Source organism: Amycolatopsis circi (genome assembly GCF_003385235.1).
In the GTDB taxonomy this organism is placed as follows: domain Bacteria; phylum Actinomycetota; class Actinomycetes; order Mycobacteriales; family Pseudonocardiaceae; genus Amycolatopsis; species Amycolatopsis circi.
Map to the genome: position 1 here is coordinate 55,965 of NZ_PQIA01000011.1, position 55,946 is coordinate 111,910.

59 protein-coding genes (2 of these 59 cut by a window edge) are annotated in these 55,946 nt (G+C 68.7%); 33 read left to right on the top strand and 26 right to left on the bottom strand.

The genetic code is table 11. The features are described 5' to 3' along the window. Positions 1-197, bottom strand: the beginning of a protein-coding gene (locus D0D37_RS05605) for a M20/M25/M40 family metallo-hydrolase (protein ID WP_116199443.1). 1,225 nt of this gene lie to the left of the window's left edge; the window shows 197 of its 1,422 coding nt (coding positions 1-197); the start codon lies at positions 195-197; the stop codon falls past the left edge of the window. 360 nt (positions 198-557) lie between these two features. Here D0D37_RS05605 and pdhA point away from each other — a divergent pair, with 360 nt between their 5' ends. The 12 genes from pdhA to D0D37_RS05665 all read left to right on the top strand — a co-directional run bounded on the left by pdhA (position 558) and on the right by D0D37_RS05665 (position 12,193). Continuing rightward, on the top strand, positions 558-1,763 hold the full coding sequence (gene pdhA / locus D0D37_RS05610; protein WP_116199444.1) for a pyruvate dehydrogenase (acetyl-transferring) E1 component subunit alpha: 1,206 nt from the start codon (positions 558-560) through the stop codon (positions 1,761-1,763). Next, positions 1,763-2,755, top strand: a complete 993-nt coding sequence (locus D0D37_RS05615) for an alpha-ketoacid dehydrogenase subunit beta (protein ID WP_116199445.1) — start codon at positions 1,763-1,765, stop codon at positions 2,753-2,755. Before pdhA ends, D0D37_RS05615 begins: the two co-directional genes overlap by 1 nt. Before the next feature lie 16 nt (positions 2,756-2,771). Continuing rightward, the gene (locus tag D0D37_RS05620; protein WP_116199446.1) at positions 2,772-4,115 is read left to right on the top strand and encodes a dihydrolipoamide acetyltransferase family protein; all 1,344 of its coding nucleotides are present in this window, start codon (positions 2,772-2,774) and stop codon (positions 4,113-4,115) included. Positions 4,116-4,223: 108 nt separating this feature from the next. Continuing rightward, positions 4,224-4,793, top strand: coding sequence for a TetR/AcrR family transcriptional regulator (locus D0D37_RS05625; RefSeq protein WP_162834096.1), 570 nt, complete (start codon positions 4,224-4,226; stop codon positions 4,791-4,793). A gap of 56 nt (positions 4,794-4,849) precedes the next feature. Then, entirely contained in the window at positions 4,850-6,748 is a 1,899-nt protein-coding gene (locus D0D37_RS05630; RefSeq protein WP_244223397.1) for an ABC transporter ATP-binding protein, read from the top strand. Between the two features lie 31 nt (positions 6,749-6,779). Continuing rightward, the gene (locus tag D0D37_RS05635; protein WP_244223398.1) at positions 6,780-7,364 is read left to right on the top strand and encodes an ABC transporter ATP-binding protein; all 585 of its coding nucleotides are present in this window, start codon (positions 6,780-6,782) and stop codon (positions 7,362-7,364) included. Beyond that, a complete protein-coding gene (locus D0D37_RS05640; RefSeq protein WP_116199449.1) occupies positions 7,361-8,551 on the top strand; it encodes a hypothetical protein in 1,191 nt (396 codons plus the stop codon). The genes D0D37_RS05635 and D0D37_RS05640 overlap by 4 nt, the downstream gene beginning before the upstream one ends. 11 nt (positions 8,552-8,562) lie before the next feature. Further along, a complete protein-coding gene (locus D0D37_RS05645) occupies positions 8,563-9,060 on the top strand; it encodes a P-loop NTPase family protein (protein WP_116199450.1) in 498 nt (165 codons plus the stop codon). Between the two features lie 91 nt (positions 9,061-9,151). After that, entirely contained in the window at positions 9,152-10,075 is a 924-nt protein-coding gene (locus tag D0D37_RS05650; RefSeq protein WP_116199451.1) for an SEC-C domain-containing protein, read from the top strand. An 86-nt stretch (positions 10,076-10,161) separates the two neighbouring features. Next, positions 10,162-10,626, top strand: coding sequence for an FxsA family protein (locus tag D0D37_RS05655; RefSeq protein ID WP_116199452.1), 465 nt, complete (start codon positions 10,162-10,164; stop codon positions 10,624-10,626). Positions 10,627-10,638: 12 nt separating this feature from the next. Further along, positions 10,639-11,067, top strand: a complete 429-nt coding sequence (locus D0D37_RS05660) for a very short patch repair endonuclease (protein WP_116199453.1) — start codon at positions 10,639-10,641, stop codon at positions 11,065-11,067. Positions 11,068-11,077: 10 nt separating this feature from the next. Further along, positions 11,078-12,193, top strand: coding sequence for a DNA cytosine methyltransferase (locus tag D0D37_RS05665; RefSeq protein ID WP_116199454.1), 1,116 nt, complete (start codon positions 11,078-11,080; stop codon positions 12,191-12,193). On the opposite strand, the gene D0D37_RS05670 is transcribed toward D0D37_RS05665, so the two are convergent. Further along, positions 12,190-12,768 carry an SCP2 sterol-binding domain-containing protein gene (locus D0D37_RS05670; protein WP_208719816.1) on the bottom strand — a complete coding sequence of 193 codons (579 nt, stop codon included), beginning with the start codon at positions 12,766-12,768 and terminating at the stop codon, positions 12,190-12,192. The genes D0D37_RS05665 and D0D37_RS05670 overlap by 4 nt on opposite strands. 30 nt (positions 12,769-12,798) lie before the next feature. Continuing rightward, on the bottom strand, positions 12,799-13,443 hold the full coding sequence (locus tag D0D37_RS05675; protein ID WP_116199456.1) for an SCP2 sterol-binding domain-containing protein: 645 nt from the start codon (positions 13,441-13,443) through the stop codon (positions 12,799-12,801). A 118-nt stretch (positions 13,444-13,561) separates the two neighbouring features. Here D0D37_RS05675 and D0D37_RS05680 point away from each other — a divergent pair, with 118 nt between their 5' ends. Next, the gene (locus D0D37_RS05680; protein WP_116199457.1) at positions 13,562-14,221 is read left to right on the top strand and encodes a TetR/AcrR family transcriptional regulator; all 660 of its coding nucleotides are present in this window, start codon (positions 13,562-13,564) and stop codon (positions 14,219-14,221) included. Here D0D37_RS05680 and D0D37_RS05685 read toward each other — a convergent pair. Together D0D37_RS05685 and D0D37_RS05690 are read right to left on the bottom strand one after the other, a co-directional pair. Further along, positions 14,210-15,049 carry a MaoC/PaaZ C-terminal domain-containing protein gene (locus tag D0D37_RS05685; protein WP_116199458.1) on the bottom strand — a complete coding sequence of 280 codons (840 nt, stop codon included), beginning with the start codon at positions 15,047-15,049 and terminating at the stop codon, positions 14,210-14,212. The two genes, D0D37_RS05680 and D0D37_RS05685, sit on opposite strands and share 12 nt — an antisense overlap. 2 nt (positions 15,050-15,051) lie before the next feature. After that, positions 15,052-16,386 carry a 3-oxoacyl-ACP reductase gene (locus D0D37_RS05690; RefSeq protein ID WP_116199459.1) on the bottom strand — a complete coding sequence of 445 codons (1,335 nt, stop codon included), beginning with the start codon at positions 16,384-16,386 and terminating at the stop codon, positions 15,052-15,054. Between the two features lie 95 nt (positions 16,387-16,481). Here D0D37_RS05690 and D0D37_RS05695 point away from each other — a divergent pair, with 95 nt between their 5' ends. Next, positions 16,482-17,771, top strand: a complete 1,290-nt coding sequence (locus D0D37_RS05695) for an acetyl-CoA C-acetyltransferase (RefSeq protein ID WP_116199460.1) — start codon at positions 16,482-16,484, stop codon at positions 17,769-17,771. 72 nt (positions 17,772-17,843) lie between these two features. Here the strand turns inward: D0D37_RS05695 and D0D37_RS05700 are convergent, their stop codons facing one another. Then, complete coding sequence (locus D0D37_RS05700; protein ID WP_116199461.1) at positions 17,844-18,350, bottom strand: DoxX family protein; 507 nt, start codon at positions 18,348-18,350, stop codon at positions 17,844-17,846. A 185-nt stretch (positions 18,351-18,535) separates the two neighbouring features. Here D0D37_RS05700 and D0D37_RS05705 point away from each other — a divergent pair, with 185 nt between their 5' ends. The 5 genes from D0D37_RS05705 (at position 18,536) to D0D37_RS05720 (ending at position 22,500) form a co-directional block, all read left to right on the top strand. Beyond that, the gene (locus tag D0D37_RS05705; RefSeq protein ID WP_116199462.1) at positions 18,536-19,294 is read left to right on the top strand and encodes a MerR family transcriptional regulator; all 759 of its coding nucleotides are present in this window, start codon (positions 18,536-18,538) and stop codon (positions 19,292-19,294) included. 130 nt (positions 19,295-19,424) lie between these two features. Next, a complete protein-coding gene (locus D0D37_RS05710; protein ID WP_037809009.1) occupies positions 19,425-20,615 on the top strand; it encodes an ATP-binding protein in 1,191 nt (396 codons plus the stop codon). 256 nt (positions 20,616-20,871) lie between these two features. Then, a complete protein-coding gene (locus D0D37_RS47085; RefSeq protein WP_162836041.1) occupies positions 20,872-21,021 on the top strand; it encodes a hypothetical protein in 150 nt (49 codons plus the stop codon). 222 nt (positions 21,022-21,243) lie between these two features. Continuing rightward, positions 21,244-22,212, top strand: coding sequence for a bifunctional helix-turn-helix transcriptional regulator/GNAT family N-acetyltransferase (locus D0D37_RS05715; protein ID WP_116199463.1), 969 nt, complete (start codon positions 21,244-21,246; stop codon positions 22,210-22,212). Continuing rightward, the gene (locus tag D0D37_RS05720; RefSeq protein WP_116199464.1) at positions 22,213-22,500 is read left to right on the top strand and encodes a hypothetical protein; all 288 of its coding nucleotides are present in this window, start codon (positions 22,213-22,215) and stop codon (positions 22,498-22,500) included. Here D0D37_RS05720 and D0D37_RS05725 read toward each other — a convergent pair. After that, a complete protein-coding gene (locus D0D37_RS05725; protein ID WP_116199505.1) occupies positions 22,488-23,063 on the bottom strand; it encodes a peroxidase-related enzyme in 576 nt (191 codons plus the stop codon). The genes D0D37_RS05720 and D0D37_RS05725 overlap by 13 nt on opposite strands. Before the next feature lie 145 nt (positions 23,064-23,208). On the opposite strand from D0D37_RS05725, the gene D0D37_RS05730 reads away from it, so the two are divergent. Next, entirely contained in the window at positions 23,209-23,859 is a 651-nt protein-coding gene (locus tag D0D37_RS05730) for a hypothetical protein (RefSeq protein ID WP_116199465.1), read from the top strand. A gap of 7 nt (positions 23,860-23,866) precedes the next feature. Here the strand turns inward: D0D37_RS05730 and mctP are convergent, their stop codons facing one another. Both mctP and D0D37_RS05740 read right to left on the bottom strand, forming a co-directional pair. Then, a complete protein-coding gene (gene mctP / locus D0D37_RS05735) occupies positions 23,867-25,531 on the bottom strand; it encodes a monocarboxylate uptake permease MctP (protein WP_116199466.1) in 1,665 nt (554 codons plus the stop codon). Next, positions 25,528-25,806, bottom strand: a complete 279-nt coding sequence (locus tag D0D37_RS05740; RefSeq protein ID WP_116199467.1) for a DUF3311 domain-containing protein — start codon at positions 25,804-25,806, stop codon at positions 25,528-25,530. Before D0D37_RS05740 ends, mctP begins: the two co-directional genes overlap by 4 nt. Positions 25,807-26,110: 304 nt before the next feature. On the opposite strand from D0D37_RS05740, the gene D0D37_RS05745 reads away from it, so the two are divergent. After that, the gene (locus D0D37_RS05745) at positions 26,111-26,380 is read left to right on the top strand and encodes a helix-turn-helix domain-containing protein (protein ID WP_116199468.1); all 270 of its coding nucleotides are present in this window, start codon (positions 26,111-26,113) and stop codon (positions 26,378-26,380) included. A 307-nt stretch (positions 26,381-26,687) separates the two neighbouring features. Here D0D37_RS05745 and D0D37_RS05750 read toward each other — a convergent pair whose 3' ends face one another. Next, on the bottom strand, positions 26,688-27,530 hold the full coding sequence (locus D0D37_RS05750) for a LysR family transcriptional regulator (RefSeq protein ID WP_116199469.1): 843 nt from the start codon (positions 27,528-27,530) through the stop codon (positions 26,688-26,690). A gap of 77 nt (positions 27,531-27,607) precedes the next feature. On the opposite strand from D0D37_RS05750, the gene D0D37_RS05755 reads away from it, so the two are divergent. Beyond that, positions 27,608-28,321: an SDR family oxidoreductase gene (locus D0D37_RS05755; protein WP_116199470.1), complete on the top strand. Its 714-nt coding sequence runs from the start codon at positions 27,608-27,610 to the stop codon at positions 28,319-28,321. Positions 28,322-28,325: 4 nt separating this feature from the next. On the opposite strand, the gene D0D37_RS05760 is transcribed toward D0D37_RS05755, so the two are convergent. The 13 genes from D0D37_RS05760 to D0D37_RS05820 all read right to left on the bottom strand — a co-directional run bounded on the left by D0D37_RS05760 (position 28,326) and on the right by D0D37_RS05820 (position 41,250). Then, positions 28,326-28,901 carry an EndoU domain-containing protein gene (locus D0D37_RS05760; RefSeq protein WP_116199471.1) on the bottom strand — a complete coding sequence of 192 codons (576 nt, stop codon included), beginning with the start codon at positions 28,899-28,901 and terminating at the stop codon, positions 28,326-28,328. Positions 28,902-28,947: 46 nt separating this feature from the next. Next, the gene (locus tag D0D37_RS05765; RefSeq protein ID WP_116199472.1) at positions 28,948-30,216 is read right to left on the bottom strand and encodes a DUF6297 family protein; all 1,269 of its coding nucleotides are present in this window, start codon (positions 30,214-30,216) and stop codon (positions 28,948-28,950) included. Beyond that, positions 30,210-30,815, bottom strand: a complete 606-nt coding sequence (locus D0D37_RS05770) for an ATP-binding cassette domain-containing protein (protein ID WP_116199506.1) — start codon at positions 30,813-30,815, stop codon at positions 30,210-30,212. The genes D0D37_RS05765 and D0D37_RS05770 overlap by 7 nt, the downstream gene beginning before the upstream one ends. Beyond that, complete coding sequence (locus D0D37_RS05775) at positions 30,812-31,705, bottom strand: TIGR03621 family F420-dependent LLM class oxidoreductase (protein WP_116199507.1); 894 nt, start codon at positions 31,703-31,705, stop codon at positions 30,812-30,814. Before D0D37_RS05775 ends, D0D37_RS05770 begins: the two co-directional genes overlap by 4 nt. Positions 31,706-31,800: 95 nt before the next feature. After that, a complete protein-coding gene (locus D0D37_RS05780) occupies positions 31,801-33,621 on the bottom strand; it encodes a phosphoenolpyruvate carboxykinase (GTP) (RefSeq protein ID WP_116199473.1) in 1,821 nt (606 codons plus the stop codon). A gap of 437 nt (positions 33,622-34,058) precedes the next feature. After that, positions 34,059-34,754, bottom strand: a complete 696-nt coding sequence (locus D0D37_RS05785; RefSeq protein WP_116199474.1) for a DUF6802 family protein — start codon at positions 34,752-34,754, stop codon at positions 34,059-34,061. 98 nt (positions 34,755-34,852) lie between these two features. Continuing rightward, positions 34,853-35,404 carry a hypothetical protein gene (locus D0D37_RS05790; RefSeq protein ID WP_116199475.1) on the bottom strand — a complete coding sequence of 184 codons (552 nt, stop codon included), beginning with the start codon at positions 35,402-35,404 and terminating at the stop codon, positions 34,853-34,855. 7 nt (positions 35,405-35,411) lie between these two features. Further along, a complete protein-coding gene (locus tag D0D37_RS05795; RefSeq protein ID WP_116199476.1) occupies positions 35,412-37,238 on the bottom strand; it encodes a dynamin family protein in 1,827 nt (608 codons plus the stop codon). Further along, positions 37,235-37,699, bottom strand: a complete 465-nt coding sequence (grpE, locus tag D0D37_RS05800; protein ID WP_208719817.1) for a nucleotide exchange factor GrpE — start codon at positions 37,697-37,699, stop codon at positions 37,235-37,237. The genes D0D37_RS05795 and grpE overlap by 4 nt, the downstream gene beginning before the upstream one ends. 70 nt (positions 37,700-37,769) lie before the next feature. Continuing rightward, positions 37,770-38,372, bottom strand: a complete 603-nt coding sequence (locus tag D0D37_RS05805; protein ID WP_116199477.1) for a TetR/AcrR family transcriptional regulator — start codon at positions 38,370-38,372, stop codon at positions 37,770-37,772. A gap of 7 nt (positions 38,373-38,379) precedes the next feature. Beyond that, positions 38,380-38,859: a YqeB family protein gene (locus tag D0D37_RS05810; RefSeq protein ID WP_116199509.1), complete on the bottom strand. Its 480-nt coding sequence runs from the start codon at positions 38,857-38,859 to the stop codon at positions 38,380-38,382. A gap of 220 nt (positions 38,860-39,079) precedes the next feature. Next, a complete protein-coding gene (locus tag D0D37_RS05815; RefSeq protein ID WP_116199478.1) occupies positions 39,080-39,673 on the bottom strand; it encodes a hypothetical protein in 594 nt (197 codons plus the stop codon). Positions 39,674-39,705: 32 nt separating this feature from the next. Beyond that, positions 39,706-41,250 carry a dynamin family protein gene (locus tag D0D37_RS05820; protein WP_116199479.1) on the bottom strand — a complete coding sequence of 515 codons (1,545 nt, stop codon included), beginning with the start codon at positions 41,248-41,250 and terminating at the stop codon, positions 39,706-39,708. Positions 41,251-41,416: 166 nt separating this feature from the next. Here D0D37_RS05820 and D0D37_RS05825 point away from each other — a divergent pair, with 166 nt between their 5' ends. From D0D37_RS05825 to trmB, 8 genes are all read left to right on the top strand, one after another. Next, on the top strand, positions 41,417-42,625 hold the full coding sequence (locus D0D37_RS05825; protein ID WP_116199480.1) for a sensor histidine kinase: 1,209 nt from the start codon (positions 41,417-41,419) through the stop codon (positions 42,623-42,625). Further along, the gene (locus D0D37_RS05830; RefSeq protein ID WP_116199481.1) at positions 42,622-43,278 is read left to right on the top strand and encodes a response regulator; all 657 of its coding nucleotides are present in this window, start codon (positions 42,622-42,624) and stop codon (positions 43,276-43,278) included. The genes D0D37_RS05825 and D0D37_RS05830 overlap by 4 nt, the downstream gene beginning before the upstream one ends. A 235-nt stretch (positions 43,279-43,513) precedes the next feature. Beyond that, positions 43,514-44,449 carry an ABC transporter ATP-binding protein gene (locus tag D0D37_RS05835; RefSeq protein WP_116199482.1) on the top strand — a complete coding sequence of 312 codons (936 nt, stop codon included), beginning with the start codon at positions 43,514-43,516 and terminating at the stop codon, positions 44,447-44,449. Positions 44,450-44,477: 28 nt separating this feature from the next. Next, a complete protein-coding gene (locus D0D37_RS05840) occupies positions 44,478-45,224 on the top strand; it encodes an ABC transporter permease (protein ID WP_116199483.1) in 747 nt (248 codons plus the stop codon). A 155-nt stretch (positions 45,225-45,379) separates the two neighbouring features. Next, entirely contained in the window at positions 45,380-46,288 is a 909-nt protein-coding gene (locus D0D37_RS05845) for an ABC transporter ATP-binding protein (protein ID WP_116199484.1), read from the top strand. Next, complete coding sequence (locus tag D0D37_RS05850; protein WP_116199485.1) at positions 46,285-47,028, top strand: hypothetical protein; 744 nt, start codon at positions 46,285-46,287, stop codon at positions 47,026-47,028. Before D0D37_RS05845 ends, D0D37_RS05850 begins: the two co-directional genes overlap by 4 nt. Positions 47,029-47,246: 218 nt before the next feature. Further along, positions 47,247-47,741 (top strand): hypothetical protein, encoded by a 495-nt coding sequence (locus D0D37_RS05855; protein WP_244223403.1) that lies wholly within the window; start codon positions 47,247-47,249, stop codon positions 47,739-47,741. Between the two features lie 20 nt (positions 47,742-47,761). After that, the gene (gene trmB / locus D0D37_RS05860) at positions 47,762-48,469 is read left to right on the top strand and encodes a tRNA (guanosine(46)-N7)-methyltransferase TrmB (RefSeq protein ID WP_116199487.1); all 708 of its coding nucleotides are present in this window, start codon (positions 47,762-47,764) and stop codon (positions 48,467-48,469) included. Between the two features lie 245 nt (positions 48,470-48,714). Here trmB and D0D37_RS05865 read toward each other — a convergent pair whose 3' ends face one another. Both D0D37_RS05865 and D0D37_RS05870 read right to left on the bottom strand, forming a co-directional pair. Next, positions 48,715-50,985 (bottom strand): FtsX-like permease family protein, encoded by a 2,271-nt coding sequence (locus D0D37_RS05865; RefSeq protein ID WP_116199488.1) that lies wholly within the window; start codon positions 50,983-50,985, stop codon positions 48,715-48,717. Next, complete coding sequence (locus D0D37_RS05870; protein WP_116199489.1) at positions 50,982-51,677, bottom strand: ABC transporter ATP-binding protein; 696 nt, start codon at positions 51,675-51,677, stop codon at positions 50,982-50,984. The genes D0D37_RS05865 and D0D37_RS05870 overlap by 4 nt, the downstream gene beginning before the upstream one ends. Positions 51,678-51,865: 188 nt before the next feature. Between D0D37_RS05870 and D0D37_RS05875 the strand changes: the two genes are divergently transcribed. Genes D0D37_RS05875 through D0D37_RS05885 form a run of 3 tightly spaced genes read left to right on the top strand, consistent with a single transcriptional unit; the run spans position 51,866 to position 55,656 of the window. Beyond that, a complete protein-coding gene (locus D0D37_RS05875; RefSeq protein ID WP_116199490.1) occupies positions 51,866-53,668 on the top strand; it encodes a sensor histidine kinase in 1,803 nt (600 codons plus the stop codon). Further along, entirely contained in the window at positions 53,665-54,318 is a 654-nt protein-coding gene (locus tag D0D37_RS05880) for a response regulator (protein WP_116199491.1), read from the top strand. The genes D0D37_RS05875 and D0D37_RS05880 overlap by 4 nt, the downstream gene beginning before the upstream one ends. A 30-nt stretch (positions 54,319-54,348) precedes the next feature. Next, complete coding sequence (locus tag D0D37_RS05885; RefSeq protein ID WP_116199492.1) at positions 54,349-55,656, top strand: amidohydrolase family protein; 1,308 nt, start codon at positions 54,349-54,351, stop codon at positions 55,654-55,656. 60 nt (positions 55,657-55,716) lie between these two features. On the opposite strand, the gene D0D37_RS05890 is transcribed toward D0D37_RS05885, so the two are convergent. Next, positions 55,717-55,946: the 3' end of an SDR family oxidoreductase gene (locus tag D0D37_RS05890; RefSeq protein WP_116199493.1), read on the bottom strand. Its footprint extends 448 nt past the window's final position; 230 of the gene's 678 nt are visible here — the last part of the coding sequence; its start codon lies beyond the right edge, outside the window; its stop codon occupies positions 55,717-55,719.

Sequence of the window (55,946 nt, forward strand, 5' to 3'; positions counted from 1 at the left end):
ATCCGCGCGCCCGGCAGGTCGCGCCCTTCGAGGTAGGCCTTGACGTGCTGGACGGCGGCGGCGAGATGCCCGGTCGACGCCCAGTCCGCGTCGAACGCCGGGGACAGCGCGGGGATCGCGACCAGACCGGACAGGCTCGGCGTGACGTCGTTGATCCACGTCGAGACCACGGATTCGCGTACGGATTTTTGTTCCACAGCGCCATCTTGCCACGGTGACCGACGTCACCGGCACGAGTGAACGTCGTGAGTGCCTATCGCGGTTCTAACCGCGATAGGCACTCACGAGGGCAGGTAGGACGCGGGATGGCCGCCCGACCATCGCCTCTCCCATACTCGGGCTTCCAAACGTTTTCCCTGTTCAGCGAGGTTTTCTCAGCAACAAATCAGCAACTCCCGCTCTCCATCGGAGCAATTCTCGTGCCAGGATGTGGCCACGAACCGTCAACGCCGACGATGACCGGGAGCCTCGGACCCGAGGAGCCGGTCCCCGCCGGTGCAGTCGCTGTGGCCGCCACAAGCGGCCGTCAGAGGCACCGACACCGAGGAGAACAGCTCATGCCGTCCGAACAGTGGACGCACCCGGAACCTGGAGACGGGCCGGCCGCCGTAGCGGCCCAGCCTTCCCCCGAACAGGTGATCGCCGGTTTGCGAGCGACAAGCGAAGGTGGCGCTGAGCTGACTCAGCTGCTCACCCCCGAGGGCCAGCGGGTCCCGTCCGAGCGGTTCGACCGCTACGTCGAGGACGTGGACGACGAAACGCTGAAGAACCTCTACCGCGACATGGTGCTGGTGCGCCGCGCGGACCGCGAGGCCAACGCGATGCAGCGCCAGGGGCAGCTGGGCATCTGGGTGCCGCTGCTCGGCCAGGAAGCCGCGCAGGTCGGGTCCGGTCGCGCGCTGCAGCCGCGGGACATGGCTTTCCCGAGCTACCGCGAGCACGGCGTCGCCTACACCCGCGGCGTCGACATGCGCGACCTGATCGGGATTTTCCGGTGCACCGACCACAGCGGCTGGGACTACCGGGCGCACGGGTTCCACCCGTACACCATCGTGATCGGCAACCAGGTGCTCAACGCCGCCGGTTATGCGATGGGCCAGAAGTTCGAAGGCAAGGTCGGCGACGAGGGTGGCGAGGCCACCATCTGTTACTTCGGTGACGGCGCGACTTCGCAGGGCGACGTGCACGAAGGTTTCGTCTGGGCCGCGGTGTACGACGCACCGCTGGTCTTCTTCTGCCAGAACAACCAGTGGGCGATTTCCGAGCCGACCGAACGCCAGTCGCGGCTGCCGCTGTACCAGCGCGCCCGCGGCTACGGCTTCCCCGGCATCCGCGTGGACGGCAACGACGTCCTCGCCTGCCTCGCCGTCACCCGGTGGGCGCTGGAGGAATGCCGGCACGGCAACGGCCCGGTGCTGATCGAGGCGTTCACCTACCGGATGGACGCGCACACCACGACCGACGACCCCACCCGCTACCGGCTCTCCGACGAGCTGGAGGAGTGGAAGCTCAAGGACCCGATCGAGCGCGTGCGCGCGTTCCTGGCTCGCAACGGCCACGCCGACCAGGCGTTCTTCGACAGCGTCCAGGCCGAGGCCGACCAGTTCGCCGCCGACCTGCGCGACTACACGTTCAACATGCCCGAGCCGCCGCCGGAGCGGGTGTTCTCCCAGGTATACGCAGAACCTTCGCCGGTGCTGGAAGCGCAGCGCGAGGAGTATCTGGCCTATCTCGACGGTTTCGCCGCGGCAGGTGAACACTGATGACTGACTTGCAGAAGCTCACGATCGGCAAGGCGATCAACCTCGGTCTCCGCCGCGCGATGGAGGAGGACCCGAAGGTCCTGATCATGGGGGAGGACGTCGGCAAGCTCGGCGGCGTCTTCCGGATCACCGACGGACTGCAGAAGGACTTCGGCGAGCAGCGCGTGCTGGACACGCCGCTCGCCGAGTCGGGCATCATCGGCACCGCGGTCGGCCTTGCCGTGCGCGGATTCCGGCCGGTGTGCGAGATCCAGTTCGAAGGCTTCATCTTCCCCGGCTTCGACCAGATCTCCTCGCAGCTGGCGAAACTGCACTACCGCACGCAGGGCAAGGTCAAGATGCCCGTCGTGATCCGGGTGCCGTTCGGCGGCGGGATCGGCGCGGTGGAGCACCACTCGGAATCGCCGGAATCGCTGTTCTCGCACATCGCCGGGCTCAAGGTGGTGTCGATCGCGAACGCCGTGGACGCCTACTGGGGCATCCAGGAGGCGATCCGCTCGGACGACCCGATCCTCTTCTTCGAGCCCAAGAAGCTGTACCACTCGGGCGCTTTGAAGATGGAGGTCGACACCTCGACGGCACCGTCGCGAGTGTTCTCGTCGCAGGTGGTCCGCGAGGGCACCTCCGCCACGGTCGTCGCGTACGGCCCGTCGGTGAAGGTGGCGCTCGAGGCCGCCACGGCCGCCGAAGCCGAGGGCAAGTCGCTGGAGGTCATCGACTTGCGCACGCTCTCGCCGCTCGACCTCGGGCCGGTGTTCGAGTCGGTCCGCAAGACCGGACGGCTCATCGCGGTCAGCGAAGCGCCGTCGGAATCCTCGCTGACCTCGGAAATCGCCGCCCGGGTTCAGCAGGAATGCTTCTACTCCCTTGAGTCCCCCGTCCTGCGCGTGACCGGATTCGACACGCCGTACCCGCCTGCGAAGCTCGAGGAGCACTACCTCCCCGACCTCGACCGGGTCCTGCACGCTGTCGACCGCTCGCTCGCCTGGTAAGGGGGTTGCATCAGAAATGCCCGAGTACAAACAATTCCCCCTGTCGGACACGGCGGAGGGGCTGACTGAAGCCGACATCCTCGCCTGGCGCGTCAAGCCGGGCGACACGGTCACGGTCAACCAGATCGTGGTCGAGGTCGAGACCGCGAAGGCGGCTGTCGAGCTGCCGATCCCGTGGGCCGGGGTGGTCACCGAGCTGCACGTCGAGCCGGGACAGACGGTGGAGGTCGGGACGACGATCCTGACCGTGGACGTGGATCCCGACGGGAAAGCCGCTCCCGCTCCCGCCGCTGCTGCCTCGGCTGAGTCCGCTCCGGCTCCGGCCGAGGAGGAGATGAAGCCGCTGGTCGGCTACGGCTCCAAGGCGGCCGGGACTACCCGGCGGGCGCGCAAGGGTGCCGCCGCGGCTCCCGCTGCGACTCCGGCACCCGCTCCCGTGGCGGCGGCTCCCGCACCGGTGGCCGAAGCCCCGCGCGGCGGTTACGTCCCGCTGGCCAAGCCGCCGGTCCGCAAGCTGGCCAAGGACCTCGGCGTCGACCTGCATTCGCTCACCGGCAGCGCGGACGGCGGTGTGATCACCCGCGACGACGTGCACGCCGCCGCAAACGGTTCCGCTGCACCCAAAGTGTCCACTGTGGACACTGCGGGCTATGACCCGGCCACCCGCGAGCGGCGCGTGCCGATCAAGGGCGTCCGCAAGGCGACCGCGGCCGCGATGGTGCAGAGCGCGTACACCGCTCCGCACGTCACGGAGTTCCTCACCATCGACGTCACGCCGATGATGGAGCTGCGCGAGAAGCTCAAGAAGTCGCGTGAATTCAGCGGCGTCAAGCTCACTCCGCTGGTGTTCGCGGCGAAGGCCGTGTGCCTCGCGGCGAAGCGCACGCCGGACGTCAACGCGGTGTGGGACGAGGCCGCGCAGGAGATCGTCTACAAGGACTACGTGCACCTCGGCATCGCGGCGGCGACCCCGCGCGGTCTCGTGGTGCCGAAGATCCGGGACGCGGATTCCTTGTCGCTCAAGGAACTCGCGGTCGCGCTCACCGAGCTGACCGACGTCGCGCGCGAGGGCAAGACGACGCCGGCGGCGATGCTGGGCGGCACGTTCACGATCACCAACGTCGGCGTGTTCGGCGTCGACACCGGCACGCCCATCATCAACCCGGGCGAGTCGGCGATCCTGGCGGTCGGGGCCATCCGCGACACCGCGTGGGTGGTCGACGGCGAGATCAAGGTGCGCAAGGTGATGCAGTTGTCGCTGAGCTTCGACCACCGGGTGGTCGACGGGCAGCAGGGGTCGGAGTTCCTCGCCGACGTCGGCGCGCTGCTCGCCGATCCGGCGGTCGCGATCACGTACTGAGCCGAGGGCCGTGTCCATCCGGGCACGGCCTTCGCTTTGCCCAGTTGACGGAGTGAGTGCTCACTCCGTACCGTGGCAAACATGGAAACGAGGAAAAGAGCGCCGGGGATGGCGCCGGACGACCGGCGGCGGATGATCGTCCGCGCGGTGCTTCCGCTGGTCGTCGAGCACGGCCACGGGGTGACGACCGCGCAGATCGCCCGGGCCGCCGGGATCGGCGAGGGCACCATCTTCCGGGTCTTCAAGGACAAGGACGAACTGTTCGACGCGTGTGTGGAAGCCGCGCTCAATCCGGCGGAGGCGCTGGAGATGATCGGGGAGATCCCGGCTGAGCTGCCGCTGGAGAAGCGCCTGGCGGAGGCTGCCGAAGCGATGAACGCGCACCTGCAGCGGATGGGCGCGGTGATGGCCGCGACCATGAAGGGACGGCCGCGCGCGATAGAGGAGGCGCGCAACCGCAAGTCGGTGACCGGGGACAGCCGGCGCGAGTCGCTTGAGGCGATGCAGCGCGCGGTACGGGAGCTGTTCGTTCCGGACGCCGCCCGGCTGCGGCTGCCGGTGGACAAGGCCGCGTCGCTGTTCCTGGCGCTGCTGTTCACCCAGTCCCGGCAAATGCCCGGTTCCCCGACCACCGACGAGGTCATCGACGTCTTCCTGCACGGTTCGGTGCTGGCGTGATCCCCGGCGGTGGGGGCGGGATCGAGATGGCCCTCGGCCGCCGCGGTCGCCGCAGGATGGCGCAATCCGTGCCGGACAGCGGTCTCACCGGGCCGGTCGACATCCCGGAACCGGAACAGCCGGAACAGCCGAAAGGCCTGCGGGCGCGGCTGTCGCGGATGCGCACTTCGATCGCCGGCACCGTCCGCGGACTGCCGAAAGTCGCGAGGCTGACCTGGCAGGCCAGCCCGACGCTGACCATCGTGCTCGCGGTGATCACGCTGGCGTCCGGCCTGCTGCCGACGGTCACCGCGTACCTCGCGAAAATCCTGCTGGACTCGGTGGTCGCGGCGATCCAGCATCACGGGTCGACGGCCGACATCGTGCGCATCACGCTGTTCCAGTTCGGCGTGCTGGCGGCGACCGCGATCAGCAGCTCGCTCACCACGATCGCGCAATCCCTGCTGCAGGAACGGATGACGCTCACCATCCGGCACCAGGTCATGCAGCACGCGAGCGACCTGCACCTGGCGTACTTCGAGGGTTCGACGTCGTACGACATGCTGCGCCAGGCCGCGCAGGAAGCGCCGACGCGTCCGTTGTCGATGATGACCTCGGCGCTCGGCCTGATCCGGACGCTGATCACCTTCGCCAGCATGATCGCGCTGCTGGTGTCGATCAGTCCGTTGCTCGCGCTGGTCGCTTTGCTGGCCCCGATTCCGGCGTTCATCTCGCAGTCGAAGTACGGCTCGCGGGCGTTCTGGCTCACCTTCATGATGTCGCCGATCAAACGGCGGATGGACTATCTGTCCTCTTTGGTCACTACGGACACGTATGCCAAGGAGACCAAGCTGTTCGGCCTCGGTCCGTACTTCGTGGACCGGTTCCGGAAGCTGGGCGTGGTGGCCTACGACCGGCAGCGGAAGCTGACGGTGAAACGAAATGTCAGCTCGACGTCGTGGGGATTGCTGAGCACGCTGGTCGGCTCGGGGATCGCGTTGTACATCGCGCTGGAAGCCGTGGGCGGCCGGCTCACGCTGGGCGACCTGGCGCTGTACACCGCCGCCGCGACGTCTGTGCAAAGCTCGGTGACCGGGCTGTTCACCGCGTTTTCCGGGATGTACGAGAACAATCTCTATCTGGACACGCTGTACCGATTCCTCGACACCAAACCGGAAATCACCGCACCGGCGAAGCCGCGACCGCTTCCGTCCACTGTGGATGGACACATCCAGTTCGAGTCGGTGAGCTTCAGCTATCCAGGCGCGGACGAACCGGCGTTGCACGGGGTGAGCTTCGAGATCCGTCCTGGCGAAACCGTCGCCGTGGTGGGCCGCAACGGCGCGGGCAAGTCGACGCTGTTCAAGCTGCTGTGTCGGCTGTATGACCCGACAGCGGGCCGGATTCTGTTGGACGGCGTGGACATCCGCGAGTACGACCCGGTGCAGCTGCGCACCAAGATCAGCGCGATGTTCCAGGATTACGTGACGTACCAAGGTACCGCGGCGGAGAACATCGGCCTCGGCGATCTGAACCGGCTCACCGATCGCGAGCACATCGAGGAGTCCGCCCGCCGAGCCGGAGCCGACGAGCGCATCGCCCGGCTGCCAACGGGTTACGACAGCCCGCTCGGCCGCTGGTTCGACCAGGGCGTGTCGCTGTCCGGCGGCGAATGGCAGAAAATCGCGCTGGCCCGGGCCTTCCAGCGCGAGGCCCCGATCCTGATCCTGGACGAGCCGACGTCTGCTTTGGACGCCCAAGCCGAGCACGACCTGTTCGACCGGCTGGACACGTTGTCGCGCGGCCGGACGACGCTGTACATCTCGCATCGCTTCTCGACGGTCCGCCAGGCCGAGCGCATTCTGCTGCTTGACCACGGGAAGGTCGCGGAGTACGGCACGCACGAAGCACTGATGGCGGCCGACGCCGGGTACGCGGAATTGTTCACGCTGCAAGCGGAGGCGTACTTGAAGTGATTATCTTGGGGTGATCAGCCGAGGGGGTTTCGTGCTCATCACCACTCAAGACCTGGGGGTCACCGCGGGCGAGACAGCGCTGTTCAGCGGTCTCGACCTGGCCGTCGACGCCGGCGAATGCCTGGTCGTCCGCGGTGCCAACGGGGCGGGCAAGTCGACATTGCTGCGCTGTCTCTACGGGAATCAGGCGCCGACGTCCGGTTCCGTGTCCGTCTGCGGCGGACCGCCGGACGAGCGGTCCGCCGCTTTCCGCCGCCGGGTTTCCGTCCTTTTCGACGATTCGGCGCTCTTCGACGAACTCACGCCGCGCCAGCATCTCGACCTGCTGCGCAATTCCTTCGGCGGCGAACTGGCCGACGGCCCGGTCCCGGCTCCCGATGTGCCCGCGTCGGAACTCTCCGCCGGACAACGGCGTCGGCTCCTGCTGCACGCGGCGGTCGCGCGTCCGCACGAGGTGCTGCTGCTGGACGAACCGGAACGCGCCCTCGACGCAGAGGGACGCGCCTGGCTGTCCACGCTGGTCCGCACCAGCACCCAACGCGGTGCGGCGGTCGTCGTGGCGAGCCATCACCCGCCGCTCGCGGACGAGGTCGCGGATTACGTGGTGGACCTGTGAAACGCCCGGACCTGGTCCTGGCGCTGGTCATCGCGGTCGGCTTGCTGGGATCGCCGTTCTACAACACCGAACTGGTGCGAAGCCAGCTGATCGGCGGCGCACCGGTGGGCACGCTCGGCAGCATGCTCGTGCTGTGCACCGGCCTCGCGCTGGCCTGGCGAGCGACGCTGCGTCGCGGATATGTCTGGGCGCATCCAGCCACGCTGACCTGGGACGATTTCGACGACCAGCGTCCTGCCACTCTCACCCGACGGCTCGTCCTGGACTGGGCGGCCCGCTTCGCGGTCGCTGCGTACTTCTTCGCCGTTTCCGGGATGCTCATCGGCTTTCCCAGCTCGCTCGTCGGCCCGGTGGTGCTTTTCGTGGTCATCGCCGCGCTGGCCTTGGTGCAGGGCCGCCGCCGCTCGTTCCCCGGCGAATCCCTGCTGCCACTGACTCTCGCGCTGCCGCTGATCATTCCACTGTGGACATACGTGCTCGCCGCTGTTCTCTTGGCGATCGCCTTGGCCCGCTCCTCTTCGTTGCCGCACACGGTTTCTCGCGACACCTTGATCCGGCACCACACCGAACGCATGGTGCGCCGGACATCCGCCGCCTTCCTGGACGTCTGGGCGTTGCTCCCAGCGGGCCGCCCAGTGCCGTGGCGAAACGCGCTCGCCAGCCGATTCGTCGTCATCCGGTACGTCCTCACCGGAGTCCTCGCCCGGCGCTCCGCACTCGGCCTGCCGGTCTTCCTGGCTCTCGCCGTCGTCGCCACCCACGCGACCTTCCCTGCCGTCACCTCGGTCTGGCTGATCGGCATCGGCGGCTACCTCGGGCTGCTGCCGTTCACCGCCCCGATCGCCCAACTGCATCGAGTGCCCGGGCTGCGTCGCTGGCTGGCCGCGTCCGATCTGCGGCTACATGCTGTGACCTGCGCTTTTCTGTGCGTCCTCGCCCTGCTCTGGACCGGAGTCGTCCTGCTGCTCGGCATCCCGGCGTCGATCGGCGCGGCCGTGGCGGCCTTGGTCGCCGCGCTGTCCGCCGTGCGCTCGGTGACCCGCGGACCGCTGGACTTCAGCTCGATGGGCATGGTGCTGTACGAGGGCGTCTTGATCCCCGCTGGACTGGTACGGCAACTCGTTCGAGGACCGGATCTCCTGGTGCTCGGACTAATTGCCGCGAGTTTCCTCCCGATCTGGTTCTAGGCTTGCCTGCCATGGGGCGACGCATCATGGTCACCGGGTGTTCCGGGGCCGGAAAGTCCACCCTGGCCAGGCAAATCGGTGCCGCCCTCGACATCCCGGTCACGCATCTGGACCGGCTCTACTGGCGTCCCGGCTGGGTCGAGGCCCCGCCAGAGGAGTTCCGCGCCGCGGTCGCCGAGGCTGCCAGCACGGACAGTTGGGTGATCGACGGCAACTACAGCAAGACCTTCGACCTGCGCCTGCCGTTCGCCGACACCGTCGTGCTGCTGGACGCCTCCCGCTACGCCTGCCTGTTCCGCGCGGTGCGGCGGCAACTGCGCGAATGGGGCCAGGAGACGCAGGCCGCCGGATGCGTGTCGAAGATCGACGCCGAACTGGTCCAATGGATCTGGAAGTGGCCGACCCGCCGCCCGCTGATGCTGCACCGGATCGCCGCCGGAGCCCCGTCCGCACGGCAGGTGCTGCTGCGCTCGCCCCGCGAGGTGTCCGCGTTCCTGCGGACCCTCTGACCTGGACCGGCGTTCTCATCCCCGGCCACCTTTCGCGTCGCGCCAGCACCTGCGGTGATCACTTGCCGAGCCACGAATACAGTGCCCTCCCATGACGACGGAATCGGCCGCGGCGATCGCCGCACAACTGGAAGCAGAGCTGGAGCAGTATCCCGGTGAGCGGGGGCAGATCCTGCTCGAGGCAGCCCAGGCGTGGCGGCAGGCCGGTGATGACGACCGTGCCGTCGCACTGCTGACGCAGGCTGTCGCACTGGGCGGCGAGGAAGGCGGCAACGCCCGAGTAAACCTCGCCGAGGTGCTGTTCGATCTCGGCCGGGCCGAGCAGGCCCAGACCCAGCTGGACGAGTTGCGGTGCGAGCAACTGTCCTCCCCGGTGCCGTATCACCTGGCCGCTGAGCTGCTGGAACACCTCGGAGAGCTTCAGCAAGCGCTGACCTGGTTCGACCTGGCCGTGGCCCGGCTGTCGAAGCAGGAGCTGGCCGACCGGAACACGGAGTTCGGATTCTTCTCCCACGCGGACAACGTCGTGACTGGTCGCCGGCGGGTGCGCCACGCGCTGGGGTTGCCTCCGGACGAGCTGGACGAGTCGGTCCAGGGCCTGTCCGAGCGGGCCGGGGCTCTGGTCGGTGCTTCCGCCGAGCCAGCGCCTCCGGGGGAAGTGCGAGTGTTGTTCTGGCCCCGTGACGAGATTCCCCGCGCGCACGAGGCCTGGCCGCACCTGGTTCAACACCCCGAGGCGGACACCGTCATCGCCGACCGCGAGGCCGCCAACCGGGAGCTGTCCGAGACGGGCATCGCCCGGATCTTGATGGTCCCGTTGACCACCGCGAAGCTCCGGGAGTTCGCGACTCGCACCGGTAGCGACCCGGCCGCGGAAGACACCCGGCTGGCCTGCATGAACGAGATTTTCGAGAAAGGCGGCGCGCTGAGCTGGCCCCCCGCGCGCAACGAGCCCTGCTGGTGCGGCTCGGGCGCGAAGTACAAGAAATGCTGCGGCCGTCCTCGCCTCTCCTGACCGAGCGATCGGCAGCCACCCCGAAACTCTGACCTGCGGTGTTAGCGGTCCGGGAGCAAATCGCGGCACTCGTTCGTTCACCTGGTATGGCTGTCGTGTTCCTGCTCTACGTCATCGCTGAAGTCGCCGCCATCTGGGCGGTCGGCTCGGTCGTCGGTGTGCTCGGCACGATCGCTCTGCTGATCGCGGGCGCGTTCGTGGGCTCGTGGCTGGCGCGCCGCGAGGGCGGCAAGGCGATGCGCGCGTTCATGGCGACCGCGCAGTCCGGCCGCAACCCGGAGAAGGAACTGACCGACGGCATGCTCGTCGCGCTCGGCGGCGTGCTGATCATGGTCCCCGGCTTCGTCAGCGACGTGCTGGGCCTGCTGTTCCTGCTGCCGCCGACCCGCTCGGTCGCCCGGCGGTTTTGGCTGCGCCGCGCGGAGAAGCGCGCCGTCCGGTACGCCAACCAGCGCCGCGGCCCGGTGATGGTGGTGGACAGCGAGGTTGTCGCCGACGAGCCGCGGCCGTCGAACCACCCGGTGATCGAAGGCCGGATCGTCGAAGGCTGAGTCTTTGCCACAATGACTCCCGTGGAGCGGCTGGTAACGACTTCCGCGGTGAGCGCCCGGATGAGCAAACAGAAGTCCCGCAACACCGGGATCGAAATAGCGCTGCGCAAGATCCTGCACGCCGCCGGGTTCCGCTATCGGGTGCACCGACGTCCGGTCAAAGGTGTCCGCCGCGAGGCTGACCTGGTGTTCGGCCCCTCCCGCGTCGCGGTTTTCGTGGACGGCTGTTTCTGGCACGGCTGCCCGGAACACGGCACGTGGCCGAAGAACAACGCGGATTATTGGCGGACCAAGATCGAAACCAACCGCCGCCGAGACGCCAATACCGATCAGTTGCTGCTCGAAGCGGGCTGGCTGTCCGTGCGAATCTGGGAACACGAAGCGACCGATGTCGCCGCGTCGCGGGTGATCGAGACCGTGCAGGAACGTCGGCCCCATTAATGTTGGCGCCATGCCTCTACCGGGTCAGCCCACCGCCGCGGAGTTCTTCGCGGGCATCGGTCTCGTGCGCCTAGGCCTCGAACCGGCAGGCTTCGACGTCGCGTGGTCCAACGACATCGAACCGGCGAAGCAAGCCATGTACGAGGCACACTTCAACGACCAGGGCGCGCACGAGTACGTACTGGGCGACGTCGCCGCCCTGCGCGGTGCCGACCTGCCCTCGGGCCTCAGCCTGGCCTGGGCGTCTTTCCCCTGCACAGACCTCTCGCTGGCCGGCTGGCGCCGCGGCCTGGCGGGCTCACACTCGTCGACGTTCTGGGAGTTCACCCGCATCCTCGACGAACTGGGCCCCGACCGTCCGCCGGTGGTAGCGCTGGAAAACGTCGTAGGCCTAGCCACGAGCCACGGCGGCGACGACCTCCGTGCGGCGATCCACGAACTCAACCGGCTCGGGTACTCCGCCGACGTCCTGACCCTGGACGCCCGGCGATTCGTCCCGCAGTCGCGGCCGCGGTTGTTCATCGTCGGCGCGCAGAATCCGCCCTCCGATTCGCCTGCGCCCTCACCGCTGCGCCCGACTTGGCTCGCACTCGACCCTTCGCTACGGACACATCGCGCCGCTCTTCCCGCGCCCCCTCCGCTGCTGGTCACCGGGCTGTCCGCAGCCGTCGAACGCCTCTCCGCCGATGACGAACGCTGGTGGACGCCTCTGCGTGCTGACGCGTTCGTCGGATCCCTCTCGCCGCTCCAACTGGAGCGCTTGACGCAGTTGCAGGCGGGAAAGAAGCTGGTGTACCGGACGGCTTACCGGCGGACTCGCAACGGAAAGCCAGTGTGGGAAGTCCGGCCGGACGACATCTCCGGCTGCCTCCGCACTGCCCGCGGCGGGTCGTCCAAACAGGCCGTCGTGCAGGCAGGCCGCGGCTCAGTGCGGGTCCGGTGGATGACGCCACGCGAGTACGCGCGGCTGATGGGCGCCGGGAAGTACGCGCTGGAGGGACTGCGGAACAACCAGGCCCTGTTCGGTTTCGGGGACGCGGTGTGCGTGCCGGTGGTGCAGTGGCTGTCGGAGAATTACCTGATGCCGTTGGCACGTGGGGAAATGAGCTTGGAAGCCGCGGGCTAGTCCGCCCCAGTCGGCTTAGGAATGTCGAAATACCCCGACAACCGCACCGCCGGCGCGTACTCGCCCTTGACCTTCACCTTTCCCGTCACGAACATCGTCGCCACGGCAGCGTTCCCGGTCGCCATGCGGATGAAGTCCTCGACCGCCACCGTGATCGTCGTGTCCGGAGTCCGAGCCAAGTCGGTGCTCGACACGCACAGGCCGTCTTCGATGACCGTTTGGTAGCGGTCGAAATCGTCTCCGGCGGGGAAGCGCCAGGAGACCACGATGTCCACGTGCCGGGCTCGTTCCGGGCGGAAGTGTTCCGACATCCGGCGGAAGATCTCGTCCAGGAACACCGCGCGCAGCTCGTCGTGGTCGGCGATGCCTTTCAGCTGCTCGCGGGTCGCCGCGGCCACGACGTCGACCAGGGCCTGCGTGGTCAGCGAGCCGATGTCGATGCCGGCTCCGGCCGTGCCGAGCATGTGCAGCGTCTCCAGGACCTGCACAAACTGCTCCGGCGTCAGCTTGCCCACCTCGAGGGTGCGGGCGAAACCGTTCACCGCGTGCTCACCGGGTGAGTGCGCGGCACGCATGCGCGAGCGCCAGCGGGACACCGGAGCGGCTCAGGCCGGTCGGGGGAGGTCGAAGTGGCCGACCAACCCGGCTGCGAAGGCCAGGTCGCCCTTGACCTTCAGTTTTCCGGTCACGAACAGGACCGCGGGCGTGGCCTGGTGGGTGATGATGCGGAAGAAGTCCACGGGCGAAAGCGTAATCGTCACGCGGGGTTTCTCGCGCATTTCGCGGGACACAGTGCAGGTTCCGTCGGAAAGCACCGTCTCGTAGCGGTCGTAGCCGCCCTCGCCGGTGCCGCCGGACAGCCGCCAGTGCACCACCGCGCGCAGCGACTTCGCACGGATGTGCGCTCCCATGCGCGCGAAGATCTCGTCCAGTACTCGCTCCCGCAGCGCGCGTTCGGCGACCACGGCTTCGAGTTGCGCCCGCGACGCCCGCGCGACCAGCGTGGCGAACTTCGTCGGGTCGACCTTGTCCAGCGAGAACGCCGGCACCTGCTCCGACAGCCGGACCAGAGCCGCCAGCAGCCGGTTCATATCGGATCGGCCCAGCTCACGGGGGTCGATGGCGTCCGCGACCGCGTTGACGTCGAGCGCGCTCGCGTCGACGGCTTCGGTGCGGTCCAACGCGTCCAGCAGCGCGACCCCGCGCAGGCCGGCCAGGTCAGAGCTGGTCGCCTCCGGGTTGTCGGCCATCTTCCACCCCTTCCGGAACTTTCCGCCGTAAGGCTACCGGTGAGTAGGTAGCCCGGCAAGCAACGCCACGGCCCCGGCTCCGGGTACCGTCCGTGCAGGAGAGGGAGGAAGAAACACTGTGCCCGACGAAGATCAGCGCCCACCCGAGCGAGCGAGACGGCTCCCGAGGGCGGTCCGTGAACGCCAGATCCTGGACGCCGCGGTGCAGGTGTTCTCCCAGCACGGCTACCACTCCGCGTCGATGGACGAGATCTCCGAGGTCGCGGGCGTCTCCAAGCCGATGATCTACACCTACCTCGGCTCGAAGGAAGACCTCTTCGGCAAGAGCATCCAGCGCGAAGCGACCCGCCTGCTGGAGGCGATCCAGGCCGGCGTGCAGCCCGACCTGCCGCCGGACATGCAGCTGTGGCACGGCCTGCGCTCGTTCTACCGCTTCGTCGCCGAGTACCGCGAGTCCTGGACGGTGCTGCACCGCCAGGCGTTGACGGTCGGCGGCGGGTTCGCGGCGGAAATCACCGCGATGCGCACGCGCGCGATCGAACTGGTCGCGGCGCTCGTGGTGGCCGCGGGAACGCGCAAGGGCCTGGGCGAGCAGACGGAATTCTCCGGCCCCGGCTTGGCCGCCGCGCTGGTCGGTGCGGCGGAATCGCTGGCCGACTGGGCACTGGACCACCCGGAAATCTCCGACGGCGTGCTCGCGTCCTGGCTGATGAACCTGGTGTGGCTGGGGTTCAACGACCTTGTGGAGGGGCTGGTCTGGAAGCCCTCAGAGGGCTGAGATCACCCCGTCCAAATGCGGTTTCGGCTTCCGCGCGTGCCACAGCTCAAACGCCCACCCGTCGTCGGTCTGCCAGGTCGTGAAGGCCGCGCGGCCGGGCAGCAATACCGGCTGCTTGAACCGCACCGAGACGCGGTACGCATCCGGCAGCCGTCCCTCGAAGGACGCCAGCGCGTGCGCCTTCGTCCACATCCCGTGCGCGATCGCCTGCGGGAAGCCGAACAGGCGCGCGGTCAGCGGGTGCAGGTGGATCGGGTTGCGGTCGCCGGACACCTCGGCGTAGCGGCGGCCGATGTCACCCGGCACGTGCCACAGAGCGGACGGTTTCGGGGGCGTCAGCTGGGTGCGCGGGCCACTAGCGCCAGAACCTGAGCCCGTGCGGCGGAGATAAGTCGACACCTCGCTCCACACGGTGTCCGCGCCCGAGTGGACCTCGCTCACCATGTCGAACTGGCTGCCTTTTTCGTGCGGGCGCAGGTTTTCCGCGCGCACGCTCACCCGGAACGTCTCGCCGAGCAGCAGCGGACGGTGCTGCGTGATCTGGTTCTCGACGTGCACCAAGCCCAGCAGCGGGAATGGGAAACCCGGCTCGGTCATCAGCGCCATCTGCAGTCCGAAGACCAGCATGTGCGGATACGTCGCGGGCAGCTCGTCCGAAAAGCGGAATCCGCAGACTTCGTTGTAGGCCGCGACATGTGCCGGATCAACGACGACCTCGGGGCGCACCAACTCCGTGCTCGGCAGGGTCGAGCCGCCGCCTCGGCGCAGCAGGGCTTTCGGGTACAGCGTCGCCAGGCTTGGCGCGCTCGTCACTTCACGAACAGCCATCCTCACGCCCCCAGCAGCGCCTGGCCGCACACGCGGACCAGGTTCCCGTTGACCGCGGCCGACGCCGGATTGGCGTACCAGGCAATGGTTTCCGCGACGTCCACCGGCAGCCCGCCCTGACCGAGACTCGACAGCCGCCGTCCGGCCTCGCGGATGAACAGCGGGACCGCGGCGGTCATCTTGGTCTCGATGAATCCGGGCGCGACCGCGTTGATCGTGCCGCCGTACTCCGCGAGTTGCGGCGCGCCGACGTTCACCATCCCGATCACGCCCGCCTTCGACGTCGCGTAGTTCGTCTGGCCGACATTGCCCGCGATGCCGGCAATGGACGAAACCCCGATGATACGGCCGTTTTCGCGCAGGATCTTGTCACCGAGAAGCTTGTCGTTCACCGCGAGCTGCGCGGCGAGGTTCACCGAGATCACCGAATCCCAGCCGCCCTCGGTCATGTTGCCGAGCGTCTTGTCGCGGGTGATACCGGCGTTGTGCACCACGATGTCCACGCCGCCGTGGCGGGAAGTCAGGTACTCGGCCAGCTTCGCGGGCGCGTCCGCGGCGGTGATGTCCAGCTGCAGCGCCGAACCGCCGATTCGATTGGCCACAGTGGACAGATCGCCGCCCTGCGCGGGGATGTCCAGCGCGACCACGTGCGCGCCGTCGCGGGCGAGCGTTTCGGCGATCGCCTCGCCGATGCCGCGCGACGCACCGGTGACCAGCGCGACCTTGCCGTCCAGCGGCTTTTCCCAGTTCTCCGGGGTGGGCGCGGTCTTCGCGTTCGTGCCGACGCGGATGACCTGGCCGTCCACGAACGCCGACTTCGCCGACAGCAGGAACCGCAGCGTCGACTCGGCCGCGTCCTCAGCTCCCTCGGCGACGTACACCAGCTGCGCCGTCGCGCCGCGCTTGAGTTCCTTGCCGACCGAGCGGACGAACCCTTCCAGCGCGCGCTGCGCGATCCGCTCACGGCCCTCGGCCAGCTCCGGCGGCGTGCCGAGCACGACCACCCGACCCGATGAACCCACCTTGCGGATCACCGGGTGGAAGAACCGGTAGACCTCACGCAGCTGTCCCGGATCCTTCACGCCGGTGGCGTCGAAAACCAGCGCCGCGTGCCGGTCGGCGGGCGCGCTGATTACCTCGATGCCCGCTTCGGTGAGCTGCGCCCGGACGGTTTTCTCCAGCCGTCCGCCCGGCGCGGCGCCGAGAAGTGCGGGACCCTCGAGTGCGGGTTGGCCGGGACGGTACCGGCGCAACGTCGCGGGGTTGGGCAGGCCGAGCTTCGGCACCACGAACTTCCCCAGCGGGGTCTTAGTGAACTGCTGGTACCTGTCCGCCATCACGTGCCTCCCGTGCAGTCTGCGTCACGTCGCAGTCTAACCTACTCGCTAGTAGGTTACAGTGTGAAAGGCACGACTCCAGAGAGGTGGACGGCATGGCGACCAGGAAAACCGCGGCGGTACGCAAGGTCGCGATCGTCGGCGGGAACCGGATCCCCTTCGCGCGGTCGAACGGCCCGTACTCCCGGGCCTCGAACCAGGACATGTTCACCGCCGCGCTGGACGGTCTGGTCAGCCGGTTTTCGCTGCAGGGCGAGGTGATCGGCGAGGTCGCCGCCGGCGCGGTGCTCAAGCACTCCAAGGACTTCAACCTCGCCCGCGAAAGCGTGCTGGGCAGCAAGCTCTCGCCCGCGACGGCCGCGTCGGACGTGCAGATGGCGTGCGGCACCGGATTGCAGGCAGTCATCAACGTCGCCCACAAGATCGCGCTCGGGGAAATCGATTCGGCGATCGCGGGCGGCGTGGACACCACGAGTGACGCCCCGCTGGCGGTGAACGCCGACCTGCGGCAGATCCTCGTGCAGCTCAACGCGGCGAAGACGCTCGCCGACCGGCTCAAGCTGGTCGCGAAGCTCCGGCCGGGCCACATCGTGCCGGAAATCCCGCGCAACGCCGAACCGCGCACCGGCTTGTCGATGGGGGAGCACGCCGCGCTCACCGCGCAGGTCTGGGACGTCACCCGCGAGGCGCAGGACGAGCTGGCCGCGGCCAGTCACCGCAACCTCGCCGCCGCCTACGACCGCGGGTTCTTCGACGACCTGGTCACGCCGTTCCTCAAGCTCGCCCGCGACCAGAACCTCCGCCCGGACTCCTCGGTCGAAAAGCTCGCCAAGCTCAAGCCGGTCTACGGCGGCCCGGACGGCACCATGACGGCGGGCAACTCGACGCCGCTCACCGACGGCGCTTCGACCGTCCTGCTTGCGACCGAGCAGTGGGCGAAGGCGCACAATCTGCCGGTGCTGGCGTACCTGACGTTCAGCCAGACCGCCGCAGTCGATTACGTGCACGGCGACGAGGGCCTGCTGATGGCTCCGGCGTACGCGGTGCCGCGGATGCTTGAGCGCGCCGGATTGACGTTGCAGGACTTCGACTTCTACGAAATCCACGAGGCGTTCGCGTCGCAGGTGCTCGCCACGCTCAAGGCGTGGGAGGACCCGGCGTTCGCCAAGGAAAAGCTCGGCCTCGACGCGCCGCTCGGCTCGATCGACCGCACCAAGCTCAACGTGAACGGCTCCTCGCTGGCGGCCGGGCACCCGTTCGCCGCGACCGGCGGCCGGATCGTCGCGACGCTCGCGAAACTGCTGAACGAGAAGGGCTCCGGGCGCGGCCTGATCTCCATCTGCGCGGCTGGCGGCCAGGGCGTCACCGCGATCCTGGAGAAGTAGGCCAAGGTCCGTGAGGGGAACCCTGAGGGAATCAGAGTCCCTCAGGGTTCCCCTCACGGACGTTTAGCCAAGTCAGTCGGTGAGCGACTTTTCGGCACGCTTGGCCAGTTTGTCGGCGCGCTTGCCCGCCTTCTTCGCCCCGCGCCGGGCCCGCCAGCCCAGCGACGGCTTGCCCGCCGTGTCGCCCGCGGCCAGCAGCAACCCGCCAGCGAGCGACGCGTTCTTGAAGAACTGGATCTGCTGGGCCTGCTTCTCGCCCGGATCGGTCAGCTGCCAGAACCGGTGCGAGGCCAGCGTCGTCGGCACCAGCGACCCGAGCAGCGCCACCGCCGCCAGCCGCGGGGCCTTGCCGCTCGCCAGCGCGAGCCCGGCCCCGATCTTGACCGCCGCGTCGATCCGCACCAGCGTGGCCGGATCACGGGGGACCTGGTCCGGAACCAGGCCCTCGACCTTGTCGAAGGTCTCGGTGAGGAACGGCTCGGCCGCCTTCGCGTGGCCCTGGGTGTCGCGCAGGGCACCGATGCCGCCGAACACGAAGATCGACGCGAGCAGTGGACGTGCCACCCGGCGCAGTATCACGGTCTCGCCTCTCTGGTCTGGAATCCCTGTAGAAGAACCTACAACCGGGATTGCCCGCCACGCCGCCCGCCGAACCGAGCTAGCGATACCTAGCTGAATATTGCTCTGACCCTAGATTTGCTTAGACAGCTCTAGCGGGCTGCGGGCTTGACCTTGACGCTGCGTCAACCTCTACCGTCGAAGCCGTGGTCAGGAAGGAATGGTCGATCCAGGACATCGCCCGGTCCGCGGGCACGACGAGCCGGACCCTGCGGCATTACGACGCCGTCGGGCTCCTGCCGCCGACGCGGATCGGCGGCAACGGCTACCGCTACTACGACGAGAACTCACTCGTCCGGTTGCAGCGGATCCTGCTGTTGCGGGACCTGGGCTTGGGTCTGCCCGCCATCGCCGAGGTGCTCGACGGCCAACGCGACGGCGTCGCGGCGCTCGAAACGCACCTCGTGCTGCTGAAACAAGAGCAGCAGCGGATCGGGCGGCAGATCGATTCCGTGCGGACCACGCTTCGAAAACTGAAAGGAGGTGAACAACTGATGGCAGAGGAAATGTTCGACGGGTTCGACCACACCCAGTACCAGGAAGAGGTCACCCAACGCTGGGGCGCCGACGCCTACCGCAAGGGCGACCAGTGGTGGCGGTCGCTGACCGAGGACGACAAGAAGGCCTTCCAGCAGGAACAGCTGGACATCTCGGCGGCGTTCGGAGCCGCGCGCAAGAGCGGGTACGACGCTGGTTCGGACGAGACGCAAGCGGTCACCGCGCGGCTGTACGCCTGGCTGCGACCGGCTGCTGGGACCGTCTCGAAGGGCTACTTCGCCGGTCTCGGACAGCTGTATGTCGACGACCCGCGGTACGGCTCGTACGACGAGAAGCACGGCCCCGGCACGGCCGAGTACATCCGCGACGCGATGAAGATCTACGCGGAACGGAACCTGACGGACTAACGCTCCGTCAGAAGGTGCGCTGGGGGTAAGGATGGACGGGGCTGCAGACCCGCCCATCCTTCGGCGACACGCACTAGCTGTATATGCGCGAATATCGGGCTAGCTCTAGATACCTCGATACGGTGACAGAGTGGACCCCATCCGCAATCCCTTCGCGCCCGGCGCCGGGCAGCGGCCGCCGGAGCTGGCAGGCCGGGAAAGGGAGCTGAAGGCGTTCGAGGTCGTGCTCGAACGCGTCGCTCGCGGACGGCCGGAGCGCAGTCTCGTGCTGACCGGCCTGCGCGGCGTCGGCAAGACGGTGCTGCTGGGGGAGTTGCGGTCGATGGCCGTCCGGCACCGCTGGGGTGCGGGCAAGATCGAGGCGCGACCGGACGCGGAACTGCGGCGTCCACTGTCGGCGGCATTGCATCGGGCCATCCGCGACCTCGCCGTGCGGCATCGGGCGCCGGACCGGGTCGAGGAAGTGCTCGGGGTGCTGAAGGCGTTCGCGCTCAAGGCGAACAAGCCGGACGCGAAGCTGCGCGACCGCTGGCAGCCCGGCATCGACGTGCCCGCCGCGCAGGGCCGGGCGGATTCCGGCGACATCGAGATCGACCTGGTCGAACTGTTCACCGACGTCGCCGAACTGGCTGCGGACGTCGGCACCGGCGTCGCGCTGCTGATCGACGAGATTCAGGATCTGCAGCCGGACGACGTTTCGGCGCTGTGCGCGGCTTGCCACGAGCTGTCGCAATCCGGTGCACCGCTGGTCGTGGTCGGGGCTGGACTGCCGCATGTCCCGGCGGTCTTGTCGGCGTCGAAGTCGTACTCCGAGCGGCTGTTCCGCTACTCGCGCATCGACCGGCTCAGCCGCGAGGACGCCGACTACGCGGTGATGGCTCCGATCGAACGCGAGGACGCGGGGATCGAACCGGAGGCGCTCGACGCGCTCTTCGACGCGTCCGGCGGCTATCCGTATTTCATCCAGGCCTACGGCAAGGCCGCCTGGGACGCCGCGCCCGCCGACCCGATCACGGTCAAGGACGTGCAGGTCGCCGCGCCCGAGGCGGAATCCGAGCTGGCGGTCGGGTTCTTCGGGTCGCGCTACGAACGCGCGACGCCCGCCGAACGCGAGTACCTGCTCGCGATGGCCGAGCTGACCCAAGGCCGCGACGAGGCCGCCGGCACCGCCGATGTGGCCGTCTACCTGGGGCGCAAGCCCTCGTCGCTGTCGCCGGCGCGCGACAGTCTCATGAAGAAAGGCCTGGTCTACTCCGCCGAACGCGGGCAGATCGCCTTCACCGTGCCGCATTTCGGGCACTACCTGCTCGGCCGCGACTGAGCGGATCTTCCCTTCGCTAGCTGTCTATGCGGCTGCCTAGCGGTTTATAGCGATTTTGCTAGATATCTGTAGAGGGTGTTAGCGCGTTAGCGGCTTGTGACTGCCAACACTCGATCTGTCCGGCTATCTCCGGGAAAATGCCGATGATTCTTCGGCAAGTGCCCCATGTCACCGCAGATTCGTTGGCTTCCTTGTGAAAAAAGGTGCATACTAGAGACACAGCCACCGAAGACCTCTGAAGGGGATGCAAGAGACCATGAGCAACATCGCCGCCAAGCTCCGTGCTCGTCGCGCCGAGGCTCGCACTCGCCGGGCGCTGAACCGGGCGATCGACACCGCGGCCACCTCGACGGTCCGGCAGGAGCTCATCGCCCTCGCCCAGGCGCGTCAGCCGTTCATGCGCTGACCTGCAGGACCAACCTGTTGGTGGGTCACTCACGTGAGTGATCTAGACCACAGCGAATCCTGGGTGTAACGCCGCGGAGAGCCGCGTCGATACCCACTACGACCCCGTGATGCTGGCGGACCCCCGACCTGGCAGCATCACGGGGTTTCCATATGTCTGGACCATTTTCGCTCCGGCTCCACCACCGGGGGAATTCCCTTGCCCCGAACGGGCGGCGGGGAGATGCTTGACTCAGTCAACGATCGAGTCAAGGTGGTCCCCGTGCCGGATTCCGTCCTCACCGAACGCGTCGCCACGGTCCGCGCTTTCAACCGGCTCTACACCGGGGTGATCGGCGTCCTCGACGAGGGACCGGCCGACGCCGAATACTCGCTGAGCGAAGCGCGGGTGCTGTTCGAACTCGCCCAACAGGACCAGCTGCAGGTCAGTGATCTGCGCAAACGGCTGGCGCTGGACGGCGGCTACGCGAGCAGGCTGCTCGGCCGCCTGGAAACCCGCGGCCTCGTCACCCGCGAACGCTGCGCGGACGACGCGCGTCGCCAGCTCGTCGCGCTCACCGCCGAAGGACACGCGGCGTTCGCCGACCTCGACCATCGTTCGGCCAGCCAGATCGGCGGCCTCCTCGACCAGTTCGCGGACGCCGACCAGCGCCGTCTGCTCGGCGCGATGGGGACCATCACCGCGCTCGTCGCCGAACCGTCACCGGAACCAGCGGTCACGTTGCGCGCCCCACGACCAGGCGACCTCGGCTGGGTGGTGCACCGGCACGGCGCGCTGTACGCCGAGGAGTACGGCCTCGACGAACGCTTCGAAGCCATGGTCGCGCGCGTGGTCGCCGACTTCGCCGAACACCGCGAAGACCCGCGCCAGGCCGGCTGGATCGCCGAACTCGACGGCGAACGGGTCGGCAGCATCTTCTGCACTCCCGGCGACCAGGAAGGCACCGCGAAACTCCGCCTGCTCCTGCTGGAACCGGCCGCGCGCGGACACGGCGTCGGCAAACGGCTGGTACGCGAATGCGTCGAATTCGCCAGCGCGCAGGGGTATCGGGAGATGGAACTGTGGACGCTGTCGCTGCTCGCCGCGGCACGCGGGATCTACCGCGGCGCCGGTTTCGAACTCGTCGGCGAAGAAGAGACGGACGCGTTCGGCCCCCTCGTGACCGGTGAAACCTGGCGGCGGGAGTTATAGATGTTCGTCCTGTACTGCCCCGTGTGTGATCGCCGGACGCTGCTGGGCGTCGACGAGGTCGACTGGGTCGAGAACCTGACGCGCGGCGTGATCTCGGTTTCCGGCCACTGCCCGCTGGGCCACGCCGCGGTCATCCTGACCGGCGACGCGTTCACCCCGCACGCGGACCCGAGGTATTTCGGGCCCGCGCCGCGAGTGTGGACGAAACCGGTGCACCGCCTGCGCGGCTGGCTGCGCACCCGGTTCGAGATGAGCCGCGACCTGCCAGGCCCGTTCTATCGTTTCTGACGCCCCATCAAGTAAAACTCCGGATTCGGCTTGAGCGCGGTCAGATGCGCGAGCCGGTTGGACATCGCGAACAACGCGGTGATCGCGCCGACGTCCCAGATCTCGTCCTCGGTCAGGCCTGCCTCGCGCGCCAGCGCCAGGTCTCCCTCGCCGAACAACGCGGAATCGCGCGACAGTGCCAGCGCGAGATCGACAATCGCCCGGCCGCGCTCGTCGAGTTCCACCTGCCACGGATTGGTCGCGACCTGGTCGGACAGCTCCGGGTCTTTCGCGCGGATCCGGAGGATCGCCCCGTGCGCGACGATGCAGTAGGTGCAGTGGTTCGCGCCGGAGGTAGCTACGACGACCAGTTCGCGTTCGGCCTTGGTGAGTCCGCCTTCGCGTTCCATGAGCGCGTCGTGGTAGTCGAGGAAGGCGCGGAGTTCGGCGGGGCGGTGGCCGAGTGCGCGGAAGATGTTCGGCGTGAAGCCGGATTTCTCCGCGATGGCGCCGATGCGCTCGCGGAGATCGTCGGGAAGGTCTTCGAGTTCCGTCACGGGGAACCGGCTCACGGGGTTGGTCATGCCGCCCACGCTAACCCGCTCGACGGGCAGACGGCAGGGGGTCGGGCGGGCCACCAGGATCGCCGACTTCGCTAGTCCACCCCTGACCCGAACCGACTGACCCCCGGATGTGGCCCGTTCACCCGGAAGGGGTTTGCTTACCCCCGTGAACTGGACCGCGTACGTGGACGGTTACTGCGAGCGCACCGCGCCCGGACTCTGGGGAGAGCCGCTCAACGACCTGGCCAACCTGGCCTTTCTCGTCGCCGCCGGAATGGTCTGGTGGTATGCCAACGGGCAGCGCACCGGGCGGGTGCTCGCTGTCCTGATCGGGTTGATCTTCGTTGCCAGCAGCGTGTTTCACCTGGTCGCGACGCGGTGGGGAGCGGTCGCCGACTCCACCGCCATCTTGTTCTTCACCCTGTTCTACGCCGCGGTCTTCCCCCGGGTCTTCTTTAACGCCAAAGCCAAGTGGTCCTGGCTCGGCGCACCGGTGTTCCTAGCACTCACCATCGCGTCAGGGGCGCTCGGCGGCGGGCTGTATCTGCCCGCACTCGCCGGGCTCGCGGGGTTCGCCATCGCGTTGGGGGTCAAGCGCGACTCGTACTGGCTGGACTTCGCCATGGCCGCCGCGGTGTTCGCGTTGTCGTTGGCGTTTCGGAGCATTGACGACGTGGTCTGCGGGGATTTCCCAGCGGGCACGCATTTCCTGTGGCACGTGCTGAACTCGGTCGTGCTGTACATCGTCGCGAAGGCGATGGTCGGCAAAATACGAGAGGCCCCCGCGCCGGACGGCGACGCGGGGGCCTCTGTCTAAAAAGGACTCAGTGGGCGCCGATCGGACGCAGGTCCTTGTCGTGTTCGTCGGCGTGGTAGTCCTCGGGCGCGGTTTCGTCGTTGCCCGGGCTCCACTTCAGCGCCCGTGCGATGACCGAAACCACCGCGGCGACCACGATGTTCGCGATCAGGGCCACGAAACCGGGATAGATCTGCACCACCGCGAGGCCGGTGCCGCTGAACGGATGCCAGCCGAAGATCGACAGGTTGCCCATCGCCAGTGCGGAGCCGCCGAAGTGGAGTTTTCCGTTGGCCGGGTTGGGGATTCCGTACAGCATGATCAGGCCCCAGCCCATGCCGACGATCCAGCCGGCGATCAGGCCCGCCTTGTGGAACCAGCGCGTGTACAGCGCGATGGCGACCGCGGGCAGGGTCTGCAGGATCAGCACCCCGCCGATGAGCTGCAGGTCGATCGAGAACTGCGGGTCGATCAGGATGATCACCAGCACCGCGCCCAGCTTGACCACCAGCGACGCCAGTTTGGCCTGCTTCGCCTCCTGCTTCGGAGTCGCGTCCTTGCGGATGTACTCCTTGTAGATGTTGCGCGTCCACAGGTTCGCCGCGGCGATCGACATGATCGCGGCGGGCACCAGCGCGCCGATGCCGATCGCGGCGAAGGCGATGCCCGCGAACCAGTTCGTGAACTGCGAGTCGAACAGCAGCGGGACGATCGTGTTGCCGTCCGGCTTTCCGGTGGCCGCGTTCGTCAGCGGCTTGACGCCCGCCGAGATCGCGACGTAGCCGAGCAGGGCCAGCAGACCCAGCACGAACGAGTAAGCCGGCAGCGCCACCATGTTCCGCTTGATCACGTTGCGGCCGCGCGAGGCGAGCACGCTCGTGAGCGAGTGCGGGTACAGGAACAGCGCGAGCGCCGAACCGAGCGCCAGCGTCGCGTACTGCAGCTGGTTGCTCGACGTCAGCAGGATCGAACCGGACGGCTTGCCCGTCTTCGGGTTCGGCTTGGCGAGCGTTTCCTTGGCGGTGTTGAAGATGTGGTCCCAGCCGCCGAGTTTCGAGGGCAGGTAGATGATCGCCACGATGATCACGAGGTAGATCAGGATGTCCTTGACGAACGCGATCAGCGCGGGCGCACGCAGGCCGGACTGATACGTGTAAAGCGCCAGGATCACGAACGCGATCAGCAGCGGCAGGTGCCCGACGATGCCGGAACCGTTGATGCCCATGGTGCGCAGCACGGCTTCGAGGCCGACCAGCTGCAACGCGATGTACGGCATGGTCGCGACGATGCCGGTGATCGCGATCAGCAACGCCAGCGTCGGCGAACCGAAGCGGCCGCGGACGAAGTCCGCCGGGGTCACGTAGCCGCGCGAACGGCTGACCGACCACATGCGCAGCGCGGGCAGCAGCACGATCGGGTAGACGACGATCGTGTAAGGCAGCGCGTACAGGCCGAGCGCGCCGGCGCTGAACACGAGCGCGGGCACGGCGACGAAGGTGTAGGCGGTGTAGAGGTCGCCGCCGAGCAGGAACCAGGTGATCCACGAACCGAACTTGCGGCCGCCGAGGCCCCATTCGTCGAGGTGGTCGAGGCTGCCGCCGGCCTTCCAGCGCGAGGCGACGAAGCCCAGCACGGTGACCACGACGAACAGGAACGCGAAGACGATCAGTTCCACCCACTGAATGTGGTTCATCGGGCGTCCCCCTCGTCCAAGTCGTCGACGCTCAGCTCGTCCTGGCCCTGGTTGCGCGGCTTGTTCTTGGTCGCCAGGTAGACGATGCCGGTGCACAGCACGCCCAGCACGACGAACGCCAGCTGGAACCAGTAGAAGAACGGAAGGCCGAACAGCCGCGGCCCGTCGAAGTTGAACAGCGGCGTGACCAGGATCAGCAACGGGATCAGCAACAGCAGGTTCCAGGCACTGAACTGGAACCCGCGCACCCGACCGCCCGGTTTGGCAGTGGACATCGAACCTCACCTAACACTCACGTGACACGCGACCGCCTGACCCTAGACCTCGGTCATCCCGCCGTCATACGACTTCGATATCGATTCGATCAGCACTGCGAACACGTTCCAGGGTGTGGACAACCTCGGGGACAACCCGCTCGTGCGCGGCCTCGGCAAGCCGTTCGCTACCCCTATCGGCGGGACTGGGCCGCCCCGAATGCCCCAAGGACTTGTGCCGGACGGCGGTTGTCCACGGGGTTCGGCAGCTTGTGCACAGAGTTATCCACAGGCGGTGGACAACTCTGTGGCTAAACTGGGCGGCATGGTCCGCGTGCCCCTCACCGACGAAGAACGCTCCCGCGGCGAGCGGCTCGGCCTGGTGCTGCGCGCCGCCCGGGCCAGCCGCAGCATGGTCGACGTGGCCGCGGAAGCGGGCATTTCGGTCGAAACCCTGCGCAAGATCGAAACCGGCCGGATCCCGACGCCCGCGTTCTTCACCGTCGCGGCGATCGCCGACGCGGTGGGCATGCCGCTGGATCGGCTGCGGGTCGCGTGCGACGGCGATCCGGCGGCGTTTTCGCAGGCCAGTTGAGGTTTTCCGGCTTCCCGGGTTGATCGGGCAGCGGGACGGGGCGGATGAGGCAGAGCCGTTGAGACCGGCCGCCGTGGGCAGGATCGGCGAGCAGATCGGGCAGATGCCTGGAGCCGGTGGACAACTGTGGACAGCTCAAGGATCGGCGCGAAGTGCGACCACGGCCTGAGCGAGCGCGGCCACCTCCGGCGAGCGACAAGTGCCCGACGTCCGTGGACAACTCAAGACCCGGCGCGAAGCGCGACCGCAGTCTGAACGAGCGCCGCCAGCTCCGGCGAACGGCAAGAGCCCCACGCCTGTGGACAACTCAAGACTCGACGCGAAGAGCGACCGCAGCCCGGACAAGCGCGGCCACCTCCGGGGAGCGGCTGGTGGACGGCCAGGCGAGCATCGTCGTGACATCCGGGGCGTCTACGACCGGGACCGCGACGTGTTCCGGCCACTGCCAGGCCCGGCTGGATGCCGGGATCACCAGCAGCGTCCGGCCGAGCGCGACGAGCTGGGCGAGCTTCGACTGGGTGCGCGCCTCCGGTCCCGGCCCGTCCGGGTAGCTGCCGTCGAGGCGGGGCCAGCGGGCGATCGGCAGGTCCGGCACGTCGCTCACTTCGGCTAGCGTCAGCGTGTCCCGCGCGGCGAGCGGATGGGCCGCGGGGAGGATCGCGACCTGACCCTCGACCTGCAGCGACTCGGTGTCGAATCCGGCGAGGTCGTCGTAGGGATGGTGCATGATCGCGACGTCGGCGGAACCGTCGCGGAGCAGTCCGGCTTGTTCGCCGACCTCGCACAGCAGAATCTCGACCGGCGGCGCGTCCGGGGCGTCCAGAATCCGTTGCAGGAGTTCGTGCGACGCCCCGGCTTTGGTCGCCAGTACCAGCTGCGAGTCCCCGGCTCGACGCGTGCGGCGGGCGGCGGCCGCGACTGCGGCAAGGGCGAGGCGGGATTCGCGGAGCAGCACTCGACCGGGCTCGGTCAGCACGACGCCGCGACGGTTTCGTTCGAGAAGTTGCACGCCGAGCCGTCGCTCCAGTTGGGCGATCGCGCGGGACAGCGGCGGCTGGGCGATCCCGAGCCGTTCGGCAGCGCGGCCGAAGTGCAGTTCTTCGGCGACGGCGGCGAAGTAACGGAGTTCGCGAGTCTCGAGATCGTCCACAAAGGCCAGCGTAATACCTGGTGGGTATCACAGCGGACCTAATCGATCTTGGCCAAAACACGGCACCCGAGACGACCATGGGCGGAGTGAACGATACGAAGACCGCGCTGGTCACCGGCGCGAACAAGGGAATCGGCCTCGCCATCGCGCATGGCCTCGGCTCGATCGGCTTCACCGTCGCCGTGGGAGCGCGGGACGAAAACAACCGCGAGAAGGCCGTCGAAGAACTGCGTGCGGCGGGCATCGACGCGTTCGGCGTCGCGCTCGACGTCACCTCCGAAGACAGCGTCGCCGCCGCGGCCGAGACCATCGAGCGGCTCGACGTTCTGGTCAACAACGCGGGCATCGGCGGCCAGATTGACGGCGGCGCCCAGGATCCGACGACGCTCGACCTCGACGTCGTCCGCACTGTCCTCGACACGAACGTCTTCGGCGTAGTCCGGGTTACGAACGCGATGCTGCCGCTGCTGCGCAAAGCGAAGTCGCCACGCATCGTCAACATGTCCAGCAACATGGGCTCGCTGCAACTGCGGACCGGCCCGATCCTCGCCGCTTACGCCCCGTCGAAGACGATGCTCAACAGCATCACCGTGCAGTACGCCCGCGCGCTCGCCGACACGAACGTCATCGTCAACGCCGCCTGTCCCGGTTACGTGGCAACGGATTTCACCGGTTTCGCCGGAACGCGCACGCCCGAGCAGGGCGCGGCGATCGCGGTCAAGCTCGCGACCTTGCCGGACGACGGGCCGCGCGGCGGGTTCTTCGACGACGCCGGGGCCATCCCCTGGTGACGCCTCAGCCGCGCAGTTCGGCGAGCAGCCGTTCCCGGTCGTTGAGGTAGCGGCAGTCGCGGACCGGCAGTTCGAAGGAGTTCAGCAGCTTCTCGAAATCCGCGTACTCGTCCGGGTTGAGCTGGATGCCGGTGACCTCGAAGTGCGCGGCCATGGTGTCGGCGAGTTCCTCCCATTCGCCGGACCACTGCAGATCGCGGTAGTGCTCGAGGTCTTCCGGCGGCATCCGGCCGGCGAGCAGGCGCAGGACGCTGTCGACGAAGTAGCTGATCCGGTTGCCCGCGCGGTCGTCGACGGTCGGATTCGCCGGGTCCCGCGCGGCGTCCGGGTTCCGGACCACGCCGGGGCTCGGCAGCGGGAAGCTGGTGTGCACGAGACCGTCGCCGTTGACCAGGACGACCACGCGCACGCCGTACCGTTCGCCGACGCAGCGCCAGCGCCCGTTGTACTGCTGCCGCCGGGGTTCGCCCGGATCGTTGGCGACGTCCTTGACCACCGCGATGATCTGCTCGTCGCTCCACCCGGGCGGGAATTCGCAGGTCGCCCTGCGGCCGATGCCGGAAGCGTGTCCACCGCCCACCTTCGGCTCCTCTCGTCGGCACGGAGCCTAACCCGGGCGCGCCCGTTCAGCCGAGTTGTGCCAGTACGAAGATGCCGACCGCCAGCACGTCCGGGCCGCGGAACAGTTGCCGCATAAGGTTTGCCGGCATCGGACCGGCGGGGGTGTCGACGAAACCGGCGCTGCTGTAGTCGACCGGCTGACGCGTGACGGTACGCAACACCGAAAGCACCGCCAGGGCGACCGTCACCCACGAGAGAGCCGAAAACGCGGTTCCCAAAGCGAAAAGTGCCACTAAGAGCAGAGCCGACCAGAACAGGCCGACCACAACCAGGGCGACTCCGTGGGCGATCACCAGCTCTCGCGACGACGAGCCCAGCCAGCGTCGCCGACCCGGATTCCGCCACAGCACGCCAAGACCGGCCCCGAACGGAGTAAGCGCGACGTACGCGCCGATCCCGACGAGCACCGGTCCCGGCAGAGTGGGAACAGCAACATGTCCGACGGCTACCGCGAAAGCCACTAACAAAACCGCGCTCGCGTACCGGGCACGGCCGACGATCCCGACCCACGCGAGCCGGAACGCGGTGGGCGGGCGCAGCGACCACGAGCCCGCGGACGAGGACTCCGGCAGCATCATCATCGGGTCGAGGAACGTCACCGCCATCGCGCGCAGGACCCGCGCGTTCCAGCCGTCGAGCAACACCGCGCGTCCGGCGCCGCTGACTGCTTCGCCGCCAAAAGCCAGCAGCAGACCGCATAGCGCCAGCGCCGCGCCGACGTACTGCACCGCCGTTGCGTCGAGACGAACCGCAGCGATCACGACGCCAGCCACCGCGAGGAGCAGCGGTCCAGCGGCTTCGAAAAGGAACGCGGTACGACGTGCGGTGGTGAACGCGAGGATCGTGCCGCCGGCGACGAGAGCTGCCGCGGCGCGCCACCAGTCGAGCGAACTTCCGCCGACCGCCAGCATCAGCGCGGCGAGATATCCGATCACCACCACGAATCCGGCGAGCACGCTGGCCAGCCGGGTCGCGACGACGCGGCGGCGGTCGACCTCGGCGAAGTCCATCCAGGTCAGCTCGGCCGGTTCGGCCCAGACGAATCCACGGCGCAGCAGGCTTCGCCAGCCCACCGCGGCGCACAACGCGACCAGGCCGAGCACCGCCGAGTAGTCCACTGCGGACGGTCCAAAGAGGACTCGATGCCAGGCGTCGGTGCGGAAAAACGCGGTGAACAGGAAGCCGACGCCGAACATCAGCACGAACGTGGGGCTGTCGCCGCTGAAGATGCCGCCGAACCGCTTGCGGCCGGGCACGCGCAACCGGGTCACCACAGTTCGAGCACGCTGTCCGCCGTGTCCAGCAACGGTTGATGGTGCGTGGCAACGACAACTGCCGCACCGGCCGCGGTGGAACGGCCGATCAGCTCGACCAGCCACTCCTTGCCCGCGGTGTCGAGCGCGCGTTCGGGCTCGTCCAGCAGCAGCACTCGATGCGGCCTCGCGGTGACGCCCAGCAGCAGCAACCGGCGACGCTGTCCGGCCGAGAAATGCCCGGCGGTGACGCGAGCGCGTTCGGCGAGGCCCGCGTCCGCGAGCAGTTGGTCGAAATCACCGAGATCCTCGCCGAACGAACCGGAGAGCAGTTCCAGGTGCTGCAGCGGGGTGAGTTCGGCGAAGAAGTCGGAATCGTCGAAGAGCACCGATACCTTGCGGCGGAAGGCAATGCTGCGTTCGTCCGGCTTCGCGCCGTCGACCAGCACCCGGCCCCGTTGCGGTTGCTGCATTCCGTACAGACACCGCATCAGCGTGGATTTGCCGACGCCGTTAGGCCCGACGAGCACCGCGCATTCGCCCGGATCGACGGAGAAATCGAGGTCTTCCAACAACCACAGGTCACCGGCCTTCACCCCGAGGCCGCGCGCGTCGACTATCGGCGACACAGCAGATCCACCACCGGGGACAGCACTTCGAGGTTGGCCTCGAGGACCGTGAAATAGCTGAAGCCGAACCGGACACGGTGCGCGACCAGCTGATCGGCGATTTCGTCGACCGTGCCGACCAGCACAGTGGGGACTTCGGCCAGTTCGTCGAGCGTGAGCTTGTCACCGAAGCGCGCGAGGATTTCGCGCAATGCGGCTTCCCGATCGTCAGTGATCTGGACGAATTGCACGAGCAGGTTGAATTCGGCTTCACGGCCGGCGAGCCGCTCGGCGACGAACCGCGTGCGTTCTTCCACCGCGTCCGCGGTCGCCAGCATCGGCGGCGAACCGTCGCGCACTTTTGCCGTGCCGCTGAAGGCAATCGTCGCCGCGTGCTCGGCGGCGAGCGAAAGCAGCCGGTCGCCGCGGCCGCCGATCATCAACGGGGGACCGCCGGATTGCGCGGGCTGAGGCGCGTATTCCGGATCCGCGTACAGCCGCTGGAGTTCCTTGATCGCGAGTTCGAGGTGATCGACCCGCGCACCGGCGCTGGGAAACGGCATTCCCGCCGTTTCGAACTCCTCTTTCACATATCCGGCGCCGAGGCCGAGTTCGAGCCGTCCGGACACGAATTGGTCCGTGCCCGCGACGTCGCGCGCGAGCAGCGCCGGATTGTAGAACGGCGCGTTGAGCACGAAAGTGTTGAGCCGCACCCGTTCGGTGACCGCACCGGCCAGCACGAGCGCGGGAAACGGCGGCGCCATGCCGAGATGGTCGGCCACGCTCAGCACGTCGTAGCCGAGTTCCTCGACCCGGCGGCACTTGCCGACCCACTTCTCGCGCGAGCCCGGCAGCACCATGTTCACACCGAACCGGAACGGCTTGTCCCCAGTAGACACCATGCGGCCCACGCTACCGTCCTCCCCAATGCCGTGAAGGACTCCTTGAGGGAATCAGATTCCCTCAAGGAGTCCTTCACGGACCTTGGCTTGGAAGCTCAGCCGAGACGCTGGGCCAGCGCGTCAAGCTCGTCGCGCAGCGAGGACGGCACCTCGCCGATCTTCGCGAACCACTCCTCGATGAGCGGCAGTTCCTCGCGCCACTCCTCGTTGCGCACCTCCAGCGCGGCCTGGATGTCCTCGACCGGCTCGGACAGGCCCTCGAGGTCGAGGTCCTGCGCGTTCGGCACGAAGCCGACCGGGGTCTCGACCGCGTTGCCCTTGCCCTCGACGCGCTCGAGCACCCACTTGAGCACGCGCGAGTTCTCGCTGAAGCCCGGCCACAGGAAACGGCCGTCGTCGCCGCGGCGGAACCAGTTGACGTAGAAGATCTTCGGCAGCTTGTTCGCGTCGGCGTTCTTGCCGAGGTTCAGCCAGTGGTTGAAGTAGTCACCGGCGTGGTAGCCGAGGAACGGCAGCATCGCCATCGGGTCGCGGCGCACGTTGCCGACCGCGCCGACCGCTGCGGCGGTGGTCTCCGACGACATGGTGGCGCCCATGAACACGCCGTGCTGCCAGTCGCGGGCCTGGTTCACCAGCGGCACCGTCGTCTTGCGGCGGCCGCCGAACAGGATCGCCGAGATCGGCACGCCCTTCGGGTCGTCCCACTCCGGCGCGAGGATCGGGCACTGCGACATCGGCACGCAGTAGCGCGAGTTCGGGTGGGCGGCCTTCTCCTCGGAGTCGGGCGTCCAGTCCTGGTGCTTCCACGAGGTGGCGTGCGCGGGCTTGTTCTCCATGCCCTCCCACCACACGTCGCCGTCGTCGGTGAGCGCCACGTTCGTGAAGACCGTGTTGCCCTTCTCGATGGTGCGCATGGCGTTCGGGTTCGTGTGGTTGTCGGTGCCCGGCGCGACGCCGACGAACCCGAACTCCGGGTTCACCGCGTAGAGGCGGCCGTCCTCGCCGAAGCGCATCCACGCGATGTCGTCGCCGAGGGTCTCCGCGCGCCAGCCCGGGATGGTCGGCTGCAGCATGGCGAGGTTGGTCTTGCCGCAGGCGCTCGGGAACGCCGCCGCGACGTAGTGGACCTTGTCCTCGGGCGAGATCAGCTTGAGGATCAGCATGTGCTCGGCGAGCCAGCCCTCGTCACGGGCGATGACCGAGCCGATGCGCAGCGAGTAGCACTTCTTGCCCAGCAACGAGTTGCCGCCGTAGCCAGAGCCGTAGCTCCAGATCAGCCGCTCCTCCGGGAAGTGCGAGATGTACTTCGTCTCGTTGCACGGCCAGGCGACGTCCTTCTCGCCCGGGGCCAGCGGCTTGCCGACCGAGTGCAGCGCGGGCACGAACTCGCGCTCGGAACCGTCCGGCGCGATGAACTTGTCGAGGGCGGCCTTGCCGGCGCGGGTCATCACGCGCATCGAGGCGACAACGTAGGCGAAGTCGGTGATTTCGATGCCCAGCTTGGGGTTTTCGTCGCCGAGCGGGCCCATGCAGAACGGGATGACGTACATCGTGCGGCCGGCCATGCAGCCGCGGTACAGCTCCGTCATGGTGGCCTTCATCTCGGCCGGGGCCACCCAGTTGTTCGTCGGGCCCGCGTCCTTCTCTTCCTTCGAACAGATGAAGGTCCGGTTCTCGACCCGCGCGACGTCGTCGGGGTCCGAGGTGGCCCAGTAGGAGTTCGGCTTCGCGTCCAGCTTCACGAAGGTGCCGGCGTCGACCAGCTCCTGGTTGATCCGGGCGGCTTCCTCGTCAGACCCGTCGACCCACACCACGCGGTCCGGGGTGGTCAGCTCGGCGACCTCCCGGACCCAGGACAGCACGCCACTGTGCGTCGTCGGCGCTGTGTCCAGTCCGGGGATGGCGACTGCGGTCATCTCTACTCCTGACTTCCGACGACAAAAGAGCCCACACCGCGAACGACAGTGTTCTTGGTGCGGGCTTCGTTGCCGGCGACCGAATGGCTTCGCACACCGGCGGAAGACCGGTGTGCGGGTTTTGGGATTCCCCGACTGTAGCCGGATGGACGGCAGGTAACCGAGAGCTGACCTGTCGGTTCTCTCACAAGAACGATAAGGGAATCGATTCAGTTTCACCGGAACGGGCCAGCGGCGAAAATCTTTCCGCGCGGCCCGCGTCGCATTCGTGCCCGATGCCGGGAGCCGTGCTGATCAGTCCTGATCTTCGTCGGATCGGCACCGGGCGCCGGTTCGCCGGACGCGGGCGAACGGGGTCGGGTTTCGGCGTCCCGGAGACGACGAAACGGGCCCGGCGCGCGGCCGGACCCGTTCGGGTGACGTCAGTTACCGGGGGTTCAGTTGGGGCTGATCCACTGCCCGGTTCCGCTGTCGATCTTCGCGACGCCGCTGAGCAGCTGCGCGCCCTCGCCGCCCCAGGCCGAATCGCTGCCCGGGTCCGCCACCGCGTGGTTCGCGCCGCCGTCGCTCTCGGTCCACTGGCCCTGGCCGGTGTGCTCGTAGGTGTGAGTGGAGCCGTCCGCGCCGACCTGCACCGCGACGTCGGCCTGGCCGTCGCCGTTGGTGTCGGTGAAGGCGATCGTGCCGCCGGACTTCGTCTCGACGACCGCGGTGTCGTTGTGCCCGTCGTGGTCGGTGTCGATGGTGGCGACCCCGGCGTCGACGTTGCCGTCCGGCAGGTCGGCGTGGATGTGCCCGGCGGTCGAGGTGTCCTGCGAATGCGGGTCGGTGCCGTCCGAGCCGGACTGGCCGTGGCCGGATTCGACCCAGCTGCCGGTCTGCTCGTCGTAAACCGCCTGGTCCACGACGTGCCCGGTCGAGTCGAGCACCGCGTAGTGGTCGGCGACGCCGTCGTGATCGGTGTCCGCGAACGCCTGAGCGGTGCCGTCGTCGTGCTCGACGACCGCGGTGTCGGCGACCCCGTCGTGGTCGGTGTCGTAGTTGACCTCGGCCTGGTACTCCTGGCCGTCGACGTTGACGGTCAAGGCCTCGTGGCCGGTCGCGTCAGTGCCGCCGCTCTCGTCGACCCACATGGGTTGGTCCCCCTTATTACGCCGGGTCTGCCGCTGGTTTCGCTCGGTATGACTCACGTTAGGCCGGTTCGGTTCCCGTCCACAAGCCGATCACCTGCTCACGGCGGCAAGTTGGCCGGAAGGCCGGAGCCGGTGACGAAGACGCACCAGGTTCCCGCTTCCTCGCGGTTCAGATCGAGCCGGGCGGTCGTCGGCGGGTGCGCGTTCCGGCTTACCTCGACCTCGAAGAACGCCCCGTCGCCGGGGCCGGTGGTCGGCTTGCCGAGACGGATCCGGACGTTGTCGTGGGTGAAGCGCTCGACCGCTCTCGTCGCCGGGTACTCGGTGGAGGCGTGGCAGTTGACGTTCTGCAGGCCGATCGGGTCGCGCTTGTTGACCGCGTTGACGTAAGCCTGGACGACAACCTCGGGCCCGCCTGCCGGGCGGTGCACTTCGACGCTGTCGTCGGTCGCGACGATGAAGATGGCGACACCGCCACCAGCGAGCAGCACGACGGCACCGAGGCAGATTCCCATGATCAGCCCGATCCGGCGGGGCTTCTTCGGCGGTTGCGGCGGCTGCCACTGCTGCGGCGGCGGGCCGCCCCATTGCGGAGCGGGCGGCGGTGCTCCCCACTGCGGCGGTTGCGGAGATCCGGGTCCGTACGTCACCGGCTGATCATGCCCGATCGCGGACCGTGCGGATGCGGGATAGCAGAGTTTCGGCTCGGGTGTGGCCTTCGGTGACGTCCTTGAGGCGTTTCGAGACGATCGCGATCTTCTTCGCCCGCTCCTGCGCGCTCATCTTGATCGTCTGATCCACCTCCTTCAGCTCCGCCTCGATCGCGTCGATGCGGCGGCTGAGTGCCTCGTCGAGGGCGAGCGACAGCTGCTGTTCTGCCTCGATGAGCTGTTCGGCGATCAGCTGGTCAAGCGTCGAACGGGCGTCGGCGATGGCTTCGACCAGCCACTGCTTCAGGTGCTGTTTGTCCGAGGCGTGCTTGCGAGTACGCGCCATCCACCAGCCCGCGCCGAGGCCGATCACGATCGTCGCGGGGAGGACTACCGGGTTGAGGATCGCGACTCCGGCCAGCGGCAGCGCGGCGATCTTTCCCGCGCCGACACCGCCGGAAATGCCCATGAACACCAACAGTTTGTCTTCGGCGGTCGGCGGTTTCTTGTCCGGCGGGCGCAGTACAACCGGCGGGCCGCCAGCGCGGGCGAACTGGGCGCGGATCACGTCTAGTTCCTCAGCGGAAAACAGCTCGGATAGCGCCGTGTTCGTGACCTGATTCAGCCGTTGCGACAGCTGCATCGACACTCGCTGCGACGCGGTCTGCAGCGCGATGTCCACTTCCTGCGGCAACGCGGCCAGCTCGTCCCGCTTCGCCCCGTCGATGCGTTGGCGGAAATGCGCCTGCGCCTCGCGCATTTCGCGGCTGCTCTCGTGGCCGACCTCGACCCGCGTGCGCTGGATTTCGCCGCGCAAGCGCAGTTGCCAGCCGCGGGTGGAAGTGCGGCGTTGGGCCTGAAGATCGTCGCGGCGGGCACGGAGTTGTTCGGCTTCCGCTTCGCCTGCCGACAGGGCACGGCTTTCCGCTTGCAGCTTCGCTTTGATTCCGGCCAGCGCGCTCGACAGCGAGCGGAGCGTGTTGGCTTCCTTGAGCATCATCGACCGGCCGACCAGCAGTTCCTGCAGCGCGACCTGCACCGCGGCGATGCCGGACTTTTCCCGCAGCATGGCGGCGACCTGCTCGTTCGGTGCCTTCGCGGCGGTCTCGAACACGCGCGCCGACACCGGATGAAACACCGCGTCGGCGAAGCGCGGCGCGTGTTCGGCGAGCAGTTGCCGGTTGGCTTCCAGGATCTCGCGCCAGCCGCGGAACGCGTCGGTTTTGGCCAGCACGAAGACAACCGTCTCGACGCGGTCCGCGACCTCGCGCAGGAACTGCAGCTCAGTGGACGTGAACGGGGCCGAAGCGTCGACCACGAACACCAGCGCGGTCGCGCCCGCGGCGGCTTCCTTGGCCAGCTCGCCGTGCAGCGAATCGAGCCCGCCGACGCCCGGGGTGTCGACCAGGGTCAGCCGTTCCAGCAGCGGGACCGGACCGGACACCTCGACGTAGCGCGGCGGCAGCTGTCCCGGCGGCAGCTCGTGCGAGGCGGACACCCAGTCGACCAGCTGCGTCAGGTCGAACGGCACCGACGCCAGCTGACCGGGGTAGCAGGCCTGCGCGCCCCACTGCTGCGCGTGCTCGAAAACGAGGTAGGTCGCGGTGGCCACGTCAGCGTCCACAGGGGACAGTCCCGGGGTCGCGAGCAGGGCGTTGACCAGCGAACTCTTCCCGCGGTTGGTCTCGCCGACGACCACCACGGACGGTTTCTCCGAACGGGCCTTGCGCTGCTCCTCGACCCATTTGGCGGCCTGCGGATCAGCCTCGCGGACGACGCCGAGCAGCTGTTCGCGAGCGGCCTGGACCTGAGCGGGAAGCGTCGGTGCGGTCACTGCGCCCGCTTCGCGTAGACGGTGACGATCGGCGCACGCAACAGCCGTTCCTGGTCGGCGAACCCGACGACCTCGGTCTCCGCGACGACGCCTTCCATCTCCGGATCGTCGGTGGGCACGGCACCGCCCGCCTCGTGGCGCGCCGGGTCGAATCGTTCGCCTTCGGCGCGCAACGCGGTGACACCGATGTCGGCGAGCCCGTGTTCGAGCCGTTCCACGACGCCGCTGCTGCGGGCGCGGTCCAGCGCGTACAGGCAGAGCTGGATGAGCGCCTGCCGGTCGGAAAGCGCGCGTTCGAGGTCGCCCGGAGCAGCTACGAGGTCCACATCGGGATCCGACGCATCGGCCGCGGCGTCGGTTCCGTCCGCTTCGGCGATGATCCGCGCGAGGGCGTCCGCGCTGATCTCGCCGGTCGGCGCTTCGGCCGCGTCGGCGGCTTCCTCGTGGCCGAACCACGCCATCAAGACCCTCCCCTGGCCGTCCCCCGTGATTCCACCAGTTTGCGGCACCCCGGCGCGCGGCGGGGGCAGATCACTCAGACGGGCCGAGAATCCGCGTCAGCAGCTGCCGCAGCACCGCCTGCTCGTGCTCGACGTCCAGCTCGGGATCGAGGCTCGCGCGGGACAGCAAGGCGTCGACCAGCGCGACGATCCAGTTTCCCGCGTCGGCCGGGGCCAGCGCGGGGGAGAACCGGCCGGTGCGGACGCCGTGGTCGACCAATCCGGCGAGACCGGTGCGCATGCGGTCGTCGTTGCCGCGGATCAGCTCGGCGAATTCCGGATCGCGAGCTGCCTGCGCGGCTGCTTCGAGGATCAGCCGGACGACGCCGGGCAGCGCGAGCGGCGACGTCAACTGCGCGACGACAGCGAGTACGCCCTCCCACGGATCGGCCATTTCCGCCGCCGCGGCAAGCAGTTCCTCGTTGTCGTCGGTGTCCGCCTCGAAAATGCCGACGAAGACCGCGCGCTTGCTGGGGAAGTAGTGGAACAGGCTGCCGGAGCTGATCTCGGCGGCGCGGCAGATGTCCGCGGTGGAGGTCTTTTCGAAGCCGTCGCGGGCGAAGCAACCGGCTGCCGCGTCGAGAATCGCGCGCCGTTTCGCCGCGTGCTTCTCGGGATCGACCGTCCTCACCACTGGGACATCATCGCTCAGGCGGCGGTTCGTCGAGCCACGGGCGGCCGTGCGTCGTGAACGCCTCGGCCAACTGCCGTCGGGGGAGGTCCGTCTTCTCCCTGGCTATTTCGCGATCGTTTTCGCCGAGCAACACGAGCTTGCCGTCGTCCATGAACACGGAGGCGAGGGGAGTGTCGATACGTCGGCGGCGTTCGCGGCGTTCGAGCGTGACGCGCGTGGCGGACACCGTGACGATCAGCCGGTCCCACGCCCAGAACCAGGCGAACACCACGCCGAGCAGCAGGCCGACGACGACCGCGCCGATCAGCCGCCAGGGCTGCGGGACCTGGTGCAGCAGCCGGAACGGACCCTGCACCGGGAACCACGGCAGCGACGCGATCCAGTCGGCGAGCGCCTGCACGCCCCAGCCCAGCAGCGCCCCGCCGATGGGGCAGGCCAGCCAGGATCCGCGGCGCACCCACGCCGGTTCGTCGACCACCGTTTCCATGGCGACCATTATTAGACCGAGTGCTCGGTTTATCAAACCCACCTCGGCTCAGCTCCGGCGCGGTGGAGGTCCGTGAGGGGAACCCTGAGGGACTCAGAGTCCCTCAGGGTTCCCCTCACGGACAGCGCACCCGGCACCTGCCTCGCGGCCAGGGAAGGCGCCCTCGAGGGGCCCTTTACGGACTTCTGCGTAGCCGTAGCGAGGCTGGGCGCCGCGGACCTCAGGCGAGTTCGTGGATCAGCGAGCGCATGGCCTGGTCGAGCGCCGGGACGTCCGCGGCCAGCTGGGACGACACCAGCAGCTGGTGCTCCGCCGTCCGCAGCCACACGCGGCCGGCGACCGGGATCTCCAGCACCGACAGCCGGAACGGCCGGGCGCGACGGCCCAGCTCGACCTCGGTTTCGCGGACGAGCCGACCCAGCCGTTCGCCGGCGAGAATCTGGCGGCGGTGGAAGCCGGACGAGACCGGGCGGCGCGCCGTGGCGAAGTGTTCGGCCGCCGCCGGGGCGAAGTGCTGGGCTGCGAGGTCGATCGCCGAACCGTCGCCGGGAGCAGGGCTTTTCCGCCGGATGCGCGCCGAACCGCGGTCGCGCAGGAAAGTCAGCAGGCCGTTCCACCACGGTTCCCACTGCGCCTGCACCGCCGCGCGGTCGAGGGCGGGCGGGACGTGCACCGGGACCGCGGGCTCCACCGGCGGAAGCAGCTGGCCGTCGGCGATCGAGAGCGCGAGTACGTCCCGGAGGAACAACGCCACGTCGACGTCGTGGTCGCTCCCCCAGTTCACCCGCCACGAGGTGGTGTCCTCCAGCCGCACGACATTCAGCCTACGCGTCGCGGGCGAGTTGTTTACTGTTCGCGAATCTGTTGCCAGATCAGGAAATAGGCGCGGTGCACGACGTGGGCCACGCGGCTTTGCGCCGGAGTCGCGCCGAACGACGCGAAAGAACGCCACCAGCCAGCGCGTTCCAGCGCGTGCGCCGCCAGCTCCGGCCGCGGGGCGCCGGGAAGTCCGAGCTGCGCGCCGAGGTCGGCGTTGCTGCCGACCCGGAGCACCTCTTCCGCCAGGTCTTCCGGCATCTCGACCGCACCCGACGCGACGAGCGTCAACGCTTCCAGCAGCCGCAGCTGATGCGCTTCCGGGCGGGCCAGCAGCACCTCGATCGCGTCGTGCACGCGCTGCCGTTCGCCCGGGTCGCCGGACGTGTGCGCCAGCGCGGTCACCGACGCCAGCGCGGCCGCGGCCTTGATCCCGTCGGCGCGCGCGGCGAAGACGATCGACAGCCGGCGGCGGACCGCGTCGAGTCCGGAGATGTCGAGAAGCTTGCGGCGCAACGCTCCCGCGGTGATCTCCGGTTCCGCGCGGATCGCGTCGACCGCGCAACGGATTCCGAAGAGATCGAGCTTTTCCAGTAGCCGCAACCGGATCCCGGTCGGGATGTCGCACTCCCAGCTGGTGAAGATGTCCGCCGCGATGAGCATCGTTTCGAGAACGTCGTCGTCGAGCGCGGCAAGCTGTCCGAGCGCTTCGGCATCAGCGGACGTGAAGCCGCCGGACTCGGCCGATTCGGCGATCAAGCCGATCACCGGCAACACGTCCGCGACGCGCGGCTTCAGCGTCGCGGCCTGCTTCTCGGCGAGCAATTGCGCGGCTTTCCAAATGTCCCCGCCGGAGCCTTCGACAGATTCCGCGACGACCGTGTCCGCCTTGTTCAACACGGCGATCGCGTTGACCGGCCCCGCTTCCCGGCTCGCGGTCGCGGCGGTGAACGCGGCCAGCGCCTGCTGGTCGTCCGCGCGCACGCCCTGGGTCACCACGTAGAGCACGGCCTCCGCGCCCGCGACGGCGTTGCGCGAGGTGTCGTCGAGGTCGTCGGAGCCCTCGTCCTGCTCGGCCGCGCCCAACAGTTGCTCGGTCCGCGACACCGACGCCGCGTCGAGCGAGCCGAGGCCCGGGGTGTCGATCACCGTCATGTCCTGCAGCACCGCGTTGGTCAGGTACGCCTCGAGGTGCGAGACCTCGGCGATGTCGACGCCGAGTTCGGCCGGGATCGATCCGTCCGCCGCGAACGGCAGCACCTGCTTGCGGCCGTCGAGGAACACCACCTCGACGCGGTCGACGGTGCCGTACTGGAACCGCGTGACCAGCCGTGTGCACTCGCCGACGTCGGTGGGCGCGACGAGCCGCCCGATCAACGCGTTGACCAGCGTCGACTTGCCTGATTTGATCCGCCCGGCGACCGCCACCTGCAGCGGCGCGCCCAGCCGGCGCAGCACCTCGGCGAACCCGGCGGCCGTGCGCGGGGACACCTGGGATCGCAGCCGGTGGCACAGCTCCGCCACCGACGCGGACAGTGGGCCGGCGAGCCGTCCCCGTTCCGCCGCTGCCGTCACCGCCCCGGCCCCCTTCCGGCTCGTACGCTCCCCCGAGCTGGAATCGTCGCATGCCGGTCATCCTTCGGTCGCACCGAAGGTGCTACCCGCGACCGACGCGGCCGCCAGTCGCGCGACCTACTGTTGAGTCGTGCGACGGCTCAGCCTCTGGATGCGTGCCCACCCGATGGTGGGGGACTCGCTGCTCGCGCTGTTTCTCGCGCTCTTCGACATCGTGCTGTTCGCCGGCGGCGGCGTCGATCCCGAAGTGCCCGGCCCGGCTTGGTACGTCGCGGTCCCGATCGATCTCGCCGTGGTCGCGCCGCTGGTCTTCCGCCGCAAACGGCCGGTCCTCGCCGCGTACCTCGTGTACGTCATTTCGTACGCGCACAGCGCGCTCGACCTCGGAGTCTCCGGTCTGGCCGCACTCGCGATCAGCCTCTACTCGGTCCAGGTCTACGTCGGACGCAAGCAGGGGCTGCTCTACGGCGGCGCGTTCGTGGTGGCCATGGCCGTCACCGCGATCGTCAAACCCGAGCCGTCGATGGCGGCCCAGTTGCTGTTCAGCGCCTTCACCATCGCCTTCTGCTGGCTGCTCGGCGAATTCATGTACGCCCGCCGCGCCTACCAGCGAGAACTGGAAGCCCGGCTGCACCTGCTGGAGACCGAACGCGACCAGGCCGCGCGCATCGCGGTGGCCGAGGAGCGCGGCCGGATCGCCCGGGAACTGCACGACGTGGTGGCGCATTCGGTGAGCGTGATGGTCGTGCAGGCCGACGGCGCGGCGCTCGCCCTGAAGTCCAATCCGGAGCTGGCCGGACGCGCGCTGGGGACGATTTCCGAAACCGGCCGCGGCGCGCTCGGCGAACTGCGCCGGCTGCTCGACGTGCTGCGCAACGACCACGGCGACGACGAACCCCGGGTGCCGCAGCCGGACGCGACCGCGCTGGGCGACCTCGCCGAACGGATGCGCGCCGCGGGCGTCCCGGTGGACCTCTCCCTCGGCGACGGGCTGGACGAACTGCCCGCCGGGGTGTCGCTCGGGATCTACCGGATCGTCCAGGAATCGCTGACCAACACGCTCAAGCACGCGGGCTCCGGAGCGAGCGCCGCGGTGCGGGTGCAGCGGACCGGCGACCAGGTCGAGGTGCTCGTGCGCGACGACGGCGCGGGCCGGGCCCGGCGGCTCGAACAAGTAGGCGCGCACGGAACTTCCGCGGCGGGGCCGACTGGGACGGCCCGGCAACCGGCGCCGCGACTGTCGGTCGCGGGCGGGAACGGGCTGATCGGGATGCGGGAGCGGGCGAACGTGTACGGCGGAACACTGGAGGTGGGCCCCGCCGCCGGCGGTGGCTGGCAGGTGCGAGCGGTGCTGCCGGTTAGGTTGAACTCGTGATCCGAGTGGTGGTCGTCGACGACCAGGAACTGATGCGCGTCGGGTTCCGGATGGTGCTGGGCGCGCAGGCCGACATCGACGTGGTCGGGGAGGCCGGCGACGGCGCGCAAGCCGTGCGGATGGCCGCCGAACTGCGGCCCGACGTCGTGCTGATGGACGTGCGGATGCCGGTTCTCGACGGCGTCGAGGCGACGAAACAGATTGTCGCGGCGGGCACCGCGCGGGTGCTCGTGATGACGACGTTCGACCTCGACGAGTACGTCTACGCCGCGCTGCAGGGCGGCGCGTCCGGCTTCCTGCTCAAGGACACTCAGCCGGACTACCTGGTGTCCGCGCTGCGTTCGGTCGCCGACGGCGACGCGGTGATGTCGCCCTCGGTCACCCGCCGGCTGCTCGACCGGTTCGTCGGCTCCGGCGGCGCGGAAATGCGCGATCCGGCCGACCTCGACGTGCTGACCGACCGCGAACGCGAGGTGCTCGTGCTGATCGCGAAAGGCATGTCGAACATCGAGATCGCCGAGACGTTGTTCCTTTCCGAGGCTACGGTGAAAACACACGTCGGGCGGATCCTGTCGAAGCTCGACCTCCGCGACCGGGTGCAAGCGGTCGTCCTCGCATACGAGACCGGGCTCACTCGGCCGGGGATGGGCTGAACCGTCCGATTCGGACACTGTCCACACCGGACCCCGCTGCGGATTTCGTAGCGGGGTCTTGGCGGATCGGGCAAAACTCAGGGTCGGCTCAGGGACATCCCCCATCGCGCTCCACCCTCCGGCACGATTGAGTACTACTCAGGTCGGGTAGCCGGTTCGGTCCACGGGATGACGCGGAAACGGCCGCGTTCAGACAGGATGAATTCCGTCCGCACCGCCGTAGAGGGAGCAGGGGATGATCGAGGCAACAGGTCTCACCAAGCGTTACGGGAACACGCTCGCGGTGAACAACCTGTCGTTCAGCGTGGCCGCGGGGAAAGTCACCGGATTCCTCGGCCCGAACGGCGCAGGCAAGTCCACCACGATGCGCATGATCCTGGGCTTGGACAACCCCACCGGGGGCCAGGTCCGGATCGGCGGGAAGCTGTATCACGACCTGAAGGAACCGCTGCGCACGGTCGGCGCGCTGCTCGACGCGAAATGGGTGCACCCCAACCGCTCGGCCCGCGCGCACCTGCAGTGGATGGCCCGGTCCAATCGCATTCCGGGCAAGCGCGTGGACGAGGTGCTCGACACCGTCGGGCTCACCAGCGTCGCGGGCAAGCGGGCGGGCGGGTTCTCGCTCGGCATGTCGCAGCGGCTGGGGATCGCCGCCGCGCTGCTGGGCGACCCGGAGGTGCTGCTGTTCGACGAGCCGGTGAACGGCCTCGACCCGGAGGGCATCCTCTGGATCCGGAAGTTCATGCAGCGCCTCGCCGCCGACGGCCGGACGGTGTTCGTGTCGAGCCACCTGCTTTCGGAGATGGCGCTCACCGCGACCGACCTCGTGGTCATCGGCAAGGGCGAGCTGATCGCGCAGTCCACCACTGAGGAATTCGTGGCGCGGGCCGCGGAGAACACCGTAAAGGTGCGCTCGCCGCAGCTTCCGGCGCTGCGCCAGCAGCTGATTTCCGCCAGCGCGGAGATCACCGACGCCGGCGAAGCGCTCATCGTGTCCGGAATGGACAGTGCGAAGATCGGCGAGATCGCCGCTTCGGCGAACCTCGTGCTGCACGAGCTGAGCCCGCAGACCGGCTCGCTCGAACAAGCCTTCATGCAGATCACCGGCGACTCCGTCGAGTACCACACGGGGCTCGAGGCAGAGGCGCAGCAGGCCGCGGCCATCCGCTGACCACACTCTCGTTGGGAAGAGAAAAATCATGACTTTGCTCGCGGTCGAACGCATCAAGCTCTTCACCACCCGGTCGCCGTGGTGGTGCGCCCTCATCGCTATCGCTCTCACCGTCGGCTTCGCCGCCCTCATGGCGACCGCGCTGCCGAGCGGGGAATCGATCTCGGTCGCCAACACCCAGGCCGGACACCAGTTCGGCATCGCGGTGATCATGGTGCTGGCGGCGCTTTCAGTGACCACGGAGTACCGCTTCGGCACGATGCGCACCACGTTCCAGGCGGTGCCGCACCGGGGCAGCGTGCTCGTCGCCAAGGCCACCGTCGTCGCGCTGCTGTCGTTCGTGATCGGCGAGATCGCCGCCTTCGGCGCGTGGGGCCTCGGTTACGTGATCCGTCCGTCGGACTCGGTGGCGCTGCAGACCTCCGCGGACTGGATCAACGTCGCGGGAGTCGGCGTGGTGTTCGCCTTCGCCGCGGTGATCGCGGTGGCCGTCGGGACCCTGATCCGGCACAGCGCCGGTGCGCTCTCGCTGCTGCTGATCTACGTGCTGGCGGTGGAAAGCCTCGTGCAGCTGATCCCGACCGTCGGCCCGAAGATCCACCAGTGGATGCCGTTCAACGTCGCGGAGCGCTTCCTCGGCGGTTCGGCTTCCTCGCGAGGGCCGGGCCTGCCGGACGCGGTGCTGTCGCAGTGGGGCTCGCTGGCCTACTTCGCCGGGGTGGCCGTGGTGCTGCTGGCCATCGCGATCGGCGTCGCGAAGAAGCGCGACGCGTAAAGACCCACAGGGGAGTTCGGACGAGTCAGGCGGGGGCCGGCGGAGCCGAACAAGGGGAAAAAGGGGAAAAGGGGAACAAGATCCGGGTCGCCATTCGGGGGCGGCCCGGATCTTTCCGTTTCGGTAGAGTTCGGGTCCACGAGAAGGGGGACGGCGTGCTCGAAGCGACTGGACTCACCAAGTCCTACGGCGACACCGTCGCGGTGCGAGACCTGACATTCACCGCGCGAGCCGGTCGCGTCACCGGGTTCCTCGGTCCGAACGGGGCGGGCAAATCCACCACGATGCGGCTGCTGCTCGGGCTCGACGCGCCCACCGCGGGCACCGCGCACATCGAGGGCAAGCCGTACCGGCAGCTGTCCGATCCGCTGCGCACGGTCGGCGCGCTGCTCGACGCGACGTGGCGGCATCCGGGCCGCTCCGCCCGCCAGCACCTGCGATTCCTCGCCGCGACGAACGGGCTGCCGGACCGGCGCGCCGACGAGGTGCTGGACCTCGTCGGGCTGTCCGCGGTGGCTCGCAAGCGGGCGGGCACGTTCTCGCTCGGCATGCTGCAGCGGCTCGGGATCGCGAGCGCGCTGCTCGGCGACCCGCGCGTGCTGCTGTTCGACGAACCGGTGAACGGCCTCGACCCCGAAGGCGTGCACTGGGTGCGCAAGCTGCTGCACGGGCTCGCCGAGGAAGGCCGCACGGTTTTCGTGTCGAGCCACCTGCTGCCGGAGATGGAGCAGACCGCGCAGGATCTCGTGGTGATCGGCCGCGGCCAGCTCATCTACCACGGCACCATGGCCGATTTCGTGGCCCGCGCCGGTTCTCGCGGCGTCCGGGTGCGCACGCCGCACGCCGACGAGCTGCGCAAAGCGCTCACCGAAGCGCGCGCGGTTTTCACCGAGGATTCCGGTGCGTTCCTGGTGTCCGAAATGGACAGTGACGCGATCGGCGAACTGGCTTTCTCCGCCCGCGCCACGCTGCACGAGCTGAGCCCGCTGGCCGGTTCGCTCGAGCACGCCTACCTCGAATTGACCGGCCAGGCGGCCGAATTCACCAGTGGAGGTGCGCGGTGAATCTGCTGCGGGCGGAACGGATCAAGCTTTTCAGCACTCGCGCGCCGTGGTGGTGCGCGCTGATCGCGGTGGCCGCGCCGATCGCGTTCACCGCGTTGTTCCTCGGGCTTTCCGGGGCCGAAATCACCGCGGACGTGAGCAACACTCAGCTCGCCACGAGCACCGGCCGCACGGTCGCGCTGGTGCTGGCGGTGCTGGCCGCGACCGCCGACTTCAGCTGGGGCACGCTGCGGCTCACCTTTCAGGCGGTGCCGACGCGAACGCCGGCGCTGCTCGCCAAGGGCGCCGTGGTGTTCGTGGCCTGCGCGGTGCTGGGCCTGCTCGCCGGTGTCGGTTCGTGGGGAATGGCGCACCTCGTGCGGCCGGACGCCGACCTCGGCCTGCACTCCGGAGCGGACTGGCGGATCGTGTTCGGCCAGCTGCTGACGTTCGCGCTGACCGGTCTGCTCGGTGTCGGCGTCGGGTTGCTGCTGCGCAGTTCCGCGCTGACGCTGGCGATCGTGCTCGTGTGGACCCAGCTGGTCGAGGGCCTGGTGCTGCTGATTCCCAAGATCGGCAGCGATCTCTACCAGTGGATGCCGTTCTACGCCGCCTCGCAGTTCGCCGGTGGCGATTTCACCAGGACGACCCTGAAACTGTCACCGCCTTTCGGTCCGTGGGGTTATCTCGCGTATTTCGCAGCGATCAGCGTGGTGTTGTTCGCCGCGGGCGTGGCGACCGCGAATCGGCGGGACGCCTGACCTGCACGTGCACATTCCCGATTGCGCGGCGGGCGATCGGATTAAATTCACGTAAACCGGTGTGGCTTCTCTCACAGGGAGCGGACATACTGTCGGAAAGCCACGGATATTCAAAGCAGAGCCCCGTCTCAGCTCTCCGGAGGTGAACCGTGACGGTGGACGTTGATCAGGAACTCATTTCCCGCGACGCTGCGGTACCAACCCCCCGGCTCGAGCCGATGCTGGACCTCGAATGGTCCCAGGCGATCGAACTGCCCCGGTTCGCGCTGCCCGCGACCCGGCCCGCGGAACTGCGCCAGGCGTGGGTGCACCGCGCCCCCGAGGACGCCGTGCTCGGGCTGTACCGGCGGACGAGCGGAACCGACGAAACGCTGCCCGCGCCGTGGTGGCTGCGCGCGGTCGCGAGCGGACGGCTCGAATCGCGCGAACTCGGCTTCCGCATCGAGGACCGGGTGGCGCACCTGCTCGGCAAGCGGATGGGCTGGGAATTCGTGCCGTGGGCGGCCGACGGCGAATCCGGGTACTGGGAGTTCATGCCGTCCGAACGCGGCAAGTCCGGCCATTCCATCCCGACGACCGTGCTGAACACCGACCGGCACGACGGCTGGATCGACGTGCTGCCCGCGCATTCCGGCCACGCTCCGGAGCCGGTGGCGGTCGCCGGACTCGCCGGTTTGCGCTCCCGGCTCGGGGAGTTCGAAGCGGTCCGCTGACGCGCCCGTATGTTGTCCGGGTGGAAAACGAGGACCAGCCACGGCTGCGCAGCGTGGTCAGCTACGTCAAACGCGGCGGCCGGATGACCGTCGGCCAGCAGCGCGCCTGGGAAGAACACTGGCCGCGGCTCGGCCGGACGGTGTCCGAACTGCCCTCCGGGCCGGTCGACTTCACGGCATGGTTCGGCCGGGAAGCGCCGGTCATGCTGGAGATCGGTTCCGGCATGGGCGAGACGACCTCGCAGCTGGCCGCCGCCGCGCCGGAGCTGAACTATGTCGCGGCCGAGGTGTACGACCCTGGGCTCGGGCAGTTGATGCTGCGCGCGGAGAAGCTCGGCGTGACAAACCTGCGGCTGATGCACGGCGACGCGGTGGTCCTGCTGACGTCGCATGTCGAGCCGGGCACGCTGTCCGGGGTGCGGCTGTTCTTCCCGGACCCGTGGCCGAAGAAGCGCCACCACAAGCGGCGGATCGTGCAGCCGGAGTTCGTGGCGCTGATCGCTTCGCGGCTGGAGCCTGGCGGGACGTTCCACATGGCGACGGACTGGGAGCACTACGCGGAGCAGATGCTCGAGGTGTGCTCGGCGGAACCCGCGCTGCGGAACCGGTATGCGGACGAGCCTGGCGGCTGGGCGCCGCGGCCGGAATGGCGGCCGGTGACGAAGTTCGAGCAGCGGGCGGACCGGGAGGGCCGGGTTTCGCACGACTTGATCTTCGAGAAGCGCTGATCTTGGGTTGAAGCGCCCCAACGCGGTGCGCGAGTCCTGTCCAATCAGTCCGGTAGGCGAGGCCGGAAGTCCGTGAGGGGAACCCTGACGGAATCAGATTCCCTCAGGGTGGCCCTCACGGACGGAGTGGGCAAAAGCTGGCTGAACGTGACGAAGGGCCGTTGCCGGGTTCCCATCCCCGGCAACGGCCCTTCGTTCCCTTCACCCCCGGTGCCGCCCCTCCCCCGACGAGGGGCGGCCGCCAGCTATTCGTCGGCCAGTGGTTCCGCCTGCACCCGCTTCAGCGCCGGCGTGCAGACCGACGCGCCGAGCAGGGCGACCCCGACTCCCAGCACCACCGGCGCGGCGATCCACGGGCTGAACACGACCGACCCCCGTTCCATCGTCGCCATGAACAGTCCTAGTCCGACCACGACGCCGGTCACGCCCGCTCCGATGGTCGCCACCAGCGCGGGCAGCGCGGCCTCCATCCGCAGCGCCCGGGACAGCACCCGCACCGGCGTGCCTGCCGCCATCAGGGCGCCGAACGTCCGGCGGCGGTCCATGACCGAGCCTGCGGTCGCGACGGCGGCGCTGCAGCCAGCAAGAATGCCTGCCGCGATCAGGCCGATCACGGTGACCCGGCGCAGGTCGCTGAGCTGCACTTGCTGTCCGTAGAGGTACTGCTCGCGGCTGCCGATTTCCTCCCCGACCGCGTTGGGCACCAGAGCGGTCCGCACGGTCTCGCGGTTGGCTTCGGCGGTCGGCACGACCAGGGTGACCTGACCCGCTTTGACGCCGGCCGGGACCGCGGACGGGTCGATCACGTATTCGCCGAAGTTGTTGCGCTTTTCCGGGTGGTAAGTACCCGTGGTGACCGCGCCGAGCGGGGTGCCCGTGCTGTCCTCGCCGCCGTACCGCGCGACTCGCAGGTTGCTCGTGTCCAGCTGGTACGGCGTGTACAGGCCGACCCCGGGCTTGCAGTCCTGCTGGGTGATCCCGAGCCGGGTCAGCTTGGCCGCATCAGCGCAGGTCATTACGTACGCGCGCTGCATCGACCGGTAGTTCCCCTCGCCCTGCATCACGTAGACGCTGGCCACCGGGACGACGCGTTCGGACAGTCCGGCCTTCGCAAGCGTCGTGTTGGTCCGCTCGATCGCCTCGGGAGCCCGGTCCGCGTTGACGTCGACGTACAGCGCCGAGTCCACGTACTGGCGTCCGCCGCCGGCGAGGGATTCGATCGACGGCAGCAGGGTGAGCGCCATCGACCCGGTGAACACCGCGAGCACGATCCCCGCCGAAGCCCGGTAGGAGCCCTTCGGGTCGTTGCGCAGCCGACGTCCGGCCAGCAGCGACGACGGCCGCCGCCAGGTCCGCACGAACGTGCCGCCGACCGCCGAGGTCACCCACGGTCCGACCACCATCGCCGAACCGACCACCAGCAACAGGCCGAACAGCACCAGGTTGCCGCTGCCGCCGCTGCGTGCGCCGAAAACGGTGTAGAAGAAGAACAATCCGGCCGCGGGCAGCGCGAGCAACCGCCACCAGCGCAACGGTTTCACCGTGTGCCCGCCGCTCGCGAACAGCGGCGTGCGCACCACCCGGCGCAGGCCGAGCACCCCGGCGAGCACGACGAGCACCGGGACCACCAGCACCGCGAGCACGGTCAGCCCGACCGGCAGCGCGAAGTCCGACGCCATCCAGGTCCCGCCGTCCCACGGCACGAACGTGGCCATCCCGCGCAACGCCGGGCTCAGCAGCAGGCCTAGCAGTGCACCGACGCCCGCGGACAATCCGGTTTCGGCGGCGACCATCGCGGTCACCTGGCCCGGGGTCGCGCCGGCCAAGCGGATCGCGGCGAGCCGTTGTTCGCGGCGGGCGGCGGTGAGCCGGGCCGACGACGCGACGAGCACCAGGCTCGGCACGAGCAGCACGATGATGCCGACCCAGGACAAGACCGTCAGCAAACCGTCGGGATGTCCCTGTCCCCCGGGGAAGGCCGAGGCCGGGAACGCGTCCTGGCCGGGCTCGGCCTTGTGCCCGTACGGACGCATCTCCTGCGTGCTGTGCCCGACGAGCGCGACGAGCTGTTCCGGATACCGCAGCGCCTCGTCGCCGAAGGCCGCGACCGGCTTGCCGAACCGGTTCCCGAGCTGGTCGGCCGGGGTGGAGTTGAGCAGTTTGCCGAGCGCGGGCGACACGATCGTCTCGCCGGGGCCGGGCAGCTGCGGGATGCCCGGGGGCAGTCGCAGCGAGTCGACCGGCCCGGTGACCGCGATGTCCACGCGGGCGACCTGCTTGCCGTCGAAGTAGTCCTTGGATGAGTTGACGAGCAGGGCGTTCTGCTGACCGGAGTCGTAGCGGCCGCTGCTCTGCCACAGCGCCCGCTGCTCGCGCGCCTGCGTGGCGTACGGCAGGGTCGCCAGCAGCAGGACGAGCCCGGTCGCGACGGCGACGCCGACCGCGGTGAGGATCGCCGAGGTGCGGGTCCGCCGATCGCCGCGCAGCACCCGAAGGGCGAGCTGGAACGGGTTCATGCCGCGAGCCTCGTCGCGATCAGGCCGTCGCGGATCGCCACGGTGCGCGGCATCGATTCGGCGAGTTCCCGGTCGTGGGTCACCACGAGCACCGCGGCTCCCGATGCCTGCGCGGCGGCCAGCAGCGCGTCCATCGTCTCGCGGCCGGTGCGGGTGTCGAGCGCGCCGGTCGGCTCGTCGGCGAAGATCACCTTCGGCCGGTGGGTGAGCGCACGGGCGATCGCCACGCGCTGCGCCTCGCCGCCGGAAAGCTCGCCGGGACGGCGCGCTTCCTTGCCGGACAACCCTAGTTTGCCGAGCCATTCCCGCGCCGCGGCAATCGCTTCGCCACGAGTTCCGCCGGCCAGCAGCGACGGAAGTGCGACATTCTCTTCCGCGGTCAGCTCGGACACGAGCATTCCGGACTGGAAGACGAAACCGAATTCGGTGCGCCGCAGTTCGCTGCGCCGCTTTTCGCCGAACTGGTCGATCCGCTGCCCCTGCAACCAGATCTCGCCGCTGTCTGCCCGCAGGATGCCCGCGAGTACGTGCAGCAGCGAGGTTTTTCCGGATCCGGACGGGCCGACGATGGCGATCGCTTCCCCCGGCTGGACGTCGATGTCGATTCCGGCCAGTGCGTGCTGTTGCCCGTAGCGCTTCACCAGCCCGCGCCCCGACAACACCGGTCCGGCGCTCCACTGTGGATTCGTCATCCGCCAGCTCTCTCCCTGTCTCCGTCATTCGTCTTCGACTGCGACGGAAGGCAGCTTCGCGGATTCGAGCGGGTGTCCACTTCGGGCAGACGGCCGGTAACGGCGGGGCCGCCATCGGCCGATCGGCCGATGGCGAGAAGACCACGTGGCCAAGGTGCGCGCGGGCGCGAATCATCTACCGTCACGGTGTGCCGCACTCCCCGCCGTCGAAAACGCTTGCCGCGCGGGCGACCGAACTCGCCCGCCGCCTCGACATGTCCGTGCTCGTGTTGCTCGCCGCGCTGGCGTTCGACCTCGTGTTCGTGACCGACGCGGCACTCGACAACGTCGGCCCGCGATTCGTCGACCTCGGGCTGTTCCCCGGCATTTTCGCGATGGCGGCGTGCGCGTTCTGGGCCCGCAAACGCGCGGCGGTGGCGGGCGTATTCGGCGCGCTGACGCTGATGTTCTGCACCTTCGTCATCCGCTATCTCGGCATTCCGACGTACTCCAGCGTGCTGGCGCACCTGACCGTCACCGAGTTCGTCGCCGGGATCGAGATGGTCTATTTCCTCGCCCGGCGGGCCCGCCCCGGAGTCGCCTTCGCGGTGATCAGCGCGCTGGTGATGGGCGCGCTCACCGCGGTCTTCGGCCGCGGCGGCTACCGCGACCTGAGCACCAGCAGCATCGCGCAGACCATGCTGTTCGGGTTCCTGTTCCTCATCGGGACGGTGGTCACCGGCGCGGTCGGCCGTCCGCGCCGCGAACGCGACCCGGCGACGGCGGAACGCCTGCGCACCATGCACCGGTTCACCGAACTGGTGCGCGGACAGTGGCCGTTGATCGGCATGCTCGGCATCGGCGTGCTGGTCGAATTCGGCTACACCTACGAAAGCGGCAGCCGCGGTTTCCCGCTGCTGGCCTGCTCGATCGGCGCCGCCGCGGTGACCGCGTTGTCGCCGCGCCGTCCGCGCGATTCGATCCTGGTGGTGGCCGGGATCCTGCTGCTGTCCGCGCTCGCGACGCCGTTCCTGCACCCCAGCCACAGCTACCAGCTGCTCGGCGGCATCCCGCCGACCCAGATCGTGGCCGCCTTCGGCGTGGTCGTGAACGTCGTGCGCGCGGTGCCGCTCGCCCGGGCGTGGCCGCGGATCGCGCTGCTGTCCGGCGTGGTCGCGGTCGGCACGATCCTGAACTTCAGCCAATACCGCACCGGCCGTCTGCTCACCGACCCGGCGACGCTCGGAATGCTCGCCACGGTCGCGGTCCTGCTGCTCGGCATCGCCATCGCGATCGGCCTCTACCTGCGTTCCCGCGATTCCGAGCGCGCGCAGGTGGTGAAATCGGCGGTCACCGACGCGCAGACGTCCGAGCGGATGGCGCTGGCCAGGGAGCTGCACGACGTGGTCGCACACCACGTGACCGGGATCGTCGTGCAAGCGCAGGCCGCGCGGATGATGGGGGAGAAGAACCCGGAACTCGCGCTGGAGGCGATGGGCCGGATCGAGAACGCCGGCGTCGAGGCGCTCGCCGCGATGCGCCGCCTGGTCCGCAGCATGCGCGGCGACGCACAGGCCGGTGCGGGCGAGTTCAACGAGCAGGCGACCACCGATCTGGCCGCCGACCTGCACCGGCTCGTCGAGGCGGGCAACCACGGCGTTCCGACGAAACTGGAGCTCAACCTTCCGCCGGACCTGCCGCACGAGGTCGGCCGGTCGGCGCTGCGGCTGGTCCAGGAGTCGCTCACCAACGTCGGCAAGCACGCCTCGGACGCCACCGAGGCGGTCGCGCTGGCCGAGGTCGTCGACGGCGAACTGCACTTGCGGGTGACCGACAACGGCAGCGGGCAGACTCACCGTCCGGCCGGCGGATCGGGCGGATACGGTCTGGTCGGCATGCGCGAACGCGTCGCGCTGCTGCACGGCAGGCTTTCGGCAGGCCGCGAGCCGAATGGCGGCTGGCGGGTCGAGGCGTGGCTGCCGCTCGAGGCGAACGGGGAGACAGACGGGTGATCCGGGTACTGATCGCGGACGACCAGGAAATGGTGCGGATGGGCTTCCGGATGATCCTGGACGCCCAGGACGACATCGAGGTGGTCGCGGACGTGCCGGACGGGATCTCCGCCGTCTCGAAGGCGCGCGAACTGCGCCCGGACGTCTGCCTGCTGGACATCCGCATGCCGGGGCTCGACGGGCTGGAGGTCACCCGGCAGCTGGCCGGGCCGGACGTCGCCGACCCGCTGAAGGTCGTCGTGGTCACCACCTTCGACCTCGACGAATACGTGCACACCGCGCTGCGCAACGGCGCGAGCGGCTTCCTGCTCAAGGACGCCGGTCCCGCGCTGCTGATCGAAGCGGTGCGCGCGGCCGATCGCGGCGACGCGCTGGTATCGCCGCAGATCACCGTGCGGCTGCTGAAGCATTTCGACGGCGGCACCACCGCCAAGCGCGAGGCTCCGGCACCGTCGGAACCGCTGACCGCGCGCGAGATGGACGTGGTGAAGGCGGCCGCGCGAGGGCTCACGAACACCGAGATCGGCGCGGAGCTGTTCCTGTCGCTGTCGACGGTCAAGACGCATTTGGCTTCGGTGCAGGGCAAAGTCGGCGCGCGTAACCGAGTGGAAATCGCAGCTTGGGCTTGGCGTAGCGGCGTAGTGGATTAACCGCTACTGGCACGCCCGTACTATCTCGTTATGTCGCGTCGATTCCACGCCCCGGTTGTTCTGCCCGCCGACCCGTCCTGCTCGCTGCTCCGCGACGCCGTCGTGGATGTCGACGACGAAGGCCGGATTTCGTTCGTCGGGCCGGCTTCGAGCGCACCGGAGTTCGCCGGCGAGGAGACCCGGCTGACCGGAATCCTGTTGCCCGGCTTGGTGAACTCGCACGCGCACAGCCCGATGACCCTGCTGCGCGGCATGGGCGGCGACCTTCCGCTGCTGCGCTGGCTGCGCGAGATCATCTGGCCGACCGAGGCGAAGCTGAAGCCCGCCGACGTGCGCACCGGCATGCTGCTCGGATCGGTCGAAATGCTCCGGCACGGCGTGACGACCAGCGCGGAAATGTATTTCGAGGGCGAACAGCTCGTGGACGCGGTGCTCACCACCGGCGGCCGGGTGCTCGTCGCGCCGCCGGTGATCGAACTGCCCGGGCTGGACTGGCGCGCGACCCTGGCGGCGATCGACCGGTGGATCGACGCCGACGGCCTGCGATTCGGTCCCGGGGAACGGATCGAGCTGGGTTACGGCCCGCACTCGGCGTACATGCTGAACCCGGACGGGCTGCGAGCGACCGCGGAATCCGCGGCTTCCCGGGGTGCGCTCGTGCAGATTCACATCGCCGAGGCGGCGGCGGAGGATCTGGAGCAGCGCAAGGAGCACGGTTCGGTACCGAAGCTGCTGGATTCGCTGGGGATGTTCAACGGGCGCACGCTCGCGGCGCACGCGGTCCATTTGTCGGACGAGGACATCGCGATCTTCGCGGCTCGCGGAGTGGGGATGGCGCACTGTCCCGGGTCGAACGCGAAGCTGGCGTCGGGAATCGCGCGGATCAAGGACTTGCGAGCAGCTGGGGTCGCGATCGGTCTCGGCACCGACGGCCCGGCCTCGAACGACGACATCGACCTGTGGGAAGAACTGCAGCTCACCGCGATGCTGGCCCGGCTGGCCAACGACGACTCCACCGTGGTGACCGCGAAGGACGTGTTCCTGATGGCCACCCGCGGCGGCGCCGAAGCGCTCGGCCGCCACGACCTCGGCGTGCTGGAGCCGGGCCGCTGGGCCGACCTGGTGCACGTCGACCTCGACGACCCGGCCTTCGCCGCCGGTCTGGACGTGCCCGACGAGCAGTTGCTGGCGAACTTCGTGTGGGCAGCCGGTTCGCGCCGGGTGCGCGACGTGTGGGTCGCGGGCGAACAGGTCGTCGCCGACGCCGAACCGACGCGAGTCGACCGGCGCGAGATCCAGGCTTCCGTCGCCGACACCGCCGCCCGCTTGCGCGCCTGACACTGTCCGTGAAGGACTCCTTGAGGGAATCTGATTCCCTCAAGGAGTCCTTCACGGACCTCAGCGCGGACGGACCTGGATTTCGGTGAAGTGGGCTTCGGGCGTGGCAGTTACGGCGGTGAGTACGGCTGTCGCCACGGAGTCCGGGCGCAGGTACTTCTCCGCTTCGTACTCGCCGCCTTCCTGGGCGCGAGCCTCGCGTTGCATGTCGGTGTCCGTGCGGCCGGGGAAGACCGACGTCACTCGCAGGTCCGGCTCCTCGGCGCGAAGTGAGTCGGTGAAGGCGCGGA

Excerpts from the sequence above, each read along its gene's own strand:
- D0D37_RS05625 (WP_162834096.1), top strand. The coding sequence starts at position 4,224 with ATGGCGCCGGACGACCGGCGGCGGATGATCGTCCGCGCGGTGCTTCCG.
- D0D37_RS05665 (WP_116199454.1), top strand. The coding sequence starts at position 11,078 with ATGCCTCTACCGGGTCAGCCCACCGCCGCGGAGTTCTTCGCGGGCATC.
- D0D37_RS05825 (WP_116199480.1), top strand. The coding sequence starts at position 41,417 with ATGGTGGGGGACTCGCTGCTCGCGCTGTTTCTCGCGCTCTTCGACATC.
- D0D37_RS05620 (WP_116199446.1), top strand. The coding sequence starts at position 2,772 with ATGCCCGAGTACAAACAATTCCCCCTGTCGGACACGGCGGAGGGGCTG.
- D0D37_RS05660 (WP_116199453.1), top strand. The coding sequence starts at position 10,639 with ATGACTCCCGTGGAGCGGCTGGTAACGACTTCCGCGGTGAGCGCCCGG.
- D0D37_RS05690 (WP_116199459.1), bottom strand. The coding sequence starts at position 16,386 with ATGGCGGACAGGTACCAGCAGTTCACTAAGACCCCGCTGGGGAAGTTC.
- D0D37_RS05755 (WP_116199470.1), top strand. The coding sequence starts at position 27,608 with ATGGGCGGAGTGAACGATACGAAGACCGCGCTGGTCACCGGCGCGAAC.
- D0D37_RS05645 (WP_116199450.1), top strand. The coding sequence starts at position 8,563 with ATGGGGCGACGCATCATGGTCACCGGGTGTTCCGGGGCCGGAAAGTCC.
- D0D37_RS05655 (WP_116199452.1), top strand. The coding sequence starts at position 10,162 with ATGGCTGTCGTGTTCCTGCTCTACGTCATCGCTGAAGTCGCCGCCATC.
- grpE (WP_208719817.1), bottom strand. The coding sequence starts at position 37,699 with ATGGCGTGGTTCGGCCACGAGGAAGCCGCCGACGCGGCCGAAGCGCCG.
- D0D37_RS05630 (WP_244223397.1), top strand. The coding sequence starts at position 4,850 with ATGGCGCAATCCGTGCCGGACAGCGGTCTCACCGGGCCGGTCGACATC.
- D0D37_RS05780 (WP_116199473.1), bottom strand. The coding sequence starts at position 33,621 with ATGACCGCAGTCGCCATCCCCGGACTGGACACAGCGCCGACGACGCAC.
- D0D37_RS05670 (WP_208719816.1), bottom strand. The coding sequence starts at position 12,768 with ATGCGTGCCGCGCACTCACCCGGTGAGCACGCGGTGAACGGTTTCGCC.
- D0D37_RS05835 (WP_116199482.1), top strand. The coding sequence starts at position 43,514 with ATGATCGAGGCAACAGGTCTCACCAAGCGTTACGGGAACACGCTCGCG.
- D0D37_RS05695 (WP_116199460.1), top strand. The coding sequence starts at position 16,482 with ATGGCGACCAGGAAAACCGCGGCGGTACGCAAGGTCGCGATCGTCGGC.
- pdhA (WP_116199444.1), top strand. The coding sequence starts at position 558 with ATGCCGTCCGAACAGTGGACGCACCCGGAACCTGGAGACGGGCCGGCC.
- D0D37_RS05810 (WP_116199509.1), bottom strand. The coding sequence starts at position 38,859 with ATGGAAACGGTGGTCGACGAACCGGCGTGGGTGCGCCGCGGATCCTGG.
- D0D37_RS05870 (WP_116199489.1), bottom strand. The coding sequence starts at position 51,677 with ATGACGAATCCACAGTGGAGCGCCGGACCGGTGTTGTCGGGGCGCGGG.
- D0D37_RS05885 (WP_116199492.1), top strand. The coding sequence starts at position 54,349 with ATGTCGCGTCGATTCCACGCCCCGGTTGTTCTGCCCGCCGACCCGTCC.
- mctP (WP_116199466.1), bottom strand. The coding sequence starts at position 25,531 with ATGAACCACATTCAGTGGGTGGAACTGATCGTCTTCGCGTTCCTGTTC.
- D0D37_RS05740 (WP_116199467.1), bottom strand. The coding sequence starts at position 25,806 with ATGTCCACTGCCAAACCGGGCGGTCGGGTGCGCGGGTTCCAGTTCAGT.
- D0D37_RS05725 (WP_116199505.1), bottom strand. The coding sequence starts at position 23,063 with ATGACCAACCCCGTGAGCCGGTTCCCCGTGACGGAACTCGAAGACCTT.
- D0D37_RS05840 (WP_116199483.1), top strand. The coding sequence starts at position 44,478 with ATGACTTTGCTCGCGGTCGAACGCATCAAGCTCTTCACCACCCGGTCG.
- D0D37_RS05720 (WP_116199464.1), top strand. The coding sequence starts at position 22,213 with ATGTTCGTCCTGTACTGCCCCGTGTGTGATCGCCGGACGCTGCTGGGC.
- D0D37_RS05855 (WP_244223403.1), top strand. The coding sequence starts at position 47,247 with ATGCTGGACCTCGAATGGTCCCAGGCGATCGAACTGCCCCGGTTCGCG.
- D0D37_RS05775 (WP_116199507.1), bottom strand. The coding sequence starts at position 31,705 with ATGGTGTCTACTGGGGACAAGCCGTTCCGGTTCGGTGTGAACATGGTG.
- D0D37_RS05685 (WP_116199458.1), bottom strand. The coding sequence starts at position 15,049 with ATGGCTGTTCGTGAAGTGACGAGCGCGCCAAGCCTGGCGACGCTGTAC.
- D0D37_RS05785 (WP_116199474.1), bottom strand. The coding sequence starts at position 34,754 with ATGTGGGTCGACGAGAGCGGCGGCACTGACGCGACCGGCCACGAGGCC.
- D0D37_RS05675 (WP_116199456.1), bottom strand. The coding sequence starts at position 13,443 with ATGGCCGACAACCCGGAGGCGACCAGCTCTGACCTGGCCGGCCTGCGC.
- D0D37_RS05865 (WP_116199488.1), bottom strand. The coding sequence starts at position 50,985 with ATGAACCCGTTCCAGCTCGCCCTTCGGGTGCTGCGCGGCGATCGGCGG.
- D0D37_RS05615 (WP_116199445.1), top strand. The coding sequence starts at position 1,763 with ATGACTGACTTGCAGAAGCTCACGATCGGCAAGGCGATCAACCTCGGT.
- D0D37_RS47085 (WP_162836041.1), top strand. The coding sequence starts at position 20,872 with ATGAGCAACATCGCCGCCAAGCTCCGTGCTCGTCGCGCCGAGGCTCGC.
- D0D37_RS05650 (WP_116199451.1), top strand. The coding sequence starts at position 9,152 with ATGACGACGGAATCGGCCGCGGCGATCGCCGCACAACTGGAAGCAGAG.
- D0D37_RS05745 (WP_116199468.1), top strand. The coding sequence starts at position 26,111 with ATGGTCCGCGTGCCCCTCACCGACGAAGAACGCTCCCGCGGCGAGCGG.
- D0D37_RS05715 (WP_116199463.1), top strand. The coding sequence starts at position 21,244 with ATGCTTGACTCAGTCAACGATCGAGTCAAGGTGGTCCCCGTGCCGGAT.